Source organism: Streptococcus sp. 1171_SSPC, assembly GCF_001069335.1.
GTDB lineage: Bacteria > Bacillota > Bacilli > Lactobacillales > Streptococcaceae > Streptococcus > Streptococcus xiaochunlingii.
In genome coordinates, this window is sequence record NZ_JWAK01000031.1 from 1 (window position 1) to 50,461 (window position 50,461).

43 protein-coding genes are annotated in these 50,461 nt (G+C 44.3%); 38 read left to right on the forward strand and 5 right to left on the reverse strand.

The annotated features are described in order from the left end of the window. The 6 genes from ADF75_RS05825 to ADF75_RS05850 form a co-directional block, all read left to right on the forward strand. A partial coding sequence (locus ADF75_RS05825) for a nucleoside phosphorylase (RefSeq protein WP_048789460.1) occupies positions 1-768 on the forward strand: 768 nt, incomplete at its 5' end. A 373-nt stretch (positions 769-1,141) separates the two neighbouring features. Next, positions 1,142-1,579, forward strand: a complete 438-nt coding sequence (locus ADF75_RS05830; RefSeq protein ID WP_048717496.1) for a zinc-dependent MarR family transcriptional regulator — start codon at positions 1,142-1,144, stop codon at positions 1,577-1,579. Then, entirely contained in the window at positions 1,579-2,283 is a 705-nt protein-coding gene (locus ADF75_RS05835; RefSeq protein WP_048789461.1) for a metal ABC transporter ATP-binding protein, read from the forward strand. Before ADF75_RS05830 ends, ADF75_RS05835 begins: the two co-directional genes overlap by 1 nt. Beyond that, a complete protein-coding gene (locus tag ADF75_RS05840) occupies positions 2,276-3,079 on the forward strand; it encodes a metal ABC transporter permease (protein WP_023022055.1) in 804 nt (267 codons plus the stop codon). Before ADF75_RS05835 ends, ADF75_RS05840 begins: the two co-directional genes overlap by 8 nt. An 8-nt stretch (positions 3,080-3,087) precedes the next feature. Continuing rightward, positions 3,088-4,587, forward strand: a complete 1,500-nt coding sequence (locus ADF75_RS05845) for a zinc ABC transporter substrate-binding protein AdcA (RefSeq protein ID WP_048789462.1) — start codon at positions 3,088-3,090, stop codon at positions 4,585-4,587. A 113-nt stretch (positions 4,588-4,700) separates the two neighbouring features. After that, positions 4,701-5,246, forward strand: a complete 546-nt coding sequence (locus ADF75_RS05850; RefSeq protein WP_048789463.1) for a DUF6287 domain-containing protein — start codon at positions 4,701-4,703, stop codon at positions 5,244-5,246. A gap of 53 nt (positions 5,247-5,299) precedes the next feature. Here the strand turns inward: ADF75_RS05850 and ADF75_RS05855 are convergent, their stop codons facing one another. Then, on the reverse strand, positions 5,300-7,378 hold the full coding sequence (locus tag ADF75_RS05855; RefSeq protein ID WP_048789464.1) for a GH92 family glycosyl hydrolase: 2,079 nt from the start codon (positions 7,376-7,378) through the stop codon (positions 5,300-5,302). Positions 7,379-7,571: 193 nt separating this feature from the next. Here ADF75_RS05855 and ADF75_RS05860 point away from each other — a divergent pair, with 193 nt between their 5' ends. The 10 genes from ADF75_RS05860 (at position 7,572) to ADF75_RS05905 (ending at position 21,970) form a co-directional block, all read left to right on the forward strand. Then, complete coding sequence (locus ADF75_RS05860; protein ID WP_048691324.1) at positions 7,572-8,852, forward strand: glycoside hydrolase family 125 protein; 1,281 nt, start codon at positions 7,572-7,574, stop codon at positions 8,850-8,852. A gap of 241 nt (positions 8,853-9,093) precedes the next feature. Then, the gene (locus ADF75_RS05865) at positions 9,094-11,739 is read left to right on the forward strand and encodes an alpha-mannosidase (RefSeq protein ID WP_048789465.1); all 2,646 of its coding nucleotides are present in this window, start codon (positions 9,094-9,096) and stop codon (positions 11,737-11,739) included. 84 nt (positions 11,740-11,823) lie between these two features. Next, entirely contained in the window at positions 11,824-12,693 is an 870-nt protein-coding gene (locus ADF75_RS05870; RefSeq protein ID WP_048789505.1) for an ROK family protein, read from the forward strand. Next, positions 12,687-14,567 (forward strand): beta-N-acetylhexosaminidase, encoded by a 1,881-nt coding sequence (locus tag ADF75_RS05875; protein ID WP_048789466.1) that lies wholly within the window; start codon positions 12,687-12,689, stop codon positions 14,565-14,567. The genes ADF75_RS05870 and ADF75_RS05875 overlap by 7 nt, the downstream gene beginning before the upstream one ends. A 216-nt stretch (positions 14,568-14,783) precedes the next feature. Further along, positions 14,784-15,713, forward strand: coding sequence for an ABC transporter permease (locus ADF75_RS05880; protein ID WP_023022063.1), 930 nt, complete (start codon positions 14,784-14,786; stop codon positions 15,711-15,713). A gap of 13 nt (positions 15,714-15,726) precedes the next feature. Continuing rightward, positions 15,727-16,659: a carbohydrate ABC transporter permease gene (locus tag ADF75_RS05885; RefSeq protein ID WP_048789467.1), complete on the forward strand. Its 933-nt coding sequence runs from the start codon at positions 15,727-15,729 to the stop codon at positions 16,657-16,659. 63 nt (positions 16,660-16,722) lie between these two features. Next, positions 16,723-18,204, forward strand: coding sequence for an ABC transporter substrate-binding protein (locus ADF75_RS05890; protein WP_048789468.1), 1,482 nt, complete (start codon positions 16,723-16,725; stop codon positions 18,202-18,204). 194 nt (positions 18,205-18,398) lie between these two features. Continuing rightward, positions 18,399-19,010, forward strand: a complete 612-nt coding sequence (locus tag ADF75_RS05895) for a YesL family protein (protein ID WP_048789469.1) — start codon at positions 18,399-18,401, stop codon at positions 19,008-19,010. A gap of 2 nt (positions 19,011-19,012) precedes the next feature. After that, positions 19,013-20,659: a sensor histidine kinase gene (locus ADF75_RS05900; protein ID WP_048789470.1), complete on the forward strand. Its 1,647-nt coding sequence runs from the start codon at positions 19,013-19,015 to the stop codon at positions 20,657-20,659. A 12-nt stretch (positions 20,660-20,671) separates the two neighbouring features. Beyond that, positions 20,672-21,970 carry a response regulator transcription factor gene (locus tag ADF75_RS05905; RefSeq protein WP_048789471.1) on the forward strand — a complete coding sequence of 433 codons (1,299 nt, stop codon included), beginning with the start codon at positions 20,672-20,674 and terminating at the stop codon, positions 21,968-21,970. Between the two features lie 51 nt (positions 21,971-22,021). On the opposite strand, the gene ADF75_RS05910 is transcribed toward ADF75_RS05905, so the two are convergent. Beyond that, entirely contained in the window at positions 22,022-22,864 is an 843-nt protein-coding gene (locus ADF75_RS05910; RefSeq protein WP_048789472.1) for a methyltransferase domain-containing protein, read from the reverse strand. 56 nt (positions 22,865-22,920) lie between these two features. Beyond that, positions 22,921-24,177 (reverse strand): tyrosine--tRNA ligase, encoded by a 1,257-nt coding sequence (gene tyrS, locus ADF75_RS05915; protein ID WP_048789473.1) that lies wholly within the window; start codon positions 24,175-24,177, stop codon positions 22,921-22,923. A gap of 199 nt (positions 24,178-24,376) precedes the next feature. Between tyrS and pbp1b the strand changes: the two genes are divergently transcribed. The 19 genes from pbp1b to ADF75_RS10660 all read left to right on the forward strand — a co-directional run bounded on the left by pbp1b (position 24,377) and on the right by ADF75_RS10660 (position 46,165). Continuing rightward, a complete protein-coding gene (gene pbp1b, locus ADF75_RS05920) occupies positions 24,377-26,818 on the forward strand; it encodes a penicillin-binding protein PBP1B (RefSeq protein WP_048789474.1) in 2,442 nt (813 codons plus the stop codon). A gap of 421 nt (positions 26,819-27,239) precedes the next feature. Then, positions 27,240-30,809 carry a DNA-directed RNA polymerase subunit beta gene (rpoB, locus tag ADF75_RS05925; protein WP_048789475.1) on the forward strand — a complete coding sequence of 1,190 codons (3,570 nt, stop codon included), beginning with the start codon at positions 27,240-27,242 and terminating at the stop codon, positions 30,807-30,809. A 150-nt stretch (positions 30,810-30,959) separates the two neighbouring features. Continuing rightward, complete coding sequence (rpoC, locus tag ADF75_RS05930; RefSeq protein WP_048789476.1) at positions 30,960-34,613, forward strand: DNA-directed RNA polymerase subunit beta'; 3,654 nt, start codon at positions 30,960-30,962, stop codon at positions 34,611-34,613. A gap of 205 nt (positions 34,614-34,818) precedes the next feature. Beyond that, positions 34,819-35,196, forward strand: a complete 378-nt coding sequence (locus ADF75_RS05935) for a DUF1033 family protein (RefSeq protein ID WP_006595139.1) — start codon at positions 34,819-34,821, stop codon at positions 35,194-35,196. Positions 35,197-35,302: 106 nt separating this feature from the next. Beyond that, on the forward strand, positions 35,303-36,244 hold the full coding sequence (gene comGA, locus ADF75_RS05940; protein WP_048789477.1) for a competence type IV pilus ATPase ComGA: 942 nt from the start codon (positions 35,303-35,305) through the stop codon (positions 36,242-36,244). Further along, positions 36,186-37,208: a competence type IV pilus assembly protein ComGB gene (comGB, locus tag ADF75_RS05945; protein WP_048789478.1), complete on the forward strand. Its 1,023-nt coding sequence runs from the start codon at positions 36,186-36,188 to the stop codon at positions 37,206-37,208. The genes comGA and comGB overlap by 59 nt, the downstream gene beginning before the upstream one ends. Continuing rightward, positions 37,205-37,522: a competence type IV pilus major pilin ComGC gene (gene comGC / locus ADF75_RS05950; RefSeq protein ID WP_023022076.1), complete on the forward strand. Its 318-nt coding sequence runs from the start codon at positions 37,205-37,207 to the stop codon at positions 37,520-37,522. Before comGB ends, comGC begins: the two co-directional genes overlap by 4 nt. Continuing rightward, on the forward strand, positions 37,491-37,916 hold the full coding sequence (comGD, locus tag ADF75_RS05955; RefSeq protein ID WP_048789479.1) for a competence type IV pilus minor pilin ComGD: 426 nt from the start codon (positions 37,491-37,493) through the stop codon (positions 37,914-37,916). The genes comGC and comGD overlap by 32 nt, the downstream gene beginning before the upstream one ends. After that, complete coding sequence (comGE, locus tag ADF75_RS05960) at positions 37,882-38,175, forward strand: competence type IV pilus minor pilin ComGE (RefSeq protein WP_048717510.1); 294 nt, start codon at positions 37,882-37,884, stop codon at positions 38,173-38,175. Before comGD ends, comGE begins: the two co-directional genes overlap by 35 nt. Then, positions 38,159-38,611 carry a competence type IV pilus minor pilin ComGF gene (gene comGF, locus ADF75_RS05965; protein ID WP_048717662.1) on the forward strand — a complete coding sequence of 151 codons (453 nt, stop codon included), beginning with the start codon at positions 38,159-38,161 and terminating at the stop codon, positions 38,609-38,611. Before comGE ends, comGF begins: the two co-directional genes overlap by 17 nt. After that, on the forward strand, positions 38,577-39,023 hold the full coding sequence (gene comGG, locus ADF75_RS05970; RefSeq protein WP_048789480.1) for a competence type IV pilus minor pilin ComGG: 447 nt from the start codon (positions 38,577-38,579) through the stop codon (positions 39,021-39,023). The genes comGF and comGG overlap by 35 nt, the downstream gene beginning before the upstream one ends. Positions 39,024-39,054: 31 nt before the next feature. Then, the gene (locus ADF75_RS05975) at positions 39,055-40,008 is read left to right on the forward strand and encodes a class I SAM-dependent methyltransferase (RefSeq protein WP_048789481.1); all 954 of its coding nucleotides are present in this window, start codon (positions 39,055-39,057) and stop codon (positions 40,006-40,008) included. Positions 40,009-40,056: 48 nt separating this feature from the next. Continuing rightward, a complete protein-coding gene (locus tag ADF75_RS05980; protein ID WP_048789482.1) occupies positions 40,057-41,253 on the forward strand; it encodes an acetate kinase in 1,197 nt (398 codons plus the stop codon). Positions 41,254-41,404: 151 nt separating this feature from the next. Continuing rightward, a complete protein-coding gene (locus ADF75_RS05985) occupies positions 41,405-42,079 on the forward strand; it encodes a CPBP family intramembrane glutamic endopeptidase (RefSeq protein WP_239665209.1) in 675 nt (224 codons plus the stop codon). Positions 42,080-42,237: 158 nt separating this feature from the next. Further along, a complete protein-coding gene (folP, locus tag ADF75_RS05990; RefSeq protein WP_048789484.1) occupies positions 42,238-43,194 on the forward strand; it encodes a dihydropteroate synthase in 957 nt (318 codons plus the stop codon). Positions 43,195-43,210: 16 nt separating this feature from the next. Next, positions 43,211-44,515 carry a bifunctional folylpolyglutamate synthase/dihydrofolate synthase gene (locus ADF75_RS05995; RefSeq protein WP_048789485.1) on the forward strand — a complete coding sequence of 435 codons (1,305 nt, stop codon included), beginning with the start codon at positions 43,211-43,213 and terminating at the stop codon, positions 44,513-44,515. A gap of 1 nt (position 44,516) precedes the next feature. After that, the gene (gene folE, locus ADF75_RS06000; protein ID WP_048717524.1) at positions 44,517-45,071 is read left to right on the forward strand and encodes a GTP cyclohydrolase I FolE; all 555 of its coding nucleotides are present in this window, start codon (positions 44,517-44,519) and stop codon (positions 45,069-45,071) included. Positions 45,072-45,097: 26 nt separating this feature from the next. Next, positions 45,098-45,922, forward strand: coding sequence for a 2-amino-4-hydroxy-6-hydroxymethyldihydropteridine diphosphokinase (gene folK / locus ADF75_RS06005; RefSeq protein WP_048789506.1), 825 nt, complete (start codon positions 45,098-45,100; stop codon positions 45,920-45,922). Between the two features lie 87 nt (positions 45,923-46,009). Beyond that, positions 46,010-46,165, forward strand: coding sequence for a hypothetical protein (locus ADF75_RS10660; RefSeq protein ID WP_164555426.1), 156 nt, complete (start codon positions 46,010-46,012; stop codon positions 46,163-46,165). A gap of 109 nt (positions 46,166-46,274) precedes the next feature. Here ADF75_RS10660 and ADF75_RS06010 read toward each other — a convergent pair whose 3' ends face one another. Together ADF75_RS06010 and pepA are read right to left on the reverse strand one after the other, a co-directional pair. Continuing rightward, positions 46,275-47,759: a DUF1846 domain-containing protein gene (locus ADF75_RS06010; protein WP_006595123.1), complete on the reverse strand. Its 1,485-nt coding sequence runs from the start codon at positions 47,757-47,759 to the stop codon at positions 46,275-46,277. A gap of 159 nt (positions 47,760-47,918) precedes the next feature. Next, a complete protein-coding gene (gene pepA / locus ADF75_RS06015) occupies positions 47,919-48,983 on the reverse strand; it encodes a glutamyl aminopeptidase (RefSeq protein WP_023027574.1) in 1,065 nt (354 codons plus the stop codon). A 146-nt stretch (positions 48,984-49,129) separates the two neighbouring features. On the opposite strand from pepA, the gene ADF75_RS06020 reads away from it, so the two are divergent. Genes ADF75_RS06020 through ytpR form a run of 3 tightly spaced genes read left to right on the forward strand, consistent with a single transcriptional unit; the run spans position 49,130 to position 50,375 of the window. Then, positions 49,130-49,420 carry a DUF4651 domain-containing protein gene (locus ADF75_RS06020; protein WP_048789486.1) on the forward strand — a complete coding sequence of 97 codons (291 nt, stop codon included), beginning with the start codon at positions 49,130-49,132 and terminating at the stop codon, positions 49,418-49,420. Beyond that, positions 49,417-49,734, forward strand: a complete 318-nt coding sequence (locus ADF75_RS06025; RefSeq protein ID WP_048789487.1) for a thioredoxin family protein — start codon at positions 49,417-49,419, stop codon at positions 49,732-49,734. Before ADF75_RS06020 ends, ADF75_RS06025 begins: the two co-directional genes overlap by 4 nt. 14 nt (positions 49,735-49,748) lie before the next feature. After that, on the forward strand, positions 49,749-50,375 hold the full coding sequence (gene ytpR / locus ADF75_RS06030; protein WP_048717533.1) for a YtpR family tRNA-binding protein: 627 nt from the start codon (positions 49,749-49,751) through the stop codon (positions 50,373-50,375). Positions 50,376-50,461 lie beyond the last annotated feature (86 nt).

The following is a 50,461-nucleotide window of genomic DNA, read 5'->3' on the forward strand; positions in this document are numbered from 1 at the left end:
TTAGAAGAATTTGATGCCAATCGACAGGCGATTATCAACCCACAAGACCGACACGAACCAATTGAAGGATTTCCCAAAGTAGTCATCTCTTGCTTTTCAAGAGTAACTTTTGCGCGTCTCCTTGAAAATTATGAACATGAGGTCATTACAAGAACTTCCATTTCCAACTTTGAAGTCTTAGTCTATGGGATTACGATTGAAGACCAACAGATTGCTGTCTTTAATGCACCAGTTGGGGCTGCTTCCTGTGTAGGGATTATAGAGGATTTGATTCAATTTGGGATGGAAAAACTAGTGCTCTTTGGGACCTGTGGGGTTTTGGACCAAGATATTGAGGCGACCTCCATCATCATTCCAACAGCAGCTCTTAGAGACGAAGGGACCAGCTACCACTATCTTCCGGCTAGTGATGAAGTGGAAGTAAATAAGGAAAGCCTTCCTCTCTTCCAAGCTTTTCTGGACAGTCACAAGGTTTCTTATCAGTCAGGAAAAGTGTGGACAACCGATGCTCCCTATCGGGAAACCATCGACAAGATGAAGCGTCGAAAGGAAGCAGGAGCCATCTGCGTCGATATGGAGTGCTCTGCCGTGGCGGCATTAGCAGCTTTTAGGGGCTTTGAACTCTGCCATTTCTTCTACGCTGCGGACCACCTCTCGGAAGAAAAATGGGATATCAGAACCTTATCTAGTCATTCGGACTTAGATAGTAAGGACCGAATCGCAGACTTGGCAATACAATTTGCGCTCTTTTGGGAAAAGGCTGACTAAATAAACCAAATTGAGATTTATCTTCAGTTACCAAAAAGTTACTAAAATTTGAAAAACGAGTCTATTTTGCAAGATTCAAAAGTCCTAAACCCCTATTAAATCAAGGTTATAAGGCTCAAAAAATGTAGTTATGGAACTCAAAATCCAGTGTCCGCAAGGACGTGCCGGTTCGACCCCGGCCGCCGGTATAGTACTAAAGACAAGGTTTTCGGACCTTGTCTTTTTCTTTTATTTGTTCAATTTGTAACGCTGAGTTACTTAACAGTTACTAAAAATTGTTTTTATTGTTTTCTGAAAATACTTTGACTATTTTCCTTTACTGTGTTATAATTAACCGGTAAAGTATTTACTGGTTAATAGAAAGGAAGTTCCTATGAAAGTCGCTAATCAGATCGATGAGTTTTTAAATTCTATTTTACTTATTTCTGAGAATCAGCATGAAGTGTTGATTGGTTCTTGTACTAGTGGTTTTTCTTTAACCAATACGCAAGAACACATTTTAATGTTACTATCAAAGAATAATTATTCCAATTCTGAGCTTGCTAAATTGTTGAATGTTAGTCAAGCTGCTGTTACTAAGGCTGTTAAACAATTACTTTCTTTTGGGATGTTAGAAGCTCTAAAAGATGAGAAAGACGCTCGGATTGTTTTGTACCGTTTAACAGATTTGGGGCGTCCAGTTGCTGAGGAACATTCTCATCATCATGATCATACTTTGGCTGTTTATAATCAAGTTTTGAGCGAATTCTCTCAAGAAGAACAAATGGTTATTTCTAAATTTTTATCCCGCTTATTGGAGGATCTTCGTTAATGCGTTATATCACTGTTAAAGATCTTTCATTTTATTATGATCGAGAGCCTGTTCTAGAAGGTGTGAATTATTACTTGGACAGCGGGGAGTTTGTGACGCTGACTGGTGAGAATGGCGCAGCCAAATCTACTTTGATTAAGGCAAGTCTTGGCATCTTAAAACCAAAAGTAGGGATTGTTGAAATTGCTAAGGAAAATGTAACTGGTAAAAAATTACGAATTGCCTATCTTCCCCAACAAATTGCAAGCTTTAATGCTGGCTTTCCCAGTTCTGTTTATGAGTTTGTGAAATCGGGGCGGTATCCTCGTAAGGGTTGGTTTCGTCGGTTAAATCATCATGATGAGGAGCACATTTTAGCTAGTTTATCTGCTGTTGGGATGTTAGAGCATCGTGATAAACCATTAGGGGCTCTATCCGGTGGCCAGAAACAACGGGCTGTCATTGCACGAATGTTTGCGTCTGATCCAGATATTTTTGTCTTGGATGAACCGACTACTGGGATGGATGCTGGTAGTAAGGATGAGTTTTATGAATTGATGCACCACAGTGCCCATCATCATGGGAAGGCCGTTTTGATGATTACGCATGATCCTGAAGAGGTGAGTCATTACGCAGATCGCAATATTCACCTGGTGAGAAAACAAAATTCTCAATGGCGTTGCTTTAATGTCCATGAGAAAGATGGAGGTGAGGACCATGCTTAGTCTCTTTCAGTATGATTTTATGCAACGGGCTTTGTTGGCGATGGTTGCTATGAGTCTCTTCTCTCCTATCTTAGGTGTATTTTTGATTTTACGTCGCCAGAGCTTGATGAGTGATACGCTGAGTCACGTTTCTCTATCAGGGGTTGCTTTTGGTCTTTTCCTTGGTTTCTCCCCGACTATTTCTACAGTCATTGTGGTGATTATAGCGGCTGTATTTTTAGAGTACTTACGAACAGTCTATAAAGATTTTATGGAAATAGGGACAGCGATTCTCATGTCGACGGGCTTGGCCTTGGCTTTGGTGATCATGAAGGGTGGCGGTAAAAGCTCCATGAGTTTGGACCAGTACCTATTTGGTTCTACCTTGACCATTACCGATGAGCAAGTGCTAGCTCTGTTTGTCATAGCGGCGATTGTTTTATGTTTGACGGTTCTCTTTATTCGTCCGATGTATATTCTTACGTTTGACGAGGATACAGCTTATGTAGATGGTTTACCCGTGCGTCTCATGTCTATCTTGTTTAATATTGTGACAGGGGTGGCTATCGCCTTGATGATCCCGGCTGCGGGTTCCTTGTTGGTATCTACCATCATGGTCTTGCCAGCTAGTATTGCTTTAAAGCTAGGAAAAACCTTCCGTTCAGTCATGCTTTTGGCAGTGGTCATTGGTTTTGTAGGGATGGTCAGTGGTCTCATTCTTTCTTATTATCCGGATACACCGGTTAGTGCGACCATTACCCTCTTATTTGTATCCTTCTTTTTGCTCTCAAATCTTTTTGTTAAATTTAGAAAATAGGTGATCTTATGAAAAAACTTGCATGGCTGGTGTTAGCCTTTTGTAGTCTTCTTTTAGTAGCTTGTAGTGGTGGTCAAAATCAGTCAGGAAAATTGAAAGTCATGACGACATTCTATCCTGTCTATGAATTTACTAAGCAAGTCGTTGGAGACGAGGGAGATGTGGAGCTCTTGATCGGGTCTGGTTCGGAACCCCATGATTTTGAATTATCTGCCAAGGGTCGCGCAAAGATCCAAGAGTCAGATGTCTTTGTCTATGAGAACGAGAACATGGAAACGTGGGTGCCTCAGTTGTTGAAATCAATGGATGGCAAGAAAACCAAGGTTGTCAAAGCGACGGAGAATATGCTGCTTTTACCAGGTGGTGAAGAAGAGCATGACCATGAGGGAGGGGAAGAACACCATCATGAGTACGATCCCCATGTCTGGCTTTCTCCGCAGAGAGCCATTAAAATGGTGGAAACGATTCGTGATCAACTGGTGAAACAGTACCCAGATAAAAAGGCTAGCTTTACAGCTAATGCGGATGCCTATATTGCCAAGTTGAAAAAATTGGATGACAGCTATACGAAGAGCTTATCTGAAGCGAAACAGAAAAACTTTGTTACTCAACACGCAGCTTTCCGTTATTTGGCCCTGGACTATGGCTTGAATCAAGTTTCTATTTCAGGTTTGTCACCAGATAGTGAACCGTCTGCGACTCGCTTGAGTGAATTGACAGAGTACATCAAGAAGAATGACATCAAGGTCATCTACTTTGAAGAAAATGCTTCTAAATCCTTATCGAAAACCTTGTCTGCTGAAACCGGTGTGGATCTAGCTGTTTTGAATCCATTAGAGAGCTTGACAGATGAGCAGATGAAAGATGGTGAAGACTACATCTCTATCATGGGAGCCAACCTCAAATCTTTGGAGTTAACAACAATTCAAGCTGGAAAAGAAATCGCTCCAGAAGAGGAAGAAGACACCAAAACAGTAGCCAATGGCTACTTTGAGGACAGTGCTATTAAGGACCGAACTCTTTCAGACTATGTAGGTGATTGGCAGTCTGTGTATCCTTATCTAAAAGATGGAACCTTGGATCAAGTCTTTGACTACAAAGCTAAATTAACCAAGTCCAAAACAGTTGAAGAGTATAAAGCCTACTACACCACAGGTTATAAAACAGATGTCGACCGGATTGTCATTACAGACAAAACCATGACCTTCTATAAGAATGGCGAAGAGAAGAAGTTCGAATACCGCTATGCTGGGAAGCATACGCTAAACTATACAAAAGGGAATCGTGGAGTGCGGTATCTCTTTGAAGCAACTGATCCGAATGCGGGTGAATTCAAGTATGTTCAATTCAGTGACCATCAAATTGCTCCTAATAAGGCAGCTCACTTCCATATTTTCTTCGGTGGGGAAAGCCAAGAGGCTCTTTATAAGGAATTGGAAAATTGGCCTACTTACTACCCAAGTGACCTATCCGGATTCGAAATTGCGCAGGAAATGTTGGCCCATTAATCAATTAGAGAAGGAACCAGTTGGTTCCTTTTTTGATAGTAACAGAAACTTGTCAAATTGCTAGAAAAAGGATAAAATTAGGCTTATAGAATAGATTGAATATGGGGAGATTCATGATGAAAAAGTATCGTTTGCTATTGTTGATTTCTGCTCTACTGTTTTTCCTTGGAGCCTGTGGTGATAAAAAGCAGGAGACAGGATCTGAAAGTAAAGAAAGTACAGTTCGTCAATCGAAGGATAGCTCAGCTACTAGTGAAACAAAGAAAGCTGAGAGTTCGAGTGATAAGAAAGAGAAAACAAAGATGGATATTGAAGCAATCGCTCAAGGGGATTATAGTAGTGTAGCTGGTGTCTGGAAAGATGATAAGGGGAATAAACTCGTCTTTGATCAAAATGGTTTGGTCTCTAACGAATATGAGTCTTATGGTCTTTCCTTGACGGATTATGGAACTGTTTCAGGAGGAGTCTACGGAGGAGTTACAGGAGGATTTTTGATGGAATTCATCCCTGCCGGGCTTACGATTGATGACCAAACGGACGAAAATGGAGAAGTCATCTTCCATGATGATTCTGATGTTAATAAGGACCGTCTCTGGACCGGAACTGGGATGTACAGTTTTACGGAACAAGGTTCTTTCCTCTATAAGGTTGGGAATTAGCTAGTATATGTGTAATGAAAAAGAATGAAGAGTGTCCTACTCTTCATTCTTTTTTAGATTTTAGGGAGCCAAGAAAGGTAGAAGTCTAGCTTCTCCGCTTTCAAGAGGTCTTGGTGGCTCACTCTGTCGACCTTTTTTCCATCAAGAGAAGCATCTTGAAGAAAGTGTGCTTGGGCTGTGTGAGCTGTGCTATGGATATGCAGCCATTTTTTCTCTTGAGGGAGAAAGAGGTGCAAGTGTTTGAAGAGGGGAATCCCTAGGTCATAGACTGGCTTGCCTGGACAAGTTGGATAGAGTCCTAAAACCGACCAGATATACCAGGAGGATAGGCTGCCATTATCTTCATCTCCTGGATAGGCTTGAAAGCTTGGCTGGAAGGCTTCCTTGCGAAGGGCCTGGATTAGGATGCTAGTGTATTCCGGGTGTTGGCTATAGCGGAAGAGATAGGGGATGTGAAAACTCGGTTGGTTTGAAATGGCAATTTGTCCAAAAGGAGCTTGGGCCATCTCACTCATTTCATGAATTTCGTAGCCATAGCCCGTCACTTCGTAATGCGGTGCTTGAGTGGCTAGTCGAGTTAAGTAGTGGGTAAATCCTCCTTCTCCACCAAAGAGTTGCTTGAGGCCCTCGATGTCGTGAAGGGCGCCTAAGGTTGCCTGAATGGCAGAGCACTCTGCATAGTCGCGTCCCCAACTGATGGGGGAAAAGTCTGGTCTGAAATGGCCCTTCTTATCTTTGGCCCGGATATAACCTGTTTCTGGATCAAAGAGGGTTCGATAGGAAAGACTAGACTGGGCATATTCTTTGGCCAACTCTTCCTTGCCAAGTAGCTGGGCAGTTTGGGCGATACAAAAATCGCTATAGGAGAAGTCAATGGTGTGACTCACGCTTTCGTGATAGTCAGTGGATAGATAGCCTAATTCCTTGTATTCTTTAGCTCCTCGTCGACCGTAATGACCATTTGGGTCTTCCTTCCTAGCTGTATCTAGCATGGCTTCAAAAAGCTCCGTGTGGAGGTCGGGAGCTAGGCCTTTTTGAATGGCATCGGCAATGACCCCATCAATGAGGGTTCCAGGCATCATGCCTCTTTCGTCCGGCGCTAGCCATTTAGGGAGGAAACCGGTATCTCGGTAATGGCTGAGGAAGCCTTCGAGAAATTCCTGGTAAAGCTCGGGATAGACTAGGCTATAGAGAGGAAAGGTGGTCCGAAAGAGATCCCAGAAGCCCAAACTCGTGAAGTATTTTCCTTCTTGAATGCGGTTGTGGGCGAAATCGCGATGGACTGCTTTCCCCTCAGGGGTTACTTCATAACAAGTCTGAGGAAAGAGCAGACTACGGTAGAGACAGTGATCGAAAAATGTTCGATCCTCTCCGCCCGTATCTAAAATTTCAAATCGGTCCATTAGCTCTTGCCATTTGCGGCTCGCTTTTTCTTTCATCTCTTCAAAGCTAGCTGTAGGAAGGTGAGATTCGGCCAACTCAGGGTTGATAAAGGAAGTGCCTAATCGAGCTTCTAGGGTAGGGCTGTCAAATTCTAGGATCAAATCCTGTCCTAGCCAGTGAGTGCGAGTGATGGCTTGGTCAAATTCGACATGAAGATAGAAAGGATAGGTTTGTTGGTCGGTATGATTTTGGTCTAGGATGTAGAAATGTAGATTCGTTTCTCCGAATTCTACTTCAGCTAGTCCATTGGGGCAATGAATGGCCAGTGAAAGTGCAGACGGCCCTCTAAAGCGGAGAATGGCCCCGTAGAGGCTGGGTGTCAGCTCTGTATGGACTTGATAGCGCTCTGAGGTGAGAGCTAAATAATGGGGCTGAAAGACAGCTTCTTGGACCCGGTAACTGCTCTGTCTGAAATAGAGGTCTTCTTGAGTCGGAATGTCTGTTAGTGGGGTGAGGAGACACCAGGAAAAATCTCCAATCCAAGGGCTAGGCTGATGGGTCAAGCGAATACCTTGAAAGATAGGAAGGTTGGGGTTGAAAAACCAAGCGTCCTGTTCATGTGTCGTCTGTGGAAGGAAATAATTCATCCCAAAAGGAACTCCTGTGTAAGGAAGGGTGTTGCCGTTAGAATAAGCTGAGTGATTGTCTGTTCCTAAGCGGGTATCAATATGAGTAATATCGGTCTTCATGCGGGACCTCCTGTGTCATACTAGGGCCTTCAAGCCCTTTTCTTTCTTTATTTTAGCAGAAGCCCCTCAAATGGGAAAGTCTTTTTCAAAACTAGAAAAGTTTGTAGAAAAAGGGCTATAATTTGCGTATGTATTTCCCATCTGAAATCTTTTATACTGAATAGGAAAGAATCGATACGTGTGAGGAAAAGGAATGACTTATTCAAAAGAAATCGTCAGAGAATGGCTGGACCAAGTAGCAGAACGTGCCAAGGAGTACCCGGAGTGGGTGGATGTGTTTGAGCGTTGCTACACAGACACTTTGGATAATACAGTTGAAATTTTAGAAGATGGGTCAACCTTTGTGTTGACAGGGGACATCCCAGCTATGTGGTTGCGTGACTCAACGGCTCAATTGAGACCCTATCTTCATGTGGCAAAAAGAGACCCTCGTTTGCGCCAGACCATTGCTGGTTTGGTCAAGCGCCAGATGACCTTGATCCTCAAGGATCCCTATGCTAACTCTTTTAATATTGAGGAGAACTGGAAAGGCCACCACGAGACTGACCACACCGATTTGAATGGCTGGATTTGGGAACGTAAGTATGAAGTGGACTCGCTTTGCTATCCCTTGCAATTGGCTTACCTCCTGTGGAAGGAAACTGGTGAGACTAGCCAATTTGATGAAACCTTTGTCACAGCGACCAAGGAAATCCTTCATCTCTGGACAGTGGAGCAAGACCACAATAACTCACCATACCGTTTCGTCCGTGATACCGATCGTAAGGAAGATACCTTGGTAAATGACGGCTTTGGGCCTGACTTTGCTGTGACAGGGATGACCTGGTCAGCCTTTCGTCCAAGTGATGACTGCTGTCAGTATAGCTACTTAATTCCGTCAAATATGTTTGCAGTGGTTGTCTTGGGTTATGTCCAGGAAATCTTTGCAGCATTGAATCTAGCCGATAGTGAGAGTATCATTGCAGATGCAAAACGCCTGCAGGCTGAGATTCAAGAAGGAATCGAAAATTACGCCTACACTACAAATAGTAAGGGCGAGAAAATTTATGCCTTTGAGGTAGACGGTTTGGGAAATGTTAGCATCATGGATGATCCAAACGTACCAAGCTTGTTGGCAGCTCCTTATCTTGGCTACTGCGCGATCGACGATGAGGTCTACCAAGCTACTCGTCGGACTATTTTGAGCCCTGAAAATCCTTACTTCTATGAAGGAAAGTACGCAAGCGGACTCGGAAGTTCTCATACCTTCTATCGCTATATCTGGCCGATTGCCCTGTCGATCCAAGGTTTAACAGCTACAGATAAAGCTGAGAAGAAATTCTTGCTGGATCAGTTGGTTGCCTGCGATGGTGGAACAGGTGTCATGCACGAAAGTTTCCACGTGGATGATCCAACCAAATATTCGCGTGAATGGTTCTCTTGGGCCAACATGATGTTCTGTGAATTAGTCTTGGATTACTTGGATATCCGCTAATACTCTTCAAAAATCAAATTCAAACCACGTCAGCTTCGCCTTGCCGTATATATGTTACTGACTTCGTCAGTTCTATCTACAACCTCAAAGAAGTGCTTTGAGCAACCTGCGGCTAGCTTCCTAGTTTGCTCTTTGACTTTCATTGAGTATAAGGAGCACGCTTTAGCTTCACTGATTCTTGTTAGAATCACAAGTTTATATTTAAAACATTAAAAATTTAAGTTAGAATGAGGTTTTACTCATGGAAAATGTTGTTGTACACATTATCTCTCACAGCCACTGGGATCGTGAGTGGTATTTACCTTTTGAAAGTCACCGCATGCAATTGGTGGAACTTTTTGACAATCTCTTTGATCTTTTTGAAAATGACCCTGAATTCAAAAGTTTCCACTTGGATGGACAAACCATCGTCCTCGATGACTATTTAGAAATTCGCCCTGAAAATCGCGACAAGGTACAGCGCTATATCGACGAGGGCAAGCTCAAGATTGGTCCCTTCTATATTTTGCAGGATGATTACCTGATCTCTAGTGAAGCCAATGTCCGCAATACCTTGATTGGACAGGCTGAATGTGCCAAATGGGGCAAATCAACTCAAATTGGTTACTTCCCTGATACCTTTGGAAATATGGGACAAGCTCCTCAAATCCTTCAAAAATCAGGGATCCACGTAGCAGCCTTTGGGCGTGGAGTGAAGCCGATCGGATTTGACAACCAAGTTCTCGAAGATGAGCAGTTTACCTCTCAATTTTCTGAAATGTACTGGCAAGGGGCGGATGGTAGCCGTGTACTCGGCATTCTATTTGCTAACTGGTACAGTAATGGGAATGAAATTCCAGTGGATAAAGATGAAGCTTTGGCTTTCTGGAAACAAAAATTGGCAGACGTTCGTGACTATGCATCGACCAACCAATGGTTGATGATGAACGGTTGCGACCACCAACCGGTTCAACGGAACTTGAGTGAAGCTATTCGCGTGGCCAATGAGCTTTTCCCTGATGTGACCTTTATCCATAGTTCCTTTGATGACTATGTGCAAGCAGTGGAAAGTGCGCTTCCTGAACAATTATCAACGGTTACGGGAGAATTGACCAGTCAGGAAACCGATGGTTGGTACACACTTGCTAATACCTCTTCTTCACGTGTTTATCTCAAACAAGCCTTTCAAGAAAACAGCAATTTGCTAGAGCAAGTGGTGGAACCTTTGACCATCCTTACAGGTGGCCACAATCACAAGGATCAATTGACCTATGCCTGGAAGATGCTCTTACAAAATGCGCCACACGATAGTATCTGTGGTTGTAGTATTGACGAAGTTCACCGTGAAATGGAAGTTCGTTTTGCCAAGGTCAACCAAGTTGGAAACTTTGTCAAGACCAACCTTCTGAATGAATGGAAAGATAAACTCGCGACTCAGAAAGCTCAGAGTGAGCATCTCTTTACAGTTATTAACACTGGCTTGCATAGCAAGGTGGACACTGTCAGCACGATTGTCGATGTAGCGGTTTGTCCATTTAAGGAATTGCATCCGACAGAGGGCTTCAAGAAAATGGCCGCTTTGACCTTGCCAGACTATCACGTAGAGGATTTAGAGGGTCATCTTGTAGAGGCGGAGATTGAAGACTTGGGGGCAAGCTTTGGCTATACCCTGCCTAAGGATAAATTCCGCCAACCCTATATTGCGCGTCAAGTGCGCGTGACGGTTCCGGTTCACCTAGCGCCTCTTTCTTGGACCACCTTCCAGCTCTTGGAAGGAAAAGCTTCCCATCATGATGGGATTTACCAAAATGGGGTTCTCGATACGCCGTTCGTAACCCTCAGTATTGATGATGGCTTGACCCTTTACGACAAGACGACCAATGAGGCTTATGAGGACTTCCTTGGCTTCGAAGACCGCGGTGATATTGGCAATGAATACATTTACTTCCAACCAAAAGGAACAGAACCCATCTATGCGGAGCTGAAAGCTCATGAGGTCTTGGAAAATAATGCTCGCTATGCCAAAATCTTGCTCAAGCATGACTTGACCATCCCAGTCAGCGCGGATGAACAATTGGATGCGGAACAAAGAGGCATTATCGAGTTTATGAACCGAGAAGCAGGACGGTCAGAAGAGCTGACAACCATTCCGTTGGAAACAGTGATGACCGTCTTTGTGGATGACCCGCAAATTCGCTTCAAGACGCGCTTTACCAATACTGCTAAGGATCACCGCATTCGTCTCTTGGTCAAAACTCATAACACTCGTCCAAGCAATGACTCGGAAAGCATTTATGAGGTCGTGACACGGCCGAATAAACCAGCAGCTTCTTGGGAAAATCCTGAAAATCCACAACACCAACAAGCCTTTGTCAGCTTGTATGATGATGTTAAAGGAGTGACCGTAGCCAACAAAGGATTGCATGAATACGAAATTCTTGGAGACGACACCATAGCTGTAACCCTTCTCCGTGCTTCAGGGGAACTCGGTGACTGGGGCTACTTCCCAACACCAGAAGCCCAGTGCTTGCGAGCTATCGAAGTTGAGTTTGCAGTAGAATGCCATCAGGCTCAGGATCGTTTCTCAGCCTTTCGTCGTGCCAAAGCCTTCCAAGTGCCATTTACAGCTCTTCAAGTTGCAAAACAAGAGGGTAGCGTTGCAGCAACAGGTAGTCTCTTCAACCATCCAGCACTGAATTTGCCACAAGTCTGCCCAACAGCCTTTAAAGTTGCTGAGAATGAAGAAGGTTACGTCCTTCGTTACTACAACATGAGCCAAGAAAATGTTCGCGTGTCTGACAAACAACAAACCATTCTTGACTTGCTGGAACGCCCATATCCAGTTCATTCAGGACTATTGGCACCACAAGAAATTCGTACAGAATTGATCAAAAAAGAAGAAATTTAATTTCAAAAAGTAAACATAACAAGAAAGGAGGAGCGACAAAGTAAGAATCGATTGCTGACTCGCTCCTTTTTACAGGTAAAAGCTATGACCCTTGCAACGATTGATATCGGAGGGACTGGGATTAAGTTTGCCAGTATCACTCCTGATGGAAAAATTTTAGATAAGGCCAGCACCCCAACGCCAGAGACTCTGGAAGAGTTGCTAGCTTGGTTGGAGCAACGCTTGTCAGAACGTGACTACCGTGGGATTGCTATGAGTGTGCCAGGGGCTGTTAACCAAGAAACCGGGGTGATTGAAGGAATCAGTGCCATTCCTTACATTCATGGTTTTTCTTGGTATGAGGTTCTTGCTCATCACCGACTTCCTGTCCATCTAGAAAATGATGCTAACTGTGTCGGACTGAGTGAACTGCTAGCTCATCCTGAGATTGAAAATGCAGCCTGTGTCGTGGTTGGGACAGGGATCGGTGGGGCCATGATCATCAATGGCAAGCTACACCGTGGTCGTCATGGTTTGGGCGGTGAGTTTGGCTACATGACCACCATCGAGCCGGCAGAAAAGCTCAACAACTGGTCGCAACTCGCTTCTACAGGAAATATGGTTCGCTATGTCATCGAAAAATCTGGTCAGACTGACTGGGACGGCCGCAAGGTGTACCAAGAGGCAGCAGCAGGAAATGCCCTCTGCCAAGAAGCCATTGAACGCATGAACCGTAACCTAGCTCAAGGCCTGCTCAATATCCAGTACCTAATCGACCCAGATGTCATTAGCCTAGGTGGTTCTATCAGTCAGAACCCAGATTTTATCAAAGGGGTGCAAAAAGCGGTAGACGCCTTTGTGGAAAGATATGAAGAATATACCATCGCTCCAGTCATTCAAGCCTGCACCTATCACGCAGATGCCAATCTCTACGGTGCCCTTGTCAACTGGTTACAGGAGGAAAACCAATGGTAACTTTTACAGGACTTAGTCCCAAACAAGCCCAAGCTATCGAAGTCTTAAACAATCACATTTCTCTACCGGATGTAGAAGTAGCGGTCGCTCAGTCTGACCAAGCTTCTATCTCTATCGAGGGTGATAATGGGCAGTATCAACTGACCTACCGCAAACCTCATCAACTCTACCGTGCCTTGTCTGTGCTCGCAACAGCTTTAGCAGAAGGGGACAAGGTAGAGATTGAGGAAAAAGCTGCCTATGAAGATCTAGCCTACATGGCAGACTGTTCGCGCAACGCCGTGCTCAATGTCGCATCGGCCAAGCAGATGATTGAAGTCTTGGCTCTCATGGGTTATTCAACCTTTGAGCTTTACATGGAAGACACTTATCAGATTGAAGGGCAACCTTATTTTGGTTATTTCCGTGGAGCTTATGCTGCTGAAGAGTTGCAGGAAATCGAAGCCTACGCCCAACAGTTTGACATGACTTTTGTCCCATGCATCCAAACCTTGGCACACTTGTCAGCCTTTGTCAAATGGGGTGTCAAGGAAGTGCAGCAACTCCGCGATGTAGAAGATATCCTCCTCATCGGTGAAGAAAAAGTCTACGACCTGATTGACGGTATGTTTGCGACGTTATCTAAACTACAAACTCGCAAGGTCAACATTGGGATGGATGAAGCTCACTTGGTTGGTTTGGGACGCTACCTTATCTTGAACGGTATTGTGGACCGTAGTCTCCTTATGTGTCAACACTTGGAGCGCGTGCTGGATATTGCAGACAAGTATGGTTTCCACTGCCAGATGTGGAGCGATATGTTCTTCAAGCTCATGTCAGCAGATGGCCAGTACGACCGTGAGGTAGAAATTCCAGAAGAAACTCGTGTTTACTTAGACCGTCTAAAAGACCGTGTGACCTTGGTTTACTGGGATTATTATCAGGATAGCGAAGAAAAATACAACCGTAACTTCAGTAACCACCACAAGATTAGCCAGGATATCGCCTTTGCAGGTGGGGCTTGGAAGTGGATTGGCTTTACACCTCATAATCATTTCAGTCGTCTTATCGCTCTTGAAGCCAACAAAGCCTGCCGTGCCAATCAAATCAAGGAAGTTATTGTGACTGGCTGGGGGGACAATGGTGGTGAAACGGCCCAGTTCTCGATTCTACCAAGTTTGCAAATCTGGGCGGAGCTCAGCTACCGCAATGATTTAGAGCGTCTATCAGCTCACTTCAAGACCAACACAGGCTTATCGGTTGAGGACTTTATGCAACTTGATCTTGCCAACCTCTTGCCAGACCTACCAGATAATCTCAGTGGTATCAACCCCAACCGCTATGTCTTTTATCAGGATGTTCTCTGCCCAATTCTTGACAAGCACATGACACCTGAACAGGACAAGCCACACTTTGCCCAAGCAGCTGAGATTCTTTCTGACATTAAAGAAAAAGCGGGCACTTATTCTTATCTTTTCGAAACTCAGGCCCAGTTGAACCAGATTTTAAGCAGTAAAGTGGATGTGGGCCGACGCATTCGTCAAGCCTATCAAAAAGGTGATAAAGAGAGCTTGCAACAAATTGCTAGGGAAGAATTACCAAAACTCAGAAGCCAGATTGAAAACTTCCACAAGCTCTTTAGCCACCAATGGTTGAAAGAAAACAAGGTCTTTGGCTTGGATACAGTAGACATTCGTATGGGTGGGCTCTTGCAACGCATCAAGCGCGCAGAAAGCCGCATTGAAAACTACCTAGCAGGCGAAATCTCTCGTATCGACGAACTAGAAGTAGACATCCTGCCATTTAATGATTTCTACGGAGACAAGGACTTCGCAGCGACGACGGCCAACCAGTGGCATACTATTGCGACAGCTTCAACCATTTATACGACCTAATCCAAAAGGCTGTCTTTAAAGAAAATGAATTTTAAGGAGGAGAAGGATTTCCTATGAAAAGAGGAATTTCTTCTCCTTTTTTCTCCATTTTTAAGGCTATGTCATAAATTTGTAGAATTTTTTCTATAATTAGGAGTTTGAAAAAGTTTTCATAGAGTTTTATAATAAAAAATGTAAACGTTACCAAAAAAATAAAATGACAAAGGGGGGAGTCAGATGAAAAAGTTTGTTAAGACCTTGAGAGAAAATCTCATTTTCTTCTTGATGGTTTTACCAGGTGCAGCGTGGTTGATTTTATTCTTCTACATACCTGTTTTGGGAAACGTTGTCGCATTTAAAGACTATCATATCACCGGAGAGGGATTTATTGATAGTGTAATGAAGAGTAAGTGGGTAGGATTTGATAACTTCAAATTTCTCTTTAGTTCTAAAGATGCTTATATCATTACAAGAAATACCGTCCTTTACAACCTTGCCTTTATTTTCTTGGGCTTGATTGTTTCCGTTGGGATTGCCATTATCTTTAGTGAGATGCGTTCCAAACGGTTGGTTAAAGTGTTTCAAACATCAATGTTGTTCCCCTATTTCTTGTCATGGGTTATCATCAGCTTCTTTACAGATGCCTTCTTAAACGTCGATAAAGGCTTGATTAACCATATCTTAACATCACTTGGGATGAAAGGAATCAACTTCTATACAGAGGTTGCCATTTGGCCAGCGCTTCTCCTCTTCTTAGGAATCTGGAAAGGCTTTGGTTATAGCAGTGTTATGTACTATGCAACCATCATGGGGATTGACCCAACCTTCTACGAAGCCGCAACAGTGGACGGAGCATCTAAGTGGCAGCGAATCCGCCACATTACCATTCCTCAGTTGGCTTCCTTGATTACGGTCTTGACCATCCTTGCCATCGGAAATATCTTCCGTGCTGACTTTGGATTGTTCTACCAAATCCCACATAACTCAGGTGCCCTTTATAGTGTGACAAACGTAATTGATGTCTATGTCTACAACGGACTTGCTAAATCAGGAGATATTGCGATGGCCGCAGCGGCTGGTCTTTACCAATCAGTTGTCGGATTGATTCTCGTTTTACTTTCTAATATTGTAGCACGTCGGATTGATAAGAATGCAGCGCTCTTCTAGAAAGGAGGATACCATGGCAAAATCAAAAATTAAAAAAGAAAAAGTTGATAATGTTGGGATCCACTCCTTCAGTAAGAAAGCAGACATCTTCTTTAGTAGCATCGTCGGCTTGGTTGCTCTATCCTGTATCTTGCCCTTCATCTTCGTTGTCATGATTTCCTTGACAGATGAACAAAGTTTGGCAATTAACGGCTTCCAATTTTGGCCTGCTAAATTCGGTACAGATGGCTATCTTTTCCTTGTTCAATTTAAGGATAAGATTCTTCAAGCCCTCTTCATTACCTTGTTTGTAACGATTGTAGGGACAGCATGTAATGTTTTCATTACAACGACCTACGCCTACGCGATCTCTCGTAGAACCTTTAAGTACAGAAACTTCTTTACTGTCTTTGCCCTCTTGAGTATGCTCTTTAGTGCAGGGATGGTACCAGGATATATCGTTACCACTCAGTTGCTTCATTTAGGAGATACCGTTGGAGCCCTCATCATTCCGATGTTATTGAGTCCTTTTAACATTATCTTGATGCGGACCTTCTTCAAACGGACGATCCCAGAAGCCATTCTTGAGTCTGCTCGGATAGATGGAGCCAGTGAGACACGGATCTTCTTCCAGATCTGTTTGCCACTTTCTCTCCCAGGGATTGCTACCATCAGTCTCTTCACAGCCCTCGCCTTCTGGAATGACTGGTTCAACGCTCTCCTCTATATCAAGAGTGAAAACCTCTATCCCCTTCAATACTTGCTGATGCAAATCCAAAATAATATGGATTACATCTCTAAATCCGTCGGTGCATCTAGCCAAATCGCTGGTGCAGTCCAATCCCTTCCTAAGGAAACTGGACGGATGGCCATGGTGGTGGTGGCAACAGTTCCAATCGCTATCCTCTATCCATTCTTCCAACGTTACTTTGTAAAAGGATTGACCATCGGTGGTGTGAAAGAGTAAGCGAACTTTTCTCACCCACCCTTCATAATGTTAATAAAGAAAAATAAAAAAGGAGTTTTTCTCATGAAAAATTGGAAAAAATATGCTTTAGCTTCTGCTAGCGTTCTCACACTTGGAGCAACTCTTGCTGCTTGTGGTAACTTGACAGGTGATAACCAAAAATCATCTAAGAGTGAAGACGGTAAAACAGTTATCAAAATGTACCAAATCGGTGACAAACCGGATAACTTGGATACCTTGTTAGAAAATGCGAACAAGATCATCGAAGAAAAAGCTGGCGTTAAATTAGACATCCGATACCTTGGTTGGGGTGACTACGACAAGAAGATGAACGTTATGATCTCATCTGGTGAAAGCTACGATATTGCTTTCGCAAACAACTATGTCATCAACGCTCAAAAAGGTGCTTACGCTGACTTGACAGACTTGTACAAGAAAGAAGGAAAAGAGCTTTATGAAGCACTTGACCCTGCTTACATCAAAGGGAATACTGTCAACGGTAAGATCTACTCAGTTCCAGTTGCAGCCAACGTTGCATCTTCACAAAACTTTGCCTTCAACGGACCACTTCTTGAAAAATATGGTATCGACATCTCAAACGTCACAGACTATGCTTCTCTTGAACCAGTCTTGAAAGCGATCAAAGAAAAAGATCCAAACGTTGTTCCATTCGCAATGAACAAGAGCTACGGTGGACCTTCTGATGACTTCGATTACATCGCAGTAGATGGACTTCCATTCGTTGTCGATTTGCAAGGTGACACAACTAAGATCGTTGACCGTTATACAATCCCACGTTATGTTGAAAACTTGAAGACTCTTCATAAATACTATGAAGCTGGCTACATTCCAAAAGACGTAGCTACAAGCGACACTGGATATGACCTTTCTCAAGATACTTGGTTGGTACGTGAAGAAACAGTAGGACCTGCTGACTACGGTAACAGCTTGCTTACTCGTGTAGCAAACCGTAAGATCGAGATCAAACCATTCACTCAACTTTACAAGAAGAACAACACTACTCAAGTTGCAAACTTTGTTATCTCAAACAACTCTAAGAACAAAGAAAAAGCAATGGAAGTATTGAACCTCTTGAACACAAACCCAGAACTATTGAACGGTCTTGTTTATGGTCCAGAAGGCAAGAACTGGGAAAAAGTTGAAGGTAAAGAAAACCGTGTGAAAGTCTTGGATGGCTACAACGGAAACACTCACATGTCAGGATGGAACACTGGTAACAACTGGATCCTTTACATCAACGAAAACGTAACCGATGAACAAATTGCACAATCTAAGAAAGACTTGGAAACTGCAAAAGAATCTCCAGCACTTGGATTCATCTTCAACACTGAAAACGTGAAATCAGAAATCACTGCCCTTACAAACACTTTGAACCAATTCACAAGTGCCATCAATACAGGTACAGTAGATCCTGAAGTTGAAATTCCTAAGATGCTTGAAAAATTGAAATCAGAAGGTGCCTACCAAAAAGTCTTGGATGAAATCCAAAAACAATACGATGAGTACCTTGCTGCTAAGAAATAAGCTAACAATACTTGCTTAAGTCTATCAAAAGACTTTGAGGTCTTCGCACTTCAAAGTCTTTTCTGTTGATGATTTCGAAATCGAAACCATCAGAGGAAATGTGCTATAATATAGGGTATAATCATCAGTTGTACTAGGGAAACTATACTAAGTCGTACGCTCCCCTCTACAACAAATGAACATGGAGACACATTATGGGAAGAATGATTGAATTAATTTTTACAAGGGTCTATTTAGCCATGCTGGCAACAGGGATCTTTTGGGCTTTAACCTTCTGTGGAGGGATTCTATTTGGATTTGGGCCGGCTAGTGCAACGATTATGAGTCTATATGCCGAACATGGATCTGATTACAAGCAATATGGTTGGTCTGAGGCTTGGTCGCTCTATAAAGAAAATTTCCGTCGGGGCAACCAGGTTTTCTATACATTTTTTTTAATCGAAGCTATTCTTATTTATGGCATGTATCTGATGGTTCAATTGCCCCACTTGTCCCTGTTTCAGATTTTTATCTTATTGGTCAATTTGATTTTCTTATTGGTGGCTCCCCTGACTTTTGCAGTCTATCTCAAGCTTCAAGTCCATTTTGACTTGTCCTATCTTAATAGCTTGAAGTTGAGTTTCATTGGTGCTTTTCTGGATATTCGTGCAGTGACCAAGTTTCTCTTTGGGACCTTTCTGTTAGGGGTTGTTACCCATTTCGTTCCGGCTTTATTCTTCTTTGTTTTACTGGGCTTGTGGCATTTCTTTGTCAATGATATTTTTCAACCAGTCTATGAAACAATTCGCTCTAAAGTGGTTTCTTAATTATGAAAAAAATATGGTTAGCGACTCTTTTGAAGTTCTATGCCTATATCATGGTGGGGATCATCACGACCTTAGGCGTGACGGTATCCTTGGTCTATTGGCATAATCAGAAAGCAGAAACAGAACGGATTGCTCAGTTGATTTCCTCGCGCTTGACTGTTGAGGTAGAGGATATTTATAAGAGATCTTCTCAATGGGGAAAGAGTCTGGTAGAAAATCCTGCCAAGCTCGAAGGAGTTTACAAGTATTTTTCAATGACGCCTTCTGAATACGAAAGCTGGCGATTGGATAATTATTTCTCCAATTATATTCAAGTTTCGCTGCACCGTAATGTTGAAACTCTGTATTTGGAACACGATGTTATTGATCAAATTGATTTGGTGTTAAATGACTATACGACTGTGTTTGTCTCCAGTAAAAATAAAAAAGGAGGGCAACAAGTTCCAGCGGATCGGTACAAGGCCAGCTCGCAAGCCATCCCAGTCTCCTTAACGGATGTGACGACTGGCGAGGATATTGGACTGGCTTATATTAAAATCAATCCAGCGCTATTGGATTCTGTCGTTGACAATATTCAAGACACGATTCCAGTTGCCGTCCAAATCTATAATCCCTTGGGCAAGGTTTTTTACCACAGAGGGGATATCAACCCTAAAGATCACAGCCAGTGGATTGTGCGAGATACTGCTTACGGCTATCAAATCTGGGTTGGGATTCCGACCTCTTACACGGTTCGAACAGCCTTGTTTAGTTTTACCTGGATGATTTCGGTCGCCTTAATCCTGGTCTTGGTCTTGTATCTCTTGCTTCAACGAATTTTCCGTAATTACCAAAAACAAGTTTTGGATTTGGTAGATACCATGGAAGCCATCAGCCAGGGGGATTCTGAGCGACGGATCAATGTGGATACCAAAGAGCAGGAGCTCCTTTTAGTTGCAGAAACGACCAATACCATGTTAGACAATATGGACAAGTCTATCCGTGATATCTATCAGCTACAACTGAGCCAAAAAGATGCCAATTTGAAGGCCTTGCAAGCGCAGATTAATCCGCATTTTATGTATAATACCATGGAGTTTATTCGCATGTATGCAGTTATGCAGGATCAAGAAGAATTAGCTGATATTATTTACGAATTTAGTAGTCTCCTTCGAAACAATATTTCAGAGGAGAAAGAAACGACCATCGAAAATGAGTTGGAATTTTGTAGAAAATACAGCTATCTCTGTATGGTGCGTTATCCAAAATCGATTGCTTATGGCTTTAAAATTGAACCCGGTCTAGAAGAGATGGTTATTCCGAAGTTTACTCTTCAGCCACTAGTGGAAAATTACTTTGTTCATGGAGTTGATCACAAGCGCAAGGACAATGTCATTAGTATCAAAGTCCGTCATGTTGGAGGAGCTGTGGAAATTCGGGTTCAAGACAATGGGAGAGGACTGGGACCGAGCCAACTGCAACGGATCCAACAAATATTGAGTCATAGGGATCCACGAGAAGAAGTAGAAGAGAGTAAGGGGCGACAATCGATTGGGATTGTCAATGTCCACGAGCGTTTCCTTCTCTACTTTGGGGATCGTTACCACATTCAAATTACATCAGAAAAAGGAAAAGGTGTTCTCTATACGATTACCATCGAGGACACTTAAGAGGAAAGAATCGTGTATAAAGTCTTATTGGTTGACGATGAATATATGATTACTGAGGGGTTGAAAAAACTGATTCCCTTTGAAAAATGGGACATGGAGGTTGTTTACACAGCAGAGGATGCAGATCAAGCCTTGGCCTATGTTGCGGATTATCCAGTGGATATCGTGATTACGGATGTCAATATGCCAGGAAAAACTGGTCTAGAAATGATTGATCAAATGCAGTCCATTCTTCCCCATGCGGCTTATATCATTATGTCGGGCTACCAGGATTTTGCTTATGTAAAAAAAGCCTTAAACCTCCGGGTGGCAGACTACCTGTTAAAGCCTGTCAATAAGGTGGAGCTGGGGAATATCCTAGAAAAGTTATCTCAAACTCTAAAAAAACCAGACCAAGAAACGGCCAATCGGCTCCTTCATGAAGATTGGTCAGAAGAAGAGTTCGAACAAGCCATCCGAGGAAGAAAACAACTCTGGATTGGAGTGGATAAGGAAAGGAAGGGCTTTGCCAGTTCGTCTTATCAGGTCTTAGGAAAAAATCTTCAACTCTATCTTTCCGATGAGGATGAAGGAGCTTTCCTACAGCGCCGTTTCCAAGCACCTTATAAGGAACATTTTCAACAATTTAAAGAGCTTGTTGAACGAAGTCTGTTTTATGGGGATCTCCCTTTGGAGGAAGAAGATGGTGTCTTTAATTACTACGAACCCATCTACCGTGTCATCATTCAGGGAAATATCCAACAGATTTTGGAGGAGTTGAACTGGTTGGAAGAAACCGTGAGAAGCCATACCCCAAAAGTGGCGATAGCCAAGCAACTCTTTATTCAGTTCATTATGGATGTCTTTCATTTGTTTGAACACCTGCAGGGAGATAACCTGACAGAAGTTGTGAAAGCCGTTCATGAGACAACGACTTTCGAGGATCTTGTTACCTGCGTTCGGAATCAATTGGAGACCTTCTTCTCTCAATATCGGATGAACAATAATGTGGCGACCGTCTTAGAAGTAATTGGACGCGACTATCGGAAGGAACTGTCGCTCAAGGATATCAGCAAAGATCTCTATATCAATCCTGTTTATTTAGGGCAATTGATCAAACGTGAGACCAATTCCACCTTTGCAGAGCTCTTGAATAAACAACGGATCAAAGCTGCCCAACAGTTGCTTTTATCCACAACGGAAAGCATTGAAGATATTTGCTATGAAGTTGGCTACAGCAATGTCGGTTACTTTTATAAAGTATTCCGCAAGTTGTGTGGCAAGTCTCCTAAAGCCTACCGTCAACAAATCGGCGTAGAGGAAAGTGACTGATCTGAAAACATGAAAAATACCCTCCATTTTCTAATCAATGGAGGGTATTTTTTAGTTGCTTCTTCCGATCAAAATCGTGGCAGAAATGGTGACCTGAGTCAAATCGTTCCAGTCAATTTGAGCTGGATTGACGTGAAAGAGGAGAGGCGTCATGCTCAGAAGGGCCTCCCGCAATGCTGGTGTTAGTTCGAAGGTTTCCTGGCAATGGATGGTGTTTTCAATCGTAAAATGATCAGAGAAATGTTGAATAATCTGCTCATTGGAATAATCGGCCTGATCCAGGTGATCCTTCACCTTCTGACGAATCTCTTGCAGATGGGCGGCTGTTGGGATGACCTTGATAAGGCGACCTTCTGGGGCCAGGACCCGTTTAAATTCCTGATAATTTGCTGGCGAAAAGATATCTAGGAGAAGGTCCATGCTCTGGTCCAAAAGAGGGAGACGGGCTAAATCTCCGACAAACCACTTGACCTTCCATTCCTGGTCGCTTTTGGCAGCCAGTTGGATCGATTCCTTAGATAAATCAAAGGCGTAAAAGGAATGGTCTGGATAGCGTTCCTGTAAGCTGCGCGAATAGTAGCCTTCTCCACAACCAATATCTAAAATGTTGGCTGGATGGTCCAGTGGAGACAAACATTCTGACAGGCTAGTGAGGATATGGTCGTAAAAACCGTTCTCTAGAACGAGTTGCCGGTTTTGAAAATTCTCCTTGTCATAGTCCTTGGAAGCCTTCACTTGTGGGGCTAAGTTCACATAGCCAAACTTAGCAAGGTCAAAGGAGTGGCGGTTAGTGCAGACCAAGCTTTGTTGGATCAGGTCAAGGGCTTCTTGACAGATGGGACAGGCAAAAGCAGTGGCTGTTTGAAATCGTTGTAATTTTGGTTTGATCGTCATGATACATCTAGTGTACCAAAAAACCTCTGAAAGTCATAGCTTCAGAGGTCTTCTTTTTAATAAGTCAAAACAAAGTATTTTTTCTTACCGCGACGGATAACGGTCAATTCATTTTCTAATTTATCGCTATCGCTCAAGACATAGTCAAGGTCTTGGATGCGGTCGCCGTTGACGTAGATAGCTCCATTTTGAACATCTTCTCGGGCTTGGCGTTTGGAATTCACCACGCCAGAAGACACGAGCAATTCTACGATATTGTGGTTTTCGTCCGCTTGTACTTGGTAGTTTGGTACACCACGAAGTCCTTGTTTGAGTTCTTTGACAGAAAGGTTTTTGATGTTTCCTGCAAAGAGTTGCTCAGTGATGTTAAGGGCTTCCTTGTAGGCTTCTTCACCGTGAACAAGTGTTACGACTTCACGAGCCAAGACTTTTTGAGCCAAGCGTTCATGAGGAGCAGCTTCAAACTGTTTGCGGATGTCTTCAATCTCATCCAGTGACAAGAAAGTAAAGATTTTCAAGAAGCGTACAGCGTCAGCATCCATGACATTCATCCAGAATTGGTACATTTCGTATGGAGAAGTCTTTTCAGGGTTGAGCCAAACCGCATTCCCTTCAGATTTACCAAATTTCTTACCAGTCGCATCTGTAATGAGGGGAACAGTGATGACGTGACCAGTCTTATCAGCCTTCCGACGAAGCAACTCTGTACCAGCTGTCATATTTCCCCACTGGTCAGAACCACCGATTTGCAAAGTGACATTGTGCTCTTGGTTCAGAACAAAGAAGTCGTAGCCTTGCATGATTTGGTAGGCAAATTCAGTGTAAGAAATTCCTGTTTCGATACGTTTCTTCACAGATTCCTTGCTCATCATGTAGTTGACAGTAAAGTATTTTCCGATGTCGCGAAGGAAGTCAATGAAGCTAATGCTGCCAAACCAGTCGTAGTTATTGACCATGACAGCCTTATTTTCCCCATTTTCAAAATCTAAGAAACGAGACAATTGCCCTTGGATAGAAGTGACCCAACCGTCTACAGTCTCCTTAGTTTGTAAACTGCGCTCGGCATCTTTGAAAGAAGGGTCTCCAATGAGTCCGGTCGCACCACCGACAAGCGCATAAGGTTTGTGGCCTGCCAATTGTAAGCGACGACTGGTCAAGATTGCAACAAGGTGCCCAAGGTGCAAACTATCAGCAGTTGGATCGTAGCCAGTATAATACGATACTTGTCCTTCTTCTAGGGCTTTACGCAAAGCATCTTCGTCAGTCGTTTGGAAAATCAAACCACGTTCTTTTAGCTCATCAAAAATGTGCATCGTTCTCTCCTTTTCTAAGCTACTGGCCGGATCGATGAAAACAGTCCAGTATCTGTATGGTTTCTCTCTATTTTACCATAATGACTTGAAATAGCAATGAAAGGACGAAAAAAATCCAGTTGGAAACGGTGTTCTCAACTTTAGGAATTGAAAAGGAAGTGGTCCATTTGGTATAATAGGAAGGACAAGGAGAAATAGAGTGAGTCAAATGAGAGAATTTTTTACAAAGTGCGGGAAGAAAATAAAAGACTTCTTTGCCAAGATGACTGTTGAGGTCGATGAGAAAGAAGACAAGGAGGGCTGGTCACTAGGAGATTTCCTAGCAACCATTCTCCGGACGATGAAACTCCTTTGGGATGTGTTATTGGTGTTTGCTATAGGTGGTCTCTTGTTTGGTGCAGGGATTGCAATTGGCTATGCAGCCAGCCTATTTAATGAGACAGAGACACCGGATCCGACCCAATTGGTTCAACAAGTGCGAAATATTTCGAGCGTTTCAAAGATTTCCTACTCAGATGGAAGCATCATTTCTGATATTGACAGTGACTTGATTCGGATTCCTGTCCAAAAGGATGCGATTTCGGACAATGTCAAAAAGGCTGTTATTGCAACTGAGGACGAAAATTTTAATAGCCATAACGGGGTTGTTCCGAAAGCGGTAATCCGGGCTACCTTGGGTTCAGTTGCTGGAGTAGGGTCCTCTAGTGGTGGTTCGACTCTGACCCAACAGTTGATCAAACAACAAGTTGTGGGAGATGCACCGACCTTCTCACGGAAGGCCGCTGAGATTATCGATGCCCTTGCTCTGGAGCGGGTAATGGATAAGGACGAAATTTTAACGACCTACCTCAATGTCTCTCCATTTGGTCGAAACAACCGGGGACAAAATATCGCAGGAGTGGAAGCTGCAGCTCAAGGGATTTTTGGTGTTTCTGCCAAAGACTTGACTGTTCCACAGGCGGCATTTATTGCTGGTTTGCCACAGAGTCCAATTGTCTACTCACCTTACGCTTCTGATGGCAGCCTCAAGACTCCGGAAAATCAAGCTTTAGGCTTGGATCGTGCCAAGGATGTCTTGTACAATATGTATCGGACGGGTGCTATCAGCAAGGAAGAGTACGACCAATATAGTCAATATGATCTAAGCAAGGATTTCCTTCCTTCAAATGGCATCGAGAAGACACCACACGACTACTTGTATTTCCAAGCTGTTAGTGAAGCGGAAGATGCTATGTATGAGTATCTAATCAAGAGAGACAACGTTTCTAGTCACGACCTAAAAAACAATTCAACGGTTAAGTCTTATCAAGAGTTAGCGAAGAAAGAATTGAGAGAGGGTGGCTATACGGTCCAAACCACTATCAACAAAGCTATCTACAATGCCATGCAAGAAGCAGTTGCCAATTATGGTGGTATCTTGGATGATGGAACAGGTACGGTGGAAGTTGGGAATGTCCTTATGGACAACCGAACAGGAGCGATTCTTGGCTTTGTTGGGGGACGGAATTTTGACGGGAATCAAAATAACCATGCCTTTGATACAAAGCGTTCTCCAGGTTCTACCATTAAACCCTTGCTGGCTTATGGAATCGCCATTGACCAAGGCTTGATGGGAAGCAATAGCATCGTCTCCAATTACCCAACCAACTTCTCTAGTGGAGAGCCAATTATGCACGTGGATAACCGAGGAACTGGTATGATGGACCTCCGAGAGGCCCTCAATACCTCATGGAATATCCCAGCTTATTGGACCTATCGTACTCTCCGTGAAAAGGGTGTCGATGTACCTGGCTATATGGAAAAAATGGGCTACGATATCGCTGAGTACGGCATTGAAAGTCTGCCAATGGGAGGCGGGATCGAAGTAAGCGTTGCCCAACATACAAACGGTTATCAAACCCTTGCCAATAATGGGAATTACCAAAAACGCTACATGATTGAAAAAATCATGGACCAAAACGGAAAAGTTGTTTACCAGCACGAAAGCAAACCAACTCGAGTATACTCAGCAGCAACTGCGACTATCATGCAGGATCTGTTAAGAGGTGTCATCAGCTCCGGTGCAACAACGACCTTCAAGAGCCGGATCAGCCAGGTCAACCCAACCCTTGCTAATGCCGATTGGATCGGGAAAACCGGAACTACCAATGAGAATGGAGATATGTGGCTCATGCTGTCTACTCCAAATCTCACCTTAGGTGGCTGGATTGGACACGATAACAATGCTTCTATGGCTCCATTGACAGGTTACAACAACAACGCAAGCTACATGGCCTATTTAGCCAATGCTATCTACCAGGCGGATCCAAATGCTTGGGGAGTGCAAGACCGCTTCACCCTAGATAGTAGTGTCATTTCATCGACTGTTCTGAAAGCTACAGGACAACGACCTGGTCGTGTCAATGTCAATGGTCGTGACATCGATGTGTCGGGTGCGACAGTTACCAGCTATTGGGCTAAAAATGGTGCTCCACAAACGACCTACCGTTTTGCTATTGGTGGATCAGATAATGATTATGCTAGTGCTTGGGCTGGAATGCTAGGAGGTTCAGCGGGGACTTCCAATGGGAATCGCAATAGCAATCGGACAGGCAATACTAGTACGCCAAGCAGTTCATCATCGAGTGGACAAAACCGGTAAAAATTATCAGGGACAATACCATAAAATCGTTTTCATGTCTAGAGAAAACCTTGTGTTTTTTGTGAAAATACGATATAATAAGGACAAGTAATTTGTCGTGTGCTTTATTTGAAATATTGTCCAAATAGAAGCTTACAGCAGTTAAATCAAACTTTATAAAAGTCGATTTAGCTGCTCTTTTTGTGCCTATTTTTAGAAACAAACAGATTTGTCATACAAACTTAATCTTTCTAAAAATTCCAAAAAGGATGAATGATACGGAGGAGATTTCTTCTCACGTGATGTAGATCACACCCCCTTCATAACATCGTTTCGACTGGATCAGAACTATTCTGATGTGGTCAGAAGCGATCTAGAAACCGGATTTTCAGAGAGGGCCTTCCCCTAGCTGGTATCCTAGTATAGAAAAGGAGTTAAAACTTTGGCAGGACATGACGTTCAATACGGGAAACATCGGACCCGTCGTAGTTTTTCAAGAATCAAAGAAGTTCTTGATTTACCAAATTTGATTGAAATCCAAACGGATTCATTTAAAGATTTTCTGGATCATGGTTTGAAAGAAGTTTTCGAAGATGTATTGCCAATTTCGAACTTCACAGACACAATGGAGTTGGAATTCGTCGGCTATGAAATCAGAGAACCAAAGTATACCTTGGAAGAAGCACGTATCCATGATGCGAGCTATTCTGCCCCAATCTTTGTAACCTTCCGCTTGGTTAACAAGGAAACAGGCGAAATCAAAACTCAAGAAGTCTTCTTTGGTGATTTCCCAATCATGACTGAGATGGGAACCTTCATCATCAATGGTGGAGAGCGGATCATCGTATCTCAGCTCGTCCGTTCACCAGGTGTCTACTTCAATGATAAGGTGGACAAGAACGGTAAGGTTGGCTATGGATCAACGGTTATTCCGAACCGTGGAGCTTGGCTAGAGCTTGAAACAGACTCAAAAGATATTGCTTATACTCGTATCGACCGTACGCGTAAGATTCCATTTACGACCTTAGTTCGTGCCCTTGGTTTCTCTGGGGATGACGAGATTTTTGATATCTTTGGGGATAGTGAATTAGTTCGCAACACTGTTGAAAAAGATATCCACAAAAATCCAATGGATTCTCGTACAGATGAAGCTCTTAAAGAAATTTATGAGCGTCTTCGTCCAGGTGAGCCAAAAACAGCGGAAAGCTCACGTAGCTTGTTGGTAGCCCGTTTCTTTGACCCACGTCGTTATGACTTGGCCCCAGTTGGTCGCTACAAGATCAACAAGAAACTCAATATCAAGAACCGTTTGTTGAACCAAACGATCGCAGAACCATTGGTAGATGCCGAAACAGGAGAAATCCTTGTAGAAGCTGGTACCGTGATGACACGCGATGTCATCGACAGCATCTCAGAACATTTGGATGGTGATCTGAACAAGATTGTCTATACTCCAAATGATTCAGCAGTATTGACAGAACCAGTCGTTCTTCAAAAATTCAAGGTTGTGGCACCAACAGATCCAGATCGCGTTGTCACTATCATCGGCAATGCTAATCCAGATGATAAGGTTCGTACCATCACTCCAGCCGATATCCTTGCTGAAATGAGCTACTTCCTTAACTTGGCTGAAGGTCTTGGCCGCGTGGATGATATCGACCACCTTGGAAACCGCCGGATCCGTGCGGTTGGTGAATTACTTGCCAACCAAGTGCGTCTTGGACTTTCACGGATGGAACGTAATGTTCGTGAACGCATGTCTGTTCAAGATAATGAAGTATTAACACCACAACAAATTATCAACATTCGTCCAGTGACTGCAGCGATCAAAGAATTCTTTGGTTCTTCACAATTGTCCCAGTTCATGGACCAACACAATCCACTTTCTGAGTTGTCTCACAAACGTCGTTTATCAGCTTTAGGGCCTGGTGGTTTGACACGTGACCGTGCTGGATACGAAGTCCGTGACGTGCACTACACTCACTATGGACGTATGTGTCCAATCGAAACACCTGAAGGACCAAACATCGGTTTGATTAACAACTTGTCATCCTACGGACACTTGAACAAGTATGGATTCATCCAAACGCCATACCGTAAAGTAGACCGTGAAAAAGGTGTGGTCACTAACGAAATCGTTTGGTTGACAGCTGATGAAGAAGATGAGTACATCGTAGCCCAGTCCAACTCTAAGTTGAACGAAAAAGGTGGTTTTGCTGAGCCAATCGTTATGGGACGTCACCGTGGTAACAACCAAGAGTTCCCATCTGATCAAGTCGACTACATGGATGTATCTCCAAAACAAGTAGTTGCCGTTGCGACAGCATGTATTCCGTTCTTGGAAAACGATGACTCCAACCGTGCCCTCATGGGTGCCAACATGCAACGTCAGGCTGTGCCATTGATCGATCCAAAAGCGCCTTACGTGGGTACTGGTATGGAATATCAAGCAGCTCATGACTCAGGAGCTGCAGTCATTGCGCAACATGATGGTAAAGTTAGCTATGCAGATGCGGATAAGGTAGAAGTTCGTCGTAAAGATGGATCTCTTGATGTCTACCACATCCAAAAATTCCGTCGTTCAAACTCAGGTACTGCATACAACCAACGTACTCTTGTAAAAGTTGGTGACGTTGTTGAAAAAGGAGACTTTATCGCAGACGGTCCATCGATGGAAAAAGGGGAAATGGCCCTTGGTCAAAACCCAATCGTCGCATACATGACATGGGAAGGTTACAACTTTGAGGATGCCGTTATCATGAGCGAACGCTTGGTGAAAGAAGATGTCTACACATCTGTTCACTTGGAAGAATTCGAATCAGAAACGCGCGACACTAAGTTAGGCCCTGAAGAAATCACTCGTGAAATTCCAAACGTTGGGGAAGATGCTCTCAGAAACCTTGACGAAATGGGTATTATCCGTATCGGTGCGGAAGTAAAAGAAGGCGACATCTTAGTTGGTAAGGTGACACCGAAGGGTGAAAAAGACCTTTCTGCTGAAGAACGTCTCCTCCACGCTATTTTTGGAGATAAATCTCGTGAAGTGCGTGATACTTCTCTTCGTGTACCTCACGGTGGAGATGGTGTTGTTCGCGATGTCAAGATCTTTACGCGTGCAAACGGAGATGAATTGCAATCGGGTGTGAACATGTTGGTTCGTGTTTACATCGCACAAAAACGCAAGATCCGCGTCGGAGATAAGATGGCTGGTCGTCACGGAAACAAAGGGGTTGTATCCCGTATTGTTCCTGTTGAAGACATGCCTTACCTTCCAGATGGTACACCGGTTGATATCATGTTGAACCCACTTGGGGTGCCATCACGTATGAATATCGGTCAGGTTATGGAACTTCACCTTGGTATGGCAGCTCGTAACTTGGGCATCCACATCGCAACACCAGTCTTTGACGGAGCAAGCTCAGAAGACCTCTGGGATACTGTTCGTGAAGCAGGTATGGATAGCGATGCCAAGACCATTCTTTATGATGGTCGTACAGGTGAGCCATTTGATAACCGTGTCTCTGTCGGTGTCATGTACATGATCAAGCTTCACCACATGGTTGATGATAAACTCCACGCTCGTTCTGTCGGACCATACTCAATGGTTACCCAACAACCACTCGGAGGTAAAGCTCAGTTTGGTGGACAACGTTTCGGGGAAATGGAAGTTTGGGCCCTTGAGGCTTATGGTGCGTCTAATGTCCTTCAAGAAATCTTGACCTACAAGTCAGACGATGTCAACGGACGTTTGAAAGCTTATGAAGCGATTACCAAAGGAAAACCAATTCCAAAACCAGGTGTACCAGAGTCCTTCCGAGTACTCGTGAAAGAATTGCAATCACTTGGATTGGATATGCGTGTCCTAGATGAAGATGACAAAGAAGTCGAACTTCGCGATCTTGACGAAGGGGAAGACGACGATGTCATCCACGTAGATGATCTAGAAAAAGCACGTGAAAAAGCAGCTAAGGAAGCTCGCGCGGCTTTTGAAGCTGAAGGGAAAGAAGAATAATTTAATATGTAGTTCAAGAGGATGGAAAACCTGAGAAGGTTCTCTATCCCAAGCTTTAGGCTTGAAGGAGTGAAGAAAATTCCTTCTCTCCTTCGCCAAAAAGCAGAAGAACATACAATCGATAATGAACATAAAGAAAGGTAAGAAATAGTGGTTGATGTAAATCGTTTTAAAAGTATGCAAATCACCCTAGCTTCTCCAAGCAAGGTCCGTTCATGGTCTTATGGAGAGGTCAAGAAACCTGAAACAATCAACTACCGTACATTGAAACCAGAACGTGAAGGTCTCTTTGATGAAGTCATCTTTGGACCGACAAAAGACTGGGAATGTGCGTGTGGAAAATACAAACGGATCCGTTACAAAGGGATCGTTTGTGACCGCTGTGGTGTGGAAGTAACACGTGCCAAGGTTCGTCGTGAACGCATGGGACACATCGAATTGAAAGCGCCTGTATCACACATCTGGTACTTCAAAGGCATCCCTTCTCGTATGGGGTTGACCTTGGACATGAGTCCTCGTGCCCTTGAAGAAGTCATCTACTTCGCAGCTTATGTGGTGATCGATCCAAAAGATACACCGCTTGAGCACAAGTCCATCATGACAGAACGTGAATACCGTGAACGCTTGCGTGAATACGGACCAGGTTCCTTTGTCGCTAAGATGGGGGCAGAAGCGATCCAAGACCTCTTGAAACAAGTGGATTTGGAAGCTGAAATTGCTGTCTTGAAAGAAGAATTGAAGACTGCAACTGGTCAAAAACGTGTGAAGGCTGTTCGCCGTTTGGATGTCTTAGATGCCTTCTACAAATCTGGCAACAAGCCAGAATGGATGGTTCTCAACATCCTTCCAGTTATTCCACCAGATCTTCGTCCGATGGTCCAATTGGATGGTGGCCGTTTTGCCGCATCTGACTTGAACGACCTTTACCGTCGTGTGATCAACCGGAACAACCGTTTGGCACGTTTGCTTGAGTTGAATGCCCCTGGTATCATCGTGCAAAACGAAAAACGGATGCTCCAAGAAGCCGTTGATGCTTTGATCGACAACGGTCGTCGTGGTCGTCCAATCACAGGACCAGGTAGCCGTCCACTGAAATCATTGAGCCACATGCTCAAAGGGAAACAAGGACGCTTCCGTCAAAACTTGCTCGGTAAACGGGTGGACTTCTCAGGACGTTCCGTTATCGCCGTTGGTCCAACTCTTAAGATGTACCAATGTGGTGTGCCACGTGAAATGGCCATCGAGCTCTTTAAACCATTCGTGATGCGTGAAATCGTTGCGCGTGACATCGTGCAAAACGTAAAAGCCGCTAAACGCTTGGTCGAACGTGGAGATGAACGTATCTGGGATATCTTGGAAGAAGTTATCAAAGAACACCCAGTACTTTTGAACCGCGCACCGACCCTTCACCGTTTGGGTATCCAAGCCTTTGAACCTGTCTTGATTGACGGGAAAGCCCTTCGCTTGCACCCACTTGTCTGTGAAGCCTACAATGCCGACTTTGACGGTGACCAAATGGCCATCCACGTACCGCTTTCAGAAGAAGCCCAAGCAGAAGCTCGTATCTTGATGCTGGCTGCTGAGCATATCTTGAACCCTAAAGATGGTAAACCAGTCGTTACCCCATCTCAGGATATGGTTTTGGGGAACTACTACCTCACTATGGAAGAAGCTGGTCGTGAAGGTGAAGGCATGGTCTTCAAAGACCGTGATGAAGCGGTTATGGCCCTTCGCAATGGCTATGTTCACTTGCATACTCGCGTCGGAATTGCGACCGATAGCTTGAACAAGCCATGGACAGAAGCGCAACAACACAAGATTCTCTTGACAACTGTTGGTAAGATTCTCTTTAACGATATCATGCCTGCAGAACTTCCATATCTCCAAGAGCCAAACAATGCCAACTTGACAGAAGGCGTTCCAGCTAAGTATTTCTTGGAGCCTGGTCAAGATGTCAAAGCGGCGATTGAGAAATTGGAATTAAACGTTCCATTCAAGAAGAAAAACCTTGGAAATATCATCGCGGAAATCTTCAAACGCTTCCGTACAACAGAAACATCTGCTTTCTTGGACCGTTTGAAAGACTTAGGTTACCACCACTCAACCCTTGCTGGTTTGACAGTGGGGATTGCCGATATTCCAGTTGTTGAAGACAAGGCTGAAATCATTGAAGAATCTCACAAACGTGTAGAACAAATCACCAAACAGTTCCGTAAAGGGATGATTACAGATGATGAGCGCTACAATGCGGTTACAGCTGAATGGCGTGCAGCCCGTGAGAAATTGGAAAAACGTCTGATTGATAACCAAGATCCGAAGAACCCAATCGTTATGATGATGGATTCTGGAGCCCGTGGTAACATCTCAAACTTCTCACAACTTGCCGGTATGCGTGGTTTGATGGCCGCTCCAAACGGACGGATCATGGAATTGCCGATCCTTTCAAACTTCCGCGAAGGTTTGTCAGTACTCGAAATGTTCTTCTCTACTCACGGTGCGCGTAAAGGGATGACCGATACGGCCCTCAAGACAGCCGACTCAGGTTACTTGACTCGTCGTTTGGTTGACGTTGCCCAAGACGTGATCATTCGTGAAGATGACTGTGGAACTGACCGTGGACTTCTGATTACCTCTATTACAGATGGTAAAGAAATGATTGAACCATTGGAAGAGCGTTTGACAGGTCGTTATACCAAGAAAACTGTTAAACATCCTGAAACAGGAGAAGTCATCGTTGGTCCAGATACCTTGATTACAGAAGATATCGCTCGTGACATCGTCAATGCAGGTGTTGAAGCAGTGACCATCCGTTCTGTCTTCACATGTAACACTCGTCATGGTGTCTGCCGTCACTGTTATGGTATCAACTTGGCGACTGGTGATGCGGTTGAAGTTGGTGAAGCAGTTGGTACAATCGCTGCCCAATCTATCGGGGAACCTGGTACACAGCTTACAATGCGTACCTTCCACACGGGTGGGGTTGCCTCAAATACTGATATCACGCAAGGTCTTCCTCGTGTCCAAGAAATCTTTGAAGCCCGCAATCCGAAAGGGGAAGCGGTCATCACTGAGGTCAAAGGGGAAGTCACAGCTATTGAAGAAGATGCTTCTACACGGACCAAGAAAGTCTTTGTTCGTGGTGCGACTGGAGAGGGAGAATACGTTGTCCCTTACACAGCCCGCATGAAAGTCGAAGTGGGAGATCAAGTCTCTCGTGGTGCGGCTCTTACAGAAGGATCTATCCAACCAAAACGTCTCCTTGCCGTTCGTGATGTCTTGTCAGTTGAAACTTACCTCCTTGCGGAAGTACAAAAAGTATACCGTAGCCAAGGGGTAGAAATCGGCGACAAACACATCGAGGTAATGGTGCGTCAAATGATCCGTAAGGTTCGCGTTATGGATCCAGGAGATACAGACCTTCTCATGGGTACTCTCATGGATATCACAGACTTTACAGATGCCAACCGTGATGTGGTTATTTCTGGTGGGGTTCCTGCGACGGCTCGTCCTGTCCTTATGGGAATCACCAAAGCCTCTCTTGAAACCAATAGTTTCTTGTCAGCGGCTTCCTTCCAGGAAACAACTCGTGTCCTCACTGATGCAGCGATTCGTGGTAAGAAAGACCATCTCCTTGGACTTAAGGAAAATGTTATCATTGGTAAGATTATTCCTGCAGGTACAGGTATGGCTCGCTACCGTAACTTGGAACCACAAGCAGTCAATGAAGTCGAAATTATCGAAGAAGTTCCAGTCACAGAAGAAGTAACTGAAATGGTTGAATCAACTGTAGTGGAAGAAAATTAATCCCAAAAGAAGCTTTACTGATTATCAGTAGGGCTTCTTTTTGTTTGTGTCAAAAAATAGCCTAGCTTTCCTTCGTCGGGGTATATTTTGAAAGAAAATGGAGAAAACGTTCGGAAAATTCACTGTATTTTTCTTTCATAAGCAGAATTCTTTTATTATCAAAGGATTTTATATATAATATTGGATACAAAGGACGGAGAGAAATATGTATCAAGTAATTGAAATGTATGGGGATTACGAACCCTGGTGGTTTTTAGAAGATTGGGAGAAGGACATTGTCACTAGTCAGAGTTTTGATGACTATTATGAAGCCCTAAAATACTACAAACGCCAATGGTTACTTTTAAGAGAGCAATCTCCATTATTTAAAAGTAGAAGTGATTTAATGACGATTTTTTGGGATCCTGAGGATCAGCGCTGGTGTGAAGAATGTGCGGAATACGTGCAACAATATCATTCAGTCGCCTTGCTAGAAAACGATCAGAAGATACCGAGAAGCAAGCGCCGTCCAGGCTACGAAAAAGAGAATGCCCACACGGCTCATCGCTCTTGTAAGCTAGACTACGAGAGCAATAATCTATAGGAAGAGAAATTCAATATGCAGTTGAGTTTCTTTTTTTTTGCTCTTTTTTCTAAATTCAGCGTTAGTTGGCAAATTATTTGCGAATTATATAGTGAAAGGAGGAAATATGGTTCAAGAAATTGCACAATCCATAATTCGAATGGCATCGAATGCCGAAGCTCAGGATATTTATTTTGTTCCTCGATCGTCAGACTATCAGCTCTTTTTAAGGGTTGGGGATGAGCGATGCTTTATCGAGACCTATTCACAAGAACAAATGGTAGCGGTCGTCAGCCATTTTAAGTTTATGGCAGGGATGAATGTGGGGGAAAGGCGCCGGAGTCAATTGGGCTCCTGTGACTATTCTCTAGGGGATAAGGTCTTGTCCTTACGTTTGTCTACTGTGGGAGACTATAGGGGATATGAGAGTTTGGTCATTCGCCTGCTCCACAATGAGGACCGGGAGCTCCGTTTCTGGTTCGACCAACTTCAAGAGCTAGAAGAGAAGGTGAGTAAGCGGGGGCTCTACTTATTTGCAGGTCCAGTCGGATCGGGGAAGACGACACTGATGCATGCCCTGGCCAAGAAGAAATTTTCAGGGCAACAAGTCATGTCAATTGAAGATCCCGTAGAAATTAAGCAGGAAGAGATGCTGCAACTGCAACTCAATGAAGCGATTGGTATGACCTATGATAGCTTGATTAAACTGTCTTTGCGTCATCGCCCAGATCTCCTCCTCATCGGAGAAATCCGTGACACGGAGACAGCTCGCGCAGTTATTCGGGCTAGTCTGACAGGTGTGACAGTCTTTTCCACCATCCATGCCAAGAGCATTCCTGGGGTTTATGAACGCCTATTGGAGTTGGGGGTGAGTGAGGAGGAGTTACGGATTGTCCTTCAAGGGATATGTTACCAGCGTTTGATAAAGGGAGGAGGTGTCACTGACTTTGCCATCCAAGATTACCAAAACCACTCCAGTCAAAAGTGGAACCAGCAAATGGACGCGCTTTATGAAGCGGGACATATTGAGCTGGATCAGGCGCAAGCCGAAAAAATTATCGATTGCTAAGCAAGAACATGTCATTGAGCTCTTTCACAATCTCTACAGTAGTGGCTTTCATCTATCAGAGGTCATCGACTTTCTTCGGCGCAGTCAATTGGTAGAAGCCAATTTTGTCGAGAGGATGCAGGTCGGACTGGCCAACGGAAAGCCCCTGTCAGCCATCCTTTCTGATCTAAGTTTCTCCGATCAGGTAACGACTCAATTGGCATTGGCGGAGCAGCATGGAAATATCACCTTAAGTTTGGAAAAAATCCGTAGCTACTTGGAAAATCTGACCCAGGTTCGAAAGAAACTAGTTGAGGTGGCGACCTATCCCGTGCTCTTGTTGGGATTTTTGATCTTGATTATGCTGGGGCTGAAAAATTATCTCTTGCCTCAGTTGGAGAGTCAAAATGGGGCGACACGACTGATTAGTGTTTTTCCCCAGTATGTTTTGTTAGGGAGTGTGGTGTTGACGATTGGAGTTTTGATGCTCCTTTTCCTAGGCCGTCGTGCCAAGCGGCTGGCCCTGGTTTCATCTTTGGCTAGACTTCCTTTTCTTCGCCCCTTCCTACAGGATTATCTGACAGCTTTTTATGCTCGAGAATGGGGAAGTATGATTGCCCAAGGGTTGGAGCTGAATCAAATTTTTCCTGTGATGCAGGGGCAATGTTCTCGTCTCTTTCGAGAGATTGGACAGGATTTAGAACGGGCATTGGCTCGTGGCAGGTCTTTTTCTGACCATATTCAGACTTATCCTTTCTTTAAACGAGAGCTGGCCCTCATGATTGAATATGGGGAGGCCAAGTCCAAGCTCGGTAGTGAGTTGGAAATCTATGCAGACAAGACCTGGGCAGGCTTTTTCCATCGTTTGAACAAGGCCATGAATGTCGTCCAACCACTGGTCTTTGTCTTTGTTGCTCTTATGATTGTTTTGCTCTATGCAGCCATGTTGCTGCCTATTTATGAAAATTTGGAGGTTCCTTTATGAAATCATTGCGTACACTCAAGGTAAAAGCTTTTACTCTGATTGAAATGTTAGTTGTTTTGCTTATTATCAGCGTTCTTCTCTTGCTCTTTGTTCCGAACTTGACCAAGCAGAAAGATTCGGTAACAGATACAGGAAATCGAGCAGTCGTCAAAGTCGTGGAGAGCCAGGCTGAGCTCTATGAACTTAATCATCAGAATGAAAAAGCTAGTCTTTCTAAGCTTGTCGCAGAAGGACAAATCACTCAAAAACAAGCAGAAGCCTACCGTGCTCACTATGTGAAGAATGCAGGTGATCACCGTGCGGTTGCAGATTAAAGCTTTCACCCTTCTAGAGAGCTTACTAACTCTAGGTATCGTCAGTCTTCTATGTTGGCTGCTAGCTGGGTCAGTCCATCAAGCCTTTGGGCAGGTGGAAGAAACATTGTTTTTCTCGGAATTTGAACGGGTCTATCAGGAGACACAAAAGATGAGTATTGCAAAAGAGGAGAGAGCTCTCCTTTCCATCGACCACGGCGGGGTTCATAGTCCCTATCAAGAATTACCGCTTCCAAAAAGGGTGGAAGTGGTCAGAGAGAAGCAACTGACCTTTGATCCAGCAGGAGGCAATTCAAGCTTGACCAAGATTCAATTTCAGACAGAGAAAGAGGTGGTGACCTATCAGTTGGCAATTGGGAATGGAAAAATTAAAAAATCGACGGCTCCCCGCTAGTCTCTTGTTAGAAGGCCTAATCGCCCTAGCGATGTTTGGTGTCCTCACGACCCTTGTGCTGGGAGAGCTAGGGGACTCGCGACAGCAGCGTTTAGAAGAGTTGAGACAAGGAGAAGTTTTGCGCGTCGCAAAAATGGCGATCCAGACAAGGCAAGATCAATTGAACATCAATCAGGTCAGTGTCCAGGTGGAGAGGTCTGCCAAGTCCTTAAAGGTCTATCATGAAGGAAAGGTTGTGATTGCTGTTGAAAAGAACTAAACTGCCAGCCTTTACTTTATTGGAGGCCTTGGTTGCCCTGCTCGTCATCAGCGGTGGTTTATTGGTGTTTCAAGGATTGACAAGCCTCTTGCGTCAAGAACTCCAGTACCAAAGTCACATCAAGCAAGAGGAATGGTTACTCTTTCAGGACCAGCTGGATATTGAATTGTCTCGTAGCCAATTTGAAGAGGTCAGAGACAACAAACTCTATCTTGTTCAGGATCAAAAACCCATAGCCATTGGACTGGCTAAGGGGGGAGATATCCGAAAGACAGATGCGACTGGCCGTGGCTATCAACCGATGATAGATGGAGTTGAATCCGCCTGGATTGAAAAAAGAGGAGATCTGGTGTCTATTCAACTGCGCTTTGAAGAAGGGTTAGAAAGGGAGGTGGTCTACCGTGTGGTGGAAAAGGATAAAAAAGAAGCAGATTGAGGCCGGGATCCTTCTTTATGCCCTTTTTATATCGGCGGTTTTTAGTCTCTTGCTTCAGTTTTACCTGAACAGACAAGTGGCAGAGAGACGGATTCTCCTTGCTAGTCAGCACCGGATCCAGGCTTATGCACAAGCTCAATTGGCGATTGATACTTGGGATCGGGAAGAAAAAACCATAACCTTCTCAACTGGCCGAGTCGATTTGGAAGAAAAATCAGGCTTTGCCAACGTAACGAGTCACTTACAAGATGGGGAAAGCTACCATTTCACCTTTTCTCTACCTCCTCGGGAAAAGAAAAAAACCGACAAAAAGGAAAAGGAGAAGCAGGCTCCAGATTCGGCTACAGGCCACTCGACCATAACAGAGGAAGAGAAGTCTCAGGTCGTCGAAAAGCATAGCGAAAACTCTTAAAATTTGATATGATTAAGAGATGGAGGAAAGCATGAATTTCGAAAAAATTGAGAAAGCCTACGGCTACCTATTAGAGAATACCCAAACTATCCAAAATGATTTGCAGACCAACTTTTATGATGCTCTAGTGGAGCAGAATGCCATCTATCTGGATGGGCAAACAGAGTTGACTCTAGTGAAGGAAAACAACCAGCGGCTGAAGGACTTGAACTTAAACAAGGAAGAGTGGCGTCGCTCCTTCCAGTATCTTTTGATGAAGGCAGCCCAAACAGAGCCCCTACAAGCCAATCACCAATTTACGCCAGATGGGATTGGATTTCTTCTGGTCTTTCTAGTGGATCAGTTGGCTAGTTCCGATCAAGTAGATGTGCTAGAAATGGGGAGCGGAACAGGGAACTTGGCCCAAACCTTGATGAACAACTGTCAGCGTTCCTTAGATTATTTGGGCTTGGAAATGGATGATCTTTTGATTGACCTTGCGGCTAGTATGGCAGAAGTGATGAAGTCGGATGTGAATTTTGCCCAAGGTGATGCCGTTCGTCCACAAGTTTTGAAAGAGAGTGATGTGATTATCAGCGATTTACCTGTCGGTTATTATCCAGATGATGCCATTGCGAGTCGTTACCAGGTCGCTTCCCCTCAGGGCCACACTTACGCCCATCATTTATTGATTGAACAATCGCTAAAATATTTAAAACCAGGTGGCGTTGCTATTTTTCTAGCTCCGAATGATCTTTTGACAAGCGAGCAGAGTCCTCTGCTGAAAAAATGGATGCATGATCATGCTCAGGTCTTGGCCATGGTGACCTTGCCAGAGAACCTCTTTCGATCAGCCAATCTAGCAAAAACCATCTTTGTTTTACGCAAGCAAGAAGAAGCGGTGGTCCAACCGTTTGTCTATCCTTTGACTGATTTGCAAGACCAGGAAGACCTCATGAAATTCCGTGAAAGTTTTCAAAACTGGAATAAAGAAAGTGAAATTTAAACAAAATTTTGCTATAATAGGAGTGAAAACGCTTAAAGAGGTAAAAAAATGACGAAAACAATTGCAATTAATGCAGGTAGTTCAAGTTTGAAATGGCAATTATACCAAATGCCAGAAGAAACAGTTTTGGCAAAAGGGCTCATCGAGAGAATTGGACTTAAAGATTCCATTTCGACAGTAAAATTCGATGGTCGAGCAGAAAAACAGGTTTTAGATATTGAGAACCACACACAAGCGGTTAAAATCCTTCTCGATGATTTGATTCGTTTTAATATTATTGCTTCCTACGATGAAATCACTGGAGTAGGACACCGTGTCGTAGCAGGTGGTGAGTACTTCAAAGAGTCTGCTCTTGTAGATGAAGAAGTCATTCAAAAGGTTGAGGAACTTTCTTTGTTGGCTCCATTGCACAATCCTGCCAACGCTGCTGGGATCCGTGCCTTTAAAGAATTGTTACCAGATATTACCAGTGTTGTTGTATTTGATACCTCTTTCCATACAACAATGCCTGAAAAAGCCTATCGTTATCCTCTTCCAACTAAGTACTATACAGAAAACCAGGTTCGTAAATATGGGGCTCACGGGACTAGCCATGAGTATGTAGCCCACGAAGCTGCTAAGCTACTTGGAAAACCAATCGAAGAGTTGAAATTAATCACCTGCCACATTGGGAATGGGGCTTCTATTACAGCGGTAGACAAAGGAATTTCTGTCGATACGTCTATGGGCTTCACACCACTTGGTGGAATCATGATGGGAACACGTACAGGGGATATTGACCCTGCTATTATTCCTTACTTGATGGAGCACACAGAGGACTTCAACAGTCCAGAAGATATCAGTCGTATCTTGAATCGTGAATCTGGTCTACTAGGGGTGTCTGAACTTTCTAGCGATATGCGTGATATTCACGAAGCCATGCGCAATGGAAATGACAAGGCACTTTTGGCCAACGACATTTTTGTCGATCGTATTAAGAAATACATCGGTCAATACTTTGCTGTCTTGAATGGAGCAGATGCTATCATCTTCACAGCTGGTATCGGGGAAAATTCTAAAACAATCCGTGAACAAGTCATTAACGGGATGACTTGGTTTGGTTGTGAGCTTGATCCAGAAAAGAATGTCTTTGGTGCAGAAGGAGATATTTCAACAGCGGATGCTAAAGTGAGAGTTTTGGTCATCCCAACGGACGAAGAATTAGTCATTGCCCGTGATGTTGAACGCTTTAAAAATAAGGGGTAAGACTTTATTCTAAAAAAACAAGAGAGAAGAGGCTGATTTGAAGCGTCTCTTTTTTCTATTGTGCGACTACTACTTGGGCTTGCCCCAGTAGCTCATCTATGCTATACTAGAAAAATAGTTTGACAATCGAGGTAAAATAATGGAAAATTGGATGGAGAAAAAATGGGTTTCAAATGGTCTGTGGTTACTAATTGGAATACCGTTATTGTTAGCAACCCAACTACCCATGATCGCTTTGATCTTGGGGATTAAAAATGCTTGGTCAAATTGGACGATCAATAGTCTAGTCCTTGGGGTTACCATGCTCCTCGTTTATTTGCTTTGGTGGTTTATGAAATGGAGTCCACTTGATTCACTAGATTTTTCACGAATCAAAGGCAGAGATATTGGGCGAAATTTCCTTTATTTTTTGCTTCTACTTGCAAATAATATTGTGGGGGCTACAGTGCTTCGGAATATAGGAGAGACCACTACAGCCAATCAGGAAACAATTCAGGGGCTTTCTTCCTTGGCTCCTCAGCTGGCAATGGGTTTGCTCATTGTCGTAGTGGCGCCTTTAGGAGAAGAAATTATTTGTCGAGCTGTGATTCCCCGCTTGATCTTTAAGGGGCACGAAAAAATTGGTTATTTGGTTGGGGCTCTTGTATTTGCCTATTTACACACACCGAGTAATCTTGGTTCCTGGGTCATCTATGGAGGTATGTCTCTCATCTTGACTTGGGTTGCCTACCGCTACAAACGAGTAGAATATTCGATTTTATTGCACTTTACCATGAATGCTTTTGCCTTTCTGATAACTATCCTGGTTTCTTTTCTTCCCGCTTAAAATATGGTAGAATGATAGGACCAATGGGTTTTATTCAGAAGCTTTGGTAAGCTACCAAAGAAGCATCTAGGCGCAGATAGAGACAAACTCGGAGGTTGGAAAGATTCTAACCTCTTTTCTATGCTTGGTTGGCTTTTCTTAGAAAGATGAAGGAAGATATGTCAAAGAGTGAATGGAGACAACTAGGCAAGGATCGGACTCTTCTATGTGGCATCCTCAATGTCACCCCCGACTCCTTTTCAGATGGTGGACGTTACCAAACGGTAGAAGGAGCTCTCGAGCAAGCTCGAAAGTTAATAGCAGAAGGAGCAAGCATACTGGATATTGGTGGGGAGTCCACACGTCCAGGGAGTCATTTTGTGGAAATTCAGGAAGAAATTCAGCGAGTCGTGCCCGTCATTGAAGCAATTCGAGCAGAGAGTGATATCTTGATTTCGGTTGATACTTGGAAGTCAGAGGTCGCTCGTGCAGCCCTAGCAGCTGGTGCAGACTTGGTCAATGATATCACAGGCTTGCTGGGAGATCCGCAAATGGCGAGAGTGATTGCAGAAGCTCAGGCTGGAGTCATTCTTATGTTTAATCCAGTCATGGCTCGTCCTCATCATCCAAGTTCCGTCATTTTTCCAACCTTTGGCTTTGAGCCGGCCTTTTCATCGGAGGAGTTGTCGCAGTTTGAAGGTCTCTCTATCCAAGACTGCATGTGGACCTTCTTTGCTAAGAGCCTTGAGCGGGCAGAGGAAGCAGGATTGAGTCCGGATCAACTCTTCTTAGATCCTGGTATCGGTTTTGGCTTGACCAAACGGGAAAACCTCCAACTCTTGCAGGACTTAAAAAGCATTCATGCTAAGGGGTATCCAATCTTTTTAGGAGTCTCTCGGAAGCGCTTTGTGGTCAATATTCTGGAGGAAGAGGGATTTGAGACTGCCCCTGAAACGAAAGAAGGATTCTATAATCAGGATTTGGCCTCTAGTCATTTGACGAGTGTAGCTGCCAGCCAAGGGGTAGAAATTGTGCGTGTGCATGATATCCCTCTTCATAAGATGGCGGTAGCTATCGGTAGTGCGGTCTACCAAGCCGATCAAGCGCAGGACCTTCATTTGAAACAATATCGCTAAAGAAAAGAGAAGAGATATGACAGTAGATCTCAGTTGGTTAGCCACTTATCGTTCTTCCGAGCCTCATTTTGGCTTGGAGCGAATGGAAGCCCTGCTGGCCTTGAGGGGAAACCCACACTTAGCCTGTCCTGTAATCCATCTAGCTGGGACCAATGGAAAAGGATCGACCCTAGCCCATTTACGGTCTTTACTAGAGGCAAAAGGGTTGCGGGTTGGTGTTTTCTCATCCCCCTATCTAGTTTCCTTTCATGAGCAAATCAGTATCAATGGTCTTCCTATCTCAGATCAGGATTTAGAGACTTATCTGTCCCTCTATCAGGACTTACTTGCAAACAATAGTTCTGATCAGACCTTGCTGGGCTTGACCGAGTTCGAGTTGATGACCGTCCTGGCTTTTGATTATTTTGCAGTAGAAAAGCCAGATGTGGTCATTTTGGAAGTGGGCATGGGGGGGCGTCTCGATAGTACCAATGTTTGTCAGCCTATTTTGACAGCCATCACGACGATTGGTCTGGACCATGTGGCTCTCTTAGGGCCAGATTTGGCCTCCATTGCTCGAGAGAAGGCGGGAATCATCAAGGAAAAGATTCCGGTCTTGTTAGGCCGGATGGAACTGGAAGCCCAAGAAGTCATTGTGCAGCGGGCGAACCGCTTATCGGCACCAGTAGAGCTGTTAGGTCAGGACTTTTTAGTTAGCTACCAAGCGTCTTTGGCTGATGGGGAAGTCTTTGGCTATCAGAGCCAGTATCGGGAAGAAATGCAACTAAAAACAGGGCTCTTGGGACTTCATCAAGTCGACAATGCCGGGCTGGCCCTGGCTCTCTGCGATACCTTCTGTCAAGAAAAGGGGCTCTCTTTCTTAAGTCGAGAAGAAATCCTCCAAGCTTGGGAAGGGGTCCAGTGGCCGGGACGCCTAGAGGTTATTTCTAACCAGCCTCTCATCATTCTAGATGGCGCCCATAATCCGCATGCAGTAGCCCCTCTTGTAGCCACCATGAAAGAACGGTATGGACAGTTGGACAAACAAGTCTTGTTTACCTGTATCCAGACCAAGGCGATTGAGGAGATGCTGGAACTGTGGAGCGGATTGAAAAAGAGTCAATTAACCTTGACGACCTTTGAGGATTCACGCGCCTATTCCGTGAGAGACATGCAGGAAATAGCCCATCAAAAAGGCCTGCCTTATCAAGAATGGAAGGTGTTTTTAACCCAATATCTAGAAAGAGAATCGCAACAATCTGATCTCCTCTTAGTGACGGGATCCTTGTACTTTTTGGCTCAGGTGAGAGCCTTTCTAATCGAAGAAATCAGTAGGAGATGACATGGATACAAAGAAAATTCAAGAAGCCGTGAAGATGATTATCGACGCCGTCGGTGAAGACGGAAGCCGTGAGGGCTTGCAAGAAACACCAGAACGCATTGCCAAGATGTACCAAGAGATTTTTGCAGGTCTCAACCAAACTGCGGAAGTCCACCTATCAAAATCTTTTGAGATTGTGGACAACAATATGGTGGTGGAAAAGGATATCTTCTTCCACTCGATGTGTGAACACCATTTCTTGCCCTTCTATGGCAAGGTCCACATTGCCTATATCCCAAATGGGCGCGTAGCGGGCCTTTCTAAGCTAGCTCGGACGGTGGAAGTGTACGCCAAAAAGCCTCAAATCCAGGAGCGCTTGACAGTGGAAATCGCGGATGCCTTGATGGAGTATCTGGGAGCGCAGGGAGCCCTTGTTTGGGTGGAAGCAGAGCACATGTGTATGAACATGCGTGGGGTGCGCAAACCAGGGACAGCTACTGTAACGACAGCAGCGCGTGGCTTGTTCGAGACAGATAAAGACTTGAAAAACGAAGCCTATAAACTGATGGGACACTAATCCCTAGATAAACTGAGGTGATGATGGTGGATCAATTACGGATTAAAGATTTGGAAATTTATGCCTATCATGGTGTGTTTTCCGCTGAAAAGGAATTGGGGCAACGCTTTGTCTTGGATGTCTGTGTCGATTATGAGATGACCCGGGCTGCTCGGACGGGCGATTTGACGGCTTCAATCCATTATGGAATCTTAGCAGAGCAACTGACAAATTGGGTTCAAGCTGAGAAAATTGATTTGATTGAGACAGTAGCTTTTCAGCTTGTGGAGAAGATTTTTGCAACCTATGACTTTGTCAAAAAGGTTCGACTTGAGCTGAAAAAACCTTGGGCGCCAGTTCCTCTACCTTTGGATACCTGCTCGGTCACGATTGAACGAGAAAAAAGACGAGCCTTTATTGGTCTGGGAACCAATATGGGGGATAAGGGACAACAGTTGGCGACGGCTGTATCTAGACTAGAAGAAAAGGGGCTTACGATTCTCCAAACCTCTTCTCAGATTGAGACAGCACCTTGGGGAGGGGTCGAGCAAGATAGCTTTCTCAACCAAGTCGTAGAGGTCGAAACTTGGTTTACGCCCCAAGACTTGATTGAGACCTTGCTAGGAATCGAGCTAGAAATGGGTCGGGTCCGTGAGATCAAATGGGGACCACGGGTCATCGATTTGGATCTCCTTTATATGGAGGATTTGATCCTCTATAGTCCAGATTTGATTCTCCCTCATCCGTATGTGGCAGAACGGGCATTTGTCCTAGAATCCTTAAATGAAATTGCTCCTTACTTTGTGGATCCTGTCCAAAGAAAACAGATCCGACAACTGTGGGAGGCTGTGAAAGAAACAAAAGGTAGTTGATCCAATGGTCGACTACTTTTTTTACCTTGACAGGTTAATTGAGCAGGAGTATACTATGCGTAAATAGATTAGGAGCAGGAGGGCGTCATGAAATCTTATCTTGTAAAATGGTTGATCGCGATTGTCTTGGCTGTTTTTTTCCTTTGGTTGAGTTTGGAAACGGACTTACTGCCAAAAGAAGTGTATCCCCTTCTCCTTGTCCCGATACTGATTGTGGGCCTCTATCTTTTTAAGGAGAGGTAATTTTCCATTCAATTAAACTATGAAAAATCCCCTGGGTGCCAACTGGTTCAGGCACTCAGGGGATTTTTTGTATATGGAGCTAGGACCAACGGTCTAGCCTTGCTTTTCTTTATTTGCGGTACAAGCGATCGTATTGGTAAACTGGATCCATGGTCACATGAATGCCCAGTTTGCGAAGAACGTTCTTATCTTCGTCTGTCAACATGACTGTTGAATGGGCTTCGCTCCCTTTCAATCGACCCAATTCTTGCATGGCAAGATTTGCCTCTGGATGGTTCATGGCGGTAATGGCGAGGGCGATGAGGATTTCATTTGAGTGGAGGCGAGGGTTGCGACTGCCCAAGTGGTTGATCTTCAAGCCTTGGATTGGTTTCACATATTCTGGCTCAATCAACTTGGTTTCTTTATCAATATGGGCCAATTTCTTGATGGCGTTGATGAGAACAGCTGCCGTTGGACCAAATAAGTCAGAAGTCTTACCTGTCACGGTTTCTCCGTTCGGCAATTCCAGGGCCAAGGCAGGTTCACCGGTTTCTTCCTCTTTTTGACGGGCAAGGACGGTGACTTGGCGGTCTTTTGGTGAAATGCCTAAGTCATTCATCAAGAGTTCAATTTTCTTAATAGCTCCGTTTCCGACACGCTCTGCTTTCACATCCAGAATGGTTTGGTAGTAACGGCGGATAATTTCTTGCTTAGAGGCTTCAATCGCTGCGTCATTGTCCACGATGGCAAAGCCGACCATGTTCACACCCATATCTGTTGGGGAAGCGTAAGGAGATTCTCCGAGGATGCGTTCCAACATCCGCTTCAAGACAGGGAAGATTTCAATATCCCGGTTGTAGTTGACCGTTGTTTCGCCATAGGTTTGGAGGTGGAATGGGTCAATCATATTGACATCGTCAAGGTCTGCAGTAGCAGCTTCATAGGCCAAATTCACTGGGTGATGCAAAGGTAAGTTCCAAACTGGGAAAGTTTCAAATTTAGCATAACCAGATTTGATGCCATTTAATTGGTCATGGTACATGTTGGACATACAAGTCGCCAATTTACCAGAACCAGGACCAGGAGCTGTCACGACAACGAGATTACGGCTAGTTTGAATGTAGTCGTTTTTCCCCATTCCCTCAGGAGAAATGATGTGATCCATATCCGTTGGGTAGCCCTTGATTGGGTAGTGGAGGTAAGAGGCGATACCGTTCTTTTCCAACTGTTTGCGGAAAAGGTCTGCAGCTGGTTGACCAGCATACTGAGTGATGACGACAGAGCCAACATAGATGCCCAATTCGTTGAATTTATCAATCAAGCGGAAGACCTCTTGGTCATAAGAGATTCCTAGGTCACCACGCGCTTTTGAATGCTCAATGTTATTGGCATTAATAGCAATCACAATCTCCACTTGGTCACGAAGTTCTTGGAGAAGCTTAATTTTGTTATCTGGTTCATAACCAGGAAGGACACGAGCTGCGTGGAAATCTTCCAACATTTTTCCTCCAAACTCTAGGTAGAGCTTGCCATCAAATTGGTTGATGCGCTCGAGGATGTGATCGCGTTGCAAATTCAAATACTTTTCGGAACTAAAAGCTTGTTTCTTCATTTAAACCTCCAATAAAGAAGCGAGGGTGATCTTTAGCGGTGCTCCGCCTTTCACATAGGGGAAAGGGGAGTGCAAAAGAACACCCGTTGCAATATTCATTCAGTATTATATCAAAAAAACCCCAAAATGGGGGTTTAAAACAATTATTTTGGAAAAATATTAATAATTCTTAATTAAATCAACGGTTGAACGATCCAATTTTTTGACCAAGGCTTGAAGGAAGGCTTGGGCTTGAAGGAAGTCATCCATAGCGTAGAGGGTTTGGTGGGAGTGGATGTAGCGTGCGCAGACTCCGATGGTAGTAGATGGCACACCACCACTTCGTAAGTGGGCTACTCCAGCATCCGTTCCGCCTTTTCCACAGTAGTATTGGTACTTGATGCCGGCTTCTTCAGCGGTGGTGAGGAGGAAGTCCTTCATATTTGGCAACATGAGGTGACCTGGATCAAAGAAGCGAAGGAGGGTTCCCTCACCGATAGCTCCTTGGCCTCCGTAGACATCTGCTGCTGGAGAACAGTCAACAGCCAGGAAGATTTCTGGATCAAACTTGGTCACAGAAGTCCCTGCACCGCGCAGTCCGACTTCTTCTTGGACAGTCGCTCCGACATAGAGTTCGTTTGCTAGGGCTTGTCCAGAGAGGGCTTGTGCCAATTCGCTGACCATCAAGACCCCATAACGGTTGTCCCAAGCTTTGGAGATGATGTTTTTCTGATTGGCTGTTAAGATTGCAGTGCTTTCAGGGACCAAGGTGTCGCCTGGACGGATTCCAAAGCTCTCGGCTTCTTCTTTGTTGGCAAAGCCACCATCAAAGACAATATCCCCGATTGCTGGAAGGGCAGGACCGTTTGCGCCACGTGTCAAATGCGGGGGAACAGATCCAGAAATGACAGGGTAGGAATGGCCATCGCGTGTCAAAAGGGTGAAACGTTGGCTGCTGACCACCATAGGGTTCCAACCACCGATTTCCACCACGCGGAAGGTGCCGTCTGCCTTGATCTCACTGATCATAAAGCCAACTTCATCCATATGGCCTGCGACCATGATGCGAGGAGCATCAGCCGCTTCTGAGTGGCGTACCCCAAAAATGCTTCCCAAGCCGTCTGTGACCACTTCATCCACATGTGGGGTGATCTGTTTGCGTAGATAATCGCGAACAGGCGCTTCGTGGCCAGAGATGGCAGGAAGTTCTGTTACTTCTTTGATTTTAGAAAATAAATCAGTCATAAGTTACCTTCTTTCTGATTGTTATTTTATCACTTTTTTAGTCGAGATGGTAGTGGCAGTTGACGGGAATGAAAGCAGATCGTCATGATGGGGAGAACTATTCTCCTTCGTTGTCCCAGCTTGTATTTTGTGTTACAATATGAGGTATGAAAGCTAAAAAAATCATTTTATCCAGCCTTGCAGCAGCTAGTGCAAGTGCTCTTGCCCTTGGGGCCTATAAAATTGCCAAAGATCAAAAACGTCTGCGGACGCAAGAAGAGTTAGTCGCAGAAGTCCGTGAGCAAATGGAGAATATGGGGAAGATTGCGACCCTTTATGTGGAACTCTATGAATCAAACGAAGAGCGTCTGGTAGGAGGGCTCGTATTTGAGGATGAGCGCCACTATCGCTTTGTCTATGAAGAGGGCCTCCTTCACTATGAAGAGGAAAAACTATGATCATTCCACAGTCTTTAGAGGAATTAGCTAGCTATGTCGAGCAAGAAGGAAAGAAGGTTTTCTTCTTTTCAGCGGATTGGTGTGGCGATTGTCGGTATATCCAGCCCTTTTTGCCAGAGATTGAAGCGGAAAACCCTGAATTTACCTTCATTTTGGTTGACCGAGACCAGTATCTAGACCTGGCTAAGCTTTGGGATATCTATGGCATTCCGAGTTTGGTGGTCCTAGACAAGGATCGGGAACTGGGGCGTTTCGTCAATCGTGATCGCAAAACCAAGGCGCAGATTTCAGAATTTTTAGCAGGATTGAAGTAGGAGAAAGAGAAAGAATGATTGTAACCTATAATAAAGAACAAGTCGGCGATGTCTTGATGCTCACCTTGAAAAACAGTGGGGATGCCAAGTTAGCAGTAGAGCGCAAAGGCAAAGTAGCCCGTGTCTACCGTGAAGACAAGCAAGAAACCGTAGCCTGGAATATTTTTGAGGCTTCGACCTTCTTTGCCCTTGAAGGTAAGGGGCAAATTTTCTTGAGTGATGAGCAGGTTGCACGCCTCAATCAAGAATTGCAGGCTGAAGGATTTGCAGAGGTCTTGGTCAATGACAAGGAGCCTAAGTTTGTCGTGGGGCAAATCGTGGAAATGGTGGCTCATCCAGATAGTGACCACCTCAACATTTGCCAAGTGGCTGTCGGACCAGACAAGACAGTTCAAATCGTAGCAGGTGCTCCAAATGCGCGTGAAGGTCTCAAGACGATTGTGGCTCTTCCAGGTGCTATGATGCCAGATGGTAGCTTGATTTTCCCAGGAGCCCTTCGTGGAGAAAAGAGCTTTGGCATGATGTGTAGTCCACGCGAATTGCACTTGCCAAATGCTCCACAAAAACGTGGGATTATCGAATTGCAAGATACAGAAGAGGTGGGAACTCCCTTTGACCCTGCCCGTCACTGGCAAGGATAAGAGAGTGGGACAGAAATCGATAATTCGTTAGAATTCGATTTCGTTGTCCCACCTCCGCACAGTTGAGTAGGGCTGTAAAAGCTGAT

What these genes read in the sequence shown, in the direction of transcription:
- ADF75_RS05980 (WP_048789482.1), top strand. Translation starts at nt 40,057, where the DNA reads ATGACGAAAACAATTGCAATTAATGCAGGTAGTTCAAGTTTGAAATGG.
- ADF75_RS05935 (WP_006595139.1), top strand. Translation starts at nt 34,819, where the DNA reads ATGTATCAAGTAATTGAAATGTATGGGGATTACGAACCCTGGTGGTTT.
- comGE (WP_048717510.1), top strand. Translation starts at nt 37,882, where the DNA reads ATGGAAAAATTAAAAAATCGACGGCTCCCCGCTAGTCTCTTGTTAGAA.
- ADF75_RS05890 (WP_048789468.1), top strand. Translation starts at nt 16,723, where the DNA reads ATGAAAAATTGGAAAAAATATGCTTTAGCTTCTGCTAGCGTTCTCACA.
- ADF75_RS05975 (WP_048789481.1), top strand. Translation starts at nt 39,055, where the DNA reads ATGAATTTCGAAAAAATTGAGAAAGCCTACGGCTACCTATTAGAGAAT.
- ADF75_RS05870 (WP_048789505.1), top strand. Translation starts at nt 11,824, where the DNA reads ATGACCCTTGCAACGATTGATATCGGAGGGACTGGGATTAAGTTTGCC.
- ADF75_RS05880 (WP_023022063.1), top strand. Translation starts at nt 14,784, where the DNA reads ATGAAAAAGTTTGTTAAGACCTTGAGAGAAAATCTCATTTTCTTCTTG.
- ADF75_RS10660 (WP_164555426.1), top strand. Translation starts at nt 46,010, where the DNA reads ATGAAATCTTATCTTGTAAAATGGTTGATCGCGATTGTCTTGGCTGTT.
- ADF75_RS05885 (WP_048789467.1), top strand. Translation starts at nt 15,727, where the DNA reads ATGGCAAAATCAAAAATTAAAAAAGAAAAAGTTGATAATGTTGGGATC.
- ADF75_RS05985 (WP_239665209.1), top strand. Translation starts at nt 41,405, where the DNA reads ATGGAGAAAAAATGGGTTTCAAATGGTCTGTGGTTACTAATTGGAATA.
- ADF75_RS05855 (WP_048789464.1), bottom strand. Translation starts at nt 7,378, where the DNA reads ATGAAGACCGATATTACTCATATTGATACCCGCTTAGGAACAGACAAT.
- ADF75_RS05840 (WP_023022055.1), top strand. Translation starts at nt 2,276, where the DNA reads ATGCTTAGTCTCTTTCAGTATGATTTTATGCAACGGGCTTTGTTGGCG.
- ADF75_RS05895 (WP_048789469.1), top strand. Translation starts at nt 18,399, where the DNA reads ATGGGAAGAATGATTGAATTAATTTTTACAAGGGTCTATTTAGCCATG.
- ADF75_RS05865 (WP_048789465.1), top strand. Translation starts at nt 9,094, where the DNA reads ATGGAAAATGTTGTTGTACACATTATCTCTCACAGCCACTGGGATCGT.
- ADF75_RS05845 (WP_048789462.1), top strand. Translation starts at nt 3,088, where the DNA reads ATGAAAAAACTTGCATGGCTGGTGTTAGCCTTTTGTAGTCTTCTTTTA.
- ADF75_RS06010 (WP_006595123.1), bottom strand. Translation starts at nt 47,759, where the DNA reads ATGAAGAAACAAGCTTTTAGTTCCGAAAAGTATTTGAATTTGCAACGC.
- ADF75_RS05995 (WP_048789485.1), top strand. Translation starts at nt 43,211, where the DNA reads ATGACAGTAGATCTCAGTTGGTTAGCCACTTATCGTTCTTCCGAGCCT.
- comGB (WP_048789478.1), top strand. Translation starts at nt 36,186, where the DNA reads ATGAAGCGGGACATATTGAGCTGGATCAGGCGCAAGCCGAAAAAATTA.
- comGD (WP_048789479.1), top strand. Translation starts at nt 37,491, where the DNA reads ATGCAGGTGATCACCGTGCGGTTGCAGATTAAAGCTTTCACCCTTCTA.
- pepA (WP_023027574.1), bottom strand. Translation starts at nt 48,983, where the DNA reads ATGACTGATTTATTTTCTAAAATCAAAGAAGTAACAGAACTTCCTGCC.
- ADF75_RS05900 (WP_048789470.1), top strand. Translation starts at nt 19,013, where the DNA reads ATGAAAAAAATATGGTTAGCGACTCTTTTGAAGTTCTATGCCTATATC.
- ADF75_RS06025 (WP_048789487.1), top strand. Translation starts at nt 49,417, where the DNA reads ATGATCATTCCACAGTCTTTAGAGGAATTAGCTAGCTATGTCGAGCAA.
- folE (WP_048717524.1), top strand. Translation starts at nt 44,517, where the DNA reads ATGGATACAAAGAAAATTCAAGAAGCCGTGAAGATGATTATCGACGCC.
- ADF75_RS05835 (WP_048789461.1), top strand. Translation starts at nt 1,579, where the DNA reads ATGCGTTATATCACTGTTAAAGATCTTTCATTTTATTATGATCGAGAG.
- tyrS (WP_048789473.1), bottom strand. Translation starts at nt 24,177, where the DNA reads ATGCACATTTTTGATGAGCTAAAAGAACGTGGTTTGATTTTCCAAACG.
- comGC (WP_023022076.1), top strand. Translation starts at nt 37,205, where the DNA reads ATGAAATCATTGCGTACACTCAAGGTAAAAGCTTTTACTCTGATTGAA.
- ADF75_RS05875 (WP_048789466.1), top strand. Translation starts at nt 12,687, where the DNA reads ATGGTAACTTTTACAGGACTTAGTCCCAAACAAGCCCAAGCTATCGAA.
- ADF75_RS05830 (WP_048717496.1), top strand. Translation starts at nt 1,142, where the DNA reads ATGAAAGTCGCTAATCAGATCGATGAGTTTTTAAATTCTATTTTACTT.
- comGA (WP_048789477.1), top strand. Translation starts at nt 35,303, where the DNA reads ATGGTTCAAGAAATTGCACAATCCATAATTCGAATGGCATCGAATGCC.
- ADF75_RS05910 (WP_048789472.1), bottom strand. Translation starts at nt 22,864, where the DNA reads ATGACGATCAAACCAAAATTACAACGATTTCAAACAGCCACTGCTTTT.
- ytpR (WP_048717533.1), top strand. Translation starts at nt 49,749, where the DNA reads ATGATTGTAACCTATAATAAAGAACAAGTCGGCGATGTCTTGATGCTC.
- ADF75_RS06020 (WP_048789486.1), top strand. Translation starts at nt 49,130, where the DNA reads ATGAAAGCTAAAAAAATCATTTTATCCAGCCTTGCAGCAGCTAGTGCA.
- ADF75_RS05850 (WP_048789463.1), top strand. Translation starts at nt 4,701, where the DNA reads ATGATGAAAAAGTATCGTTTGCTATTGTTGATTTCTGCTCTACTGTTT.
- ADF75_RS05860 (WP_048691324.1), top strand. Translation starts at nt 7,572, where the DNA reads ATGACTTATTCAAAAGAAATCGTCAGAGAATGGCTGGACCAAGTAGCA.
- folP (WP_048789484.1), top strand. Translation starts at nt 42,238, where the DNA reads ATGTCAAAGAGTGAATGGAGACAACTAGGCAAGGATCGGACTCTTCTA.